Here is a 56,021-nt window from a genome sequence, read left to right as displayed (position 1 = left end):
ACGCGCTGCTCGGCGGCAAGGTGCGGGACGCCGTCCAGTACAGCGGGTATCTCTTCTACCGGTGGGCCGAACACCCCGGCGGCGCGGGGGAGTCCGACGACTGGGGCGCGACGCTCGACCCGGCGGGGGTCGTCGCGCAGGCCCGTCGCCTCGCCCGTGACTACGGCTTCACCTCCTTCAAGCTGAAGGGCGGCGTCTTCGAGCCGGACCGGGAGATCGCGGCGGTCCGCGCACTGGCGGCGGCCTTCCCGGGGCAGCCGCTGCGGCTCGACCCCAACGGCGCCTGGTCGGTCGAGACCTCACTGAGGGTCGCCGAGGAACTGGGCGACGTCCTCGAATACCTGGAGGACCCGGCGAGCACCACGGACCGGATGGCCGCGGTCGCGGCCGGCACCGACGTACCGCTGGCCACCAACATGTGTGTGACGACCTTCGCCGAGATCCCGGAGGCCTTCGCCCGCGGGGCCGTGCAGGTCGTCCTCAGCGACCACCACTACTGGGGCGGGCTGCGCAACACCCGTGAACTGGCCGCGATCTGCCGGACGTTCGGGGTCGGCCTGTCCATGCACTCCAACACCCATCTGGGCATCAGCCTCGCCGCCATGACCCATGTCGCGTCCGTGGTACCCAATCTGGACTACGCCTGCGACAGCCACTACCCGTGGCAGACCGAGGACGTGATCACCGAGCGCCTCGAATTCAAGGACGGTCGCCTGGCCGTGAGCGACCTGCCGGGACTCGGCGTCGAACTCGACCGCAACAAGCTGGCCCGCCTGCACCGGCGCTGGCTCGACGACGACGGCACCCTGCGGGACCGGGACGACGCGGCGGCGATGCGGGTCGCCGAGCCGGGCTGGACGGCGCCGCCCGTACCCCGCTGGTAGCGACCCGCCAGGGACAGCTCCGGTTGCGAGGAGGGGCGAGATGGGGGCTCTGTCAGGCACACTGGCCTGATCTGCACCACGTACCAGGAGCGGCGGGCACGGTGACCACTCGACACGGAGAGCAACGGGACCACACTGCCGCCGGTCTGGACCCCCTTGCCGCTGTGCGCACCCCCGCCGACCCGGCCTGCGACGTCTACCTCACCGGCAACGTCTTCCTCGACATCATCTTCACCGGCCTCGACACCGCCCCCGTCCGCGGCACCGAGTCCTGGGCCCGCGGCATGGGCTCCAGCCCCGGCGGCGTCGCCAATATGGCCACCGCGCTCGCCCGGCTGGGGCTGCGGACCTCGCTCGCCGCCGCGTTCGGGGACGACCACTACGGCGAGTACTGCTGGGACGCCCTGGAACAGGGCGAGGGCATCGACCTCACCCTCTCCCGCACCGTGCCCGGCTGGCACTCGCCCGTCACCGTCTCCATGGCGTACGAGGGCGAGCGCACCATGGTCTCCCACGGCCACGAGGCCCCGCCGCCCGAGCCCGCCCCCGACTGCCCGCCGCCCGCCAGGGCCGCCGTCGCCTCCCTCACCCCCGGCCGCGCCGAGTGGATCGCCCAGGCAGCGCGCAAGGGCACCCGCGTCTTCGCGGACGTCGGCTGGGACGACACCGGCCGCTGGGACCCGGCCGACCTCGCCGATCTGGAGCACTGCGAGGCCTTCCTGCCCAACGCCGAGGAGGCGATGCGCTACACCCGCACGGACTGCCCGCGCGCCGCCGCCCACGCCCTCACCGACCGCGTACCGCTCGTCGTCGTCACCCTCGGTGCGGAGGGCGCGTACGCCGTGGACGGCGCGACCGGCGAGAGTGCACAGGTCCCGGCCATCGAGGTGGAGGCGCTCGACCCGACGGGCGCCGGTGATGTCTTCGTGGCCGGGTTCGTCACCGGCACCCTCGCCCGCTGGCCGCTCGCCGACCGCACCGCCTTCGCCGGGCTGACCGCGGCCCTGTCGGTGCAGGAATTCGGCGGATCGCTCTCCGCCCCCGGCTGGTCCGAGGTCGGGGCCTGGTGGCAGCAGGTCCAGGGCTTCGCCGACCAGGACCCGGCGGCCCTGCGCCGGTACGCCTTCCTCGCGGCCCTGCTGCCCGCGCAGGCCCGGCCCTGGCCCCTGCGCAGAGCCGTCCCGACCATCGGCTTCGGCCGCTCCGCGTAGTTCCGCGGGGGCCCGCCGGAAAAGCCCTCGGCCTTGTCAGTGTCAAGTCGTACGCTGGTGTTCCAGAGGTTGTCGAGCAGCGAGAACCCTGCAACGGGAGGTATGTGCAGGCCACAGAGCCGGCCCATGACTCAGACACCTAACGCCCAGACCCGCCCCCTACGCCCCGGGGGCGTGGGGGGACCCCCAGCGCCCGGGGAGGCGCGAGCCCAGTTCACCGTCCCCGCCAAGCATCCGATGGTGACTGTCCTGGGTTCGGGTGACGCCCTGCTGCGCGTGATCGAAAAGGCCTTCCCGGCGGCCGACATCCATGTCCGGGGCAATCAGGTGAGCGCGGTCGGCGACGCGGCGGAAGTCGCACTGATCCAGCGCCTGTTCGACGAGATGATGCTGGTGCTCCGCACCGGTCAGCCGATGACGGAGGACGCAGTGGAACGCTCGATCGCCATGCTCAAGGCGAGCGAGAACGGCAACGGAGCGGACGAGACCCCGGCCGAGGTGCTCACCCAGAACATCCTCTCCAGCCGCGGCCGCACCATCCGCCCCAAGACCCTCAACCAGAAGCGGTACGTCGACGCGATCGACAAGCACACGGTCGTGTTCGGCATCGGCCCCGCCGGTACCGGCAAGACGTATCTCGCCATGGCCAAGGCGGTCCAGGCCCTGCAGTCCAAGCAGGTCACCCGGATCATCCTGACCAGGCCCGCCGTCGAGGCGGGCGAGCGGCTGGGCTTCCTGCCCGGCACGCTCTACGAGAAGATCGACCCGTATCTGCGGCCGCTCTACGACGCGCTGCACGACATGCTCGACCCCGACTCGATCCCGCGGCTGATGGCGGCGGGCACGATCGAGGTCGCGCCGCTGGCGTACATGCGAGGACGGACGCTGAACGACGCGTTCATCATCCTCGACGAGGCGCAGAACACGAATCCCGAACAGATGAAGATGTTCCTGACGAGGCTCGGCTTCGACTCGAAGATCGTCATCACGGGTGACGTCACCCAGGTCGACCTGCCCAATGGCACCAAGAGCGGTCTGCGCCAGGTCCGGGACATCCTGGACGGCGTGCAGGACGTGCACTTCTCGTTGCTCACCTCGCAGGATGTCGTACGGCACAAGCTCGTCGGCCGTATCGTCGACGCGTACGAGAAGTACGACAGCCAAAACGGGAAGTAGTCACAGCGCACCATGTCGATCGACGTCAACAACGAGTCCGGAACCGAGGTCGACGAGCAGGCGATCCTCGATGTCGCCCGCTACGCGCTCGCGCGGATGCGTATCCACCCGCTCTCCGAGCTCTCGGTGATCGTCGTGGACGCCGAGGCCATGGAGCAGCTGCACATCCAGTGGATGGACCTTTCCGGTCCGACGGATGTCATGTCCTTCCCGATGGACGAGCTGCGCCCGCCGGTCAAGGACGACGAGGAGCCCCCGCAGGGGCTCCTCGGTGACATCGTGCTCTGCCCCGAAGTCGCCAAGAAGCAGGGCGAAGAGGCGCCGACGCAGCACTCCATGGACGAGGAGCTCCAGCTCCTGACGGTCCATGGAGTGCTGCATCTGCTCGGTTACGACCACGAGGAGCCGGACGAGAAGGCCGAGATGTTCGGTCTGCAGGCGGCGATCGTGGACGGCTGGCGGGCGGAGAAGGGCCTGAGCGGTCCGTCCCCGGCGCCGACCGTCTCATGACCGGTCAACTGATCTTCGGCGCGATTCTGCTGGTCGTCGTCGCCTGGCTGGCTGCGTGCGCGGAGGCCGGCCTCGCCCGCGTCTCGAGCTTTCGCGCCGCCGAGGCCGTACGCAACGGGCGGCGCGGCTCCGCGAAGCTGGCGCAGGTCGCCGCCGACCCGACCCGCTATCTCAATGTCGCCCTGCTGGTGCGAGTGTCCTGCGAGATGGCGGCGGGGGTGCTGGTCACCTACGTCTGCCTGGAGGAGTTCACCGAGACCTGGCAGGCGCTGCTCGTCGCGATCGGTGTGATGGTGCTCGTCTCCTATGTCGCGGTCGGCGTCTCACCACGCACGATCGGCCGCCAGCATCCGCTGAACACGGCGACGGCCGCGGCCTACGTCCTGCTGCCGCTCGCCAGGATCATGGGCCCGATTCCGCAGCTGCTGATCCTGCTGGGCAACGCGTTCACCCCCGGAAAGGGCTTCCGCAAGGGCCCGTTCGCGAGCGAGGCCGAGCTGCGGGCGATGGTGGACCTGGCCGAGCAGGAGTCCCTGATCGAGGACGACGAGCGGCGAATGGTGCACTCCGTCTTCGAGCTCGGCGACACACTCGTACGCGAAGTGATGGTGCCGCGGACCGATCTGGTCTGTATCGAGCGCTACAAGACGATCCGGCAGGCGCTGACGCTCGCGCTGCGCTCGGGCTTCTCGCGGATCCCCGTCACCGGGGAGAACGAGGACGACATCGTGGGTGTGGTCTACCTCAAGGACCTGGTGCGCAAGACGCACATCAACCGCGAGTCGGAGTCGGACCTGGTGTCGACGGCGATGCGGCCGGCGGTGTTCGTGCCGGACACCAAGAACGCCGGGGACCTGCTGCGCGAGATGCAGCAGAAGCGCAACCATGTCGCGGTCGTCATCGACGAGTACGGCGGGACGGCGGGCATCGTCACGATCGAGGACATCCTGGAGGAGATCGTCGGCGAGATCACGGACGAGTACGACCGTGAACTGCCGCCGGTCGAGGAACTCGGCAACGGGCGCTTCCGGGTCACCGCCCGGCTCGACATCGGGGACCTCGGCGAGCTCTACGGCCTCGACGAACTGGACGACGAGGACGTGGAGACGGTCGGCGGCCTGCTGGCGAAGGCACTCGGCCGCGTCCCGATCGCGGGCGCGTCCGCGGTGGTGGACCTGCCGGACGGGCGTGCGCTGCGCCTGACCGCCGAGTCCCCGGCCGGCCGCCGGAACAAGATCGTCACGGTGCTGGCGGAGCCGGTGCGGCCGGAAGGGGACGCGGCGGCGTGAAGGCACAGGAACTGAGGGCGTTCTGCCTCGAATTCAACGCGGCGGTGGAGGAGTTTCCGTTCGGGCCGGAGACATCGGTGTTCAAGGTCCACGGCAAGCTTTTTGCGCTCGGCGCGCTGGATGCGGAGCCGCTGAAGGTGAACCTGAAGTGTGAGCCGGAGATTGCGGTGCGGCTGCGGGGGGAGTACGCGGCGATTGTGCCGGGCTGGCACATGAACAAGCGGCACTGGAACACGGTGACGGTGGGGGAGCTGCCGGACCGGATGGTCCGTGAGCTGATCGAGGACTCCTACGACTTGGTGGTGGCGGGCCTCCCGAGGGCGGACCGGCTCCGCCTGGACCGGGGGTAGGGCGGCCGCCTGCGGCGGGGCTTGAATTGTGCGGCTGGGCCGCACAATCAAGCCCGTCCGGCGATTGAGGACACGCGGCCGAAGGTCGCGTTCGGGGGTCTGGGGGCGCAGCCCCCGCAGTCCGGGGTCCGGGGCAGATCCCCGGTTACGGGAAGGGGCGGGGTGGGGAAAAGCCCCGCCGCAGGAGTTACCCCCGCGCCCTCCGCAGGCCCACCCCCACCAGCACCGCCGCCCCCACCACTATCGCCGCGTCGACCCCCAGCACCATCCGCACGCCGTCGAACAGTGACCCCTGCGTCGTCGCCAGCACCCCCAGCAGCGGGATGCCGATCGTGATCCCCACCTGCTGCGTCGTCGTGACCAGACCCGTCGCCAGGCCCTGTTCCTCGTCCGGGACGCCCGACGTCACCGTCAGTCCGTACGAGATGATCGCGCCCAGATGGCACATGCTCGCCAGCGACACCGCGGCCGTCGCGAGCAGCGCGCCCGACTCCGTGCCGAGGCCCAGCAGTGCCGCCACGAACAGGCCCTGGCCGAGCAGGGAGTAGACCAGGGTGCGCCGGGCACCGAGGCGGCCGATGACCTTCGGGGCGTACGTACCGGCGACGGCTGAGAGCACGCCCTGGACGCCGAAGACCAGACCCGTCCGGAACGCCGAGAGCTCCAGGGTCTCCTGGAGATACAGGGTGAGGACGAAGACGACGGTGCTCATCATCGAGAAGGTGACCAGGCCGCCCAGATTGCCCCAGGCCACCGTCCGCCGCCGCAGCATCGGAAGTGAGACCAGCGGCGCGGCCGACCGGGATTCGACCACCCCGAAGGCGATCAGCAGCGCGACGCCCGCGACCAGCGTGACCTGGACGTCCGCGCCGCCGAAGCCATGCTGGGCCGCCGTGGACAGGGCGTAGATCAGCGCGAGCAGACCGCCGGTGACGGTGATCGCGCCGGGCACGTCGAGCCGCGGCCGGTCCGGCGTACGGGACTCGGGCAGCAGCCCCGGCGCCAGCGGCAGGACGATCAGCGTGAACAGGGCCAGCAGACCCATCGTGGAGCGCCAGCCCAGCAGGTCGGTCATCACGCCGCCCAGCACCATGCCGACGGTGAAGCCGAGCGACAGCAGTGTGCCGCTGATGCCCAACGCCCGGTCCCGCTGCGGGCCTTCGGGGAAGGTGGTGGTCAGCAGGGCCATGCCGGTCGGCACGATGACCGCTGCGCCGAGGCCCTGCAACGCCCGCCCGGCCAGGAACGCCGCCGGGTTCCAGGCGAGCGCCGCAAGGACCGACGCGGCGCCGAAGAGGGCGAGCCCGGTCAGGAAGAGCCTGCGCCGCCCGTACAGATCGGCGATCCGGCCGAACAGCAGCAGAAAGCCGCCGGAGGGCAGCGCGAAGGCCGTTACCGCCCACTGCAGGGCGGACTGACTGAGCCCCAGGTCCCTGCCGAGATCGGGCAGCGCCACATTCAGTACGGAGAAGTCGAGGGCGACCATGAACTGCGCGGCGCACAGCACGAAGAGGATCAGCCGCGCGCGGCCTGCGAGCTTCGGCGGAGCCGAGGGAGTGGGGACAGAGGTGTCGATTGCCATGGTCAACACCTTCGGTCTCCAGGAATAGCCGTGGGGAGCGGGAACTTATCCTGTTGGTCGGACCACCAGGCAGACGGACAGGGGGAGTACGTGGCCGCGTCGGCCGAGCACGATGTGATGAAGGCGCACCGCCTCGGTGAGTTGCGCGAGTTCCTGATGAGCAGGCGAGCCAGGATCAGCCCGGCCGAGGCGGGCCTCCCGGACGGCGGGGCCCGCCGTCGTACGCCCGGACTGCGCCGGGAGGAGGTCGCCGTCCTCGCGGGCGTCGGCGTCTCCTGGTACCAGTGGCTCGAGCAGGGGCGGGACATCACCGTCTCGCCGCAGGTCCTCGACTCGGTGGGCCGTGTGCTGCGGCTGAGCAGCACCGAGCGCCGCCATCTCTATGTACTCGCCGGGCTCAACCCGCCCGCGCCCGAGGTCGATCCGGGCGACGCCGACATGTGCGCCGGGCTGCGCAGGCTGATCGACACCTGGATGCCGTACCCCGCGCACATCATGGACCGCTACTGGAACACGATCATGTACAACGACGCGGCCGGGATGATCCTCGGTATGCGTCCCGGCCTCGTCCAGAACTGTTTGATCGCCTTCTTCACCGACCCCATCTACCGTGCACGGGCGACGAGTTGGGAGCAGAACGCGCCGTATGTCGTCGCGCAGTTCCGCGCCGCCTGCTCGGAGTGCCCGGACGACGAGGGCTTCCAGGCGGTGGTCGAGGAGGCGAAGGCGGTCAGCGACGAGTTCACCGGGCTGTGGGAGCGGCGCGACATCGCCCCCGGCGGCCAGGTCCGCAAAGAGATCGAGCACCCGCTGGTCGGCACGCTCTTCGTGGAATCGACCCAGCTGCGGGTCCCGGCCCGCCCCGACCTCGCGATCGTGATGCACACGGCGCTGCCCGAGGCGGACACGGCGCGGAAGCTTCAGTGGCTGGCGAGCCCGGAGGGGCGCCGCGGCTCCATGTATCCCGTGGCGGGCTGACCTGGCCGTATGTGTATTCTCTGCCCGTCACCGGGGAGGGGGGAACCGACGCTCCCCACGCGAATCCACAGATTCAGGGGAGAAAAAACCTTATGCGTACCCGTATGCGCGGCGTGGCCGCCGCCCTCACCGTCTCCGCCCTCTGCCTCACCGCGGTGGCCTGCGAGGGATCCTCCGACGACAAGAAGCCCGCCAAGACGGAAGCGGGCAAGCCGGAAGCTGGCAAGCCGGAGGCGGGCAAGACGGAGCCGACCACGTCGGAGGCGCCGGCCGTCACGCCGCTGACCGCCGCGCAGATGAAGGCCGCGACCCTTGAGGCCAAGGACCTGCCGCCCGGCTGGAAGGCCAGCAAGGCCGAGCCCTCGAAGGACGACCCGAAGGCCGACAAGCCCGAGTGCCAGCCGATCGCCGGGGTCCTGGCGGACAAGATCGCCGGGGCGACGATCGGCGGGGACATGGAGTTCGAGCGCGGCGGGGGCGACAGCTCGCTCGCCCAGCAGGTCTTCACCTTCCCGGGCACCGGCGCCGCCGACTACCTCAAGCCGATCTCCACAGCCCTCGGCGCCTGCACCGGCTTCTCCTTCGAGATGGAGGGCATGAAGGCCGACGTCAAGCTCGCAAAGCTCACGGCGCCGCAGGCCGGCGAGGAGGCTCTTGCCTTCCGGTTCAAGATGGCGTTCCCGGAGATGGCCGGCTTCAAGATCGAGATGAACCTGCTGGTGGCCCGCCAGGGCACCGGTGTGACCCGGCTCGCCCACGTGCCGGCCAATGCCTCGGGCCACAAGGACTTCGACGGACTTGCCAAGCTGGCGGGCGACAAGTTCACCAAGGCGGCGCAGGGCTGACCTCGGCCGTACGGCGAGGGTCTCCGCTCCGGGGCCCTCGCCGTTCCCGTCCGAGCTCTCGATCTATGCTCAAGCCATGACGCAGAGCACCGACCTCGGCCCCGAGGACCGCAAGATCATCACGCTGGCGCGCAGCGCCCGGGCCCGCAACGGTGTGCCCGAGGGTGCCGCCGTACGGGACGAGACCGGACGTACCTACGTCGCCGGGACCGTGGACCTCGACTCGCTCAAGCTCAGCGCCCTGCAGACCGCCGTCGCCATGGCCGTCGCCAGCGGAGCGAAGTCCCTGGAGGCTGCGGCCGTCGTCTCCGAGGCCGAAGCCGCCTCCGACGCGGACCGCGCGGCCGTACGCGACCTGGGCGGGCCCGCGACCCCGGTGCTGCTCGCCGGGCCCGACGGGGAGCTCAAGGCCTCGGTGGCGGCGGGCTGATGCCCCTCGCCTCGACGGGAGCGCGACGCCGGCGGCTGTTCGCCTGGGTCGCGCTGGCGGGCTCCGGCACCGTCGGGGTCGGCAACGTCGTCGAGGGTGTCATCACGGGCGGGGTGGACGCCCTCGATGTCTGGCCCTTCGCCGTGGCCGGCTTCGCCGTCGGCGAGCTGCTGACGGGCCATGGACGCGAGCGCGCGGCGCGGACCGCGCAGGCGGTCGCGAGCGTGCTGCTGGCGGTGGTCGGTCTGTGGACGGGCGGTGCCGCGGTACGGACCCTGGCGCTCGGCCGCGGCGCCGATTGGCTCGATCTTGCGGTCGGTGTGCTCGGCACGCTCTACGTGGCTGTCGCGGCGGCGCTCATCGCGGACCGGTTCCGGGGGCGCCGGACCCCCGCGGGCGTCTGAGGCCACGGCCCGGTCCGCCCACTTGGCGGCCCCTGCGCGGTAGCGCCTCATGACAGCACCGCTGTGACAGGAATCGGCGTCACCAGTCCGGTGGCGCCGATTCCCCTTCCGGCCCCCGGGAACGCGGATCTTGACAGTATCTGATGGGTCATCAGACGGTGCATTTCGATTCCATTGACTTCTTTCGGCCATCACACGTCAATGGCCCCCGGCATTCCTCAGAAGGGGGCAATCATGGCTACAGCCACCCAAAGATCCACACCCCGAAGATCCGCCGGCCGAAGGCGGCGCTGGACCGCCGCGCTGGGGGCGGTCGCTCTTGTCGCCGGCACGGCAGCGCTCGCCGGGCCCGCGCACGCACTCGCCTCGGCGCCGGTGGACTTCGCGACCCACTGCGTACCGCCGCCCATCGCCGGCATCCCGCCCATCGACGGCACCACGACCGCCCAGATCACCGTCGACAACGCCGCCCCCAAGGTCGGCGACACCGTCACGGTCACCTACACCGTCACCAAGCCCGCCGCCAGCAACCCCGTCGACATCGCACTCCCGGCCGACATCATGACGCCCAGCGGCAAGGTCACCCTCGGCGGTGCCCAGCCCGGCAGCGTCACGGTCACCGGACCCAAGAAGAACCCGCCGGTCCCCGGCAAGGGCGCGTTCCCGTCGTTCTCGATGACCGGCACCTTCACGGTCACCGCGCCCGGCTCGATCACGCTCTCGCCCGGCGACTACAACATCCACACCAGCTACATCATGGAGCTGGACACCCCTTGCACAGTGACCAATCCGCCGGCGCCCGTCTCCGAGACGGTCGTCGCGACGGACCAGCCAGGGGCGAATGAGCGCTCCATCCAACTGGCCACGGCCTCCGGCAAGCCCGGCGACCAGGTCACCGTCACCGGCGCCAAGTTCACTCCGCTCGCCGACATCACGGTCGTCGGACGCGCCGGAGCGGCCGAGACCGCCGACAGGACGACCGTCAAGGCCGACGCCGCGGGCGGCTTCACGTCCGGTCTGAAGGTCAACGACAAGGCGACCACCGGCATCGTCGCGTACGAAGGCGCCGCCTGGTCCCCGGACAAGGGCGCGGGTCCGGCGGCGTACACCGTCATCGACGACACCCCGCTGCCCGCGAACAGTCAGAAGCTCAACTCCTCAGTCGCGGCCGGAACGTTGTCCATGTCCCAGGCCGGGGACACCGTCGACCTCTCGGCGGTCGACTTCGGCACGGGCGGGGCATCCACCGGCGATCTGAAGACGGTGACGGTCAAGGACTTCCGCGGCGGCCCCGCGGGCTGGTCCCTGACCGGCAAGGTCACCGACTTCACGGGCCCCGGCGGGAAGATCGACGCCGGCAAGCTCGGCTGGACGCCGGCCTGCACCACCAAGCAGGGCAGCCCGAGCACCTGCGTGGCCGGCTCGGCGGGATCCGTCGGCACAGCCGGTGCGACCCTGGCCTCCACCCCCAACGGGGCGCTCACCGGAGGTGAGTTCACCCTCAACGCGAAGGTCACGCTGAACGTCCCGGCGTACACCGCCCCCGGCGCGTACTCCGGCGTGCTGACCCTCACGCTCACCTGACACACAACACGAACGGCGGGCCGGGCGCGCACCCGGTCGGCCCGCTTCGTCCCTGGGGGTGTGCACCATGCGCAAGCTGTACGTGATCCTGCTGGGTCTCATCGCTGTGTTGTGCGCCGCCCCGGCCGCGCACGCCGCCGACAACGGCAACTGGTCCGTCTACCCCGCCGCTTCCGAGCTGGGCCGGCGGCCGTACTTCTATCTCTCCGCCGATCCCGGCACCACCCTCACCGACCGGGTGACGGTCACCAACAAGACCGCGGCCCCGCTGACCTTCCGGCTGTACGCAGCCGATGCGTACAACACCGCGCGGGACGGCGGCTTCGCCGTTCGCACGCTGAAGGAGAAACAGCGCGGGGTGGGCGCGTGGGCCAAGCCCGACCGCGACCGCGTCACCGTTCCGGCGAACGGCTCGGTCACCGTCCCGTACACCCTCACCGTCCCCGAGGGGGCCGAGCCCGGCGACCACCCCGGCGCCCTGGTCGCCCTCGACGAGCGCATCGGCGCGGCGACCGGCTCGGTCGCCGTCGGCATCCAGCAGGCCGTCGGCGCGCGCGTCTATCTGCGGGTGGGCGGCCCCACCGTGCCCGCGCTCTCCGTCGAGGACGTCGAACTCACCCATGAGCAGCCCCTGGTGCCGGGTCTGGGCGAGAGCAGCGCGCTGATCTCGTACACGCTCTACAACCGCGGCAATGTGACCCTCAACCCCAAGGTCGCTCTCAAGGCCGAGGGCCTGTTCGGACGCGATCTGCTGAGCCGCGAGCTGACGAAGGTCCCCTCCGAGCTGCTGCCGCGCCAGAAGATCCGCCTCACTGAACGCTGGTCGGACGCGCCCCAGCTCGAATGGGGCGAAGTGCAGCTCACCGCCACCGCGCGGGACGTGCACGAGTCGGCGGGAGTCTCTTTCTTCGCGCTGCCGTGGCTGGTCGCGCTGCTGCTGGCGGCGGGCGCGACGGGTGCGGCGGTGTGGGCCCGGGTGCGGCGTGGGCGGGCGCGCGTCAACGAGGGCGTCTGACATCAGGGAGAATGGGCGCCATGAGCGCTCGTACCCAGTCTTCCGAAGCCCCCCACCGGGCCGGCTTCGCCTGCTTCGTCGGCCGCCCCAACGCGGGCAAGTCCACCCTCACGAACGCTCTCGTCGGCCAGAAAGTGGCGATCACCTCCAGCCGGCCGCAGACGACCCGGCACACCGTCCGCGGCATCGTGCACCGCCCGGACGCGCAGCTGATCCTGGTCGACACCCCAGGACTGCACAAGCCGCGCACGCTGCTCGGCGAGCGGCTGAACGATGTCGTACGCACCACCTGGGCCGAGGTCGACGTGATCGGCTTCTGCCTGCCGGCGAACGAGAAGCTCGGCCCCGGTGACCGCTTCATCGCCAAGGAGCTCGCGGGGATCAAGAAGACCCCGAAGGTCGCGATCATCACCAAGACCGACCTGGTCGACTCCAAGACCCTCGCCGAGCAGCTGATCGCGATCGACCGGCTGGGCCAGGAGCTGGGTATGGAGTGGGCGGAGATCGTCCCGGTCTCGGCGGTCGGCAACAAGCAGGTCCAGCTGGTGGCCGACCTGCTGATCCCGCTGCTGCCACAGGGCCCCACGCTCTACCCGGAGGGCGACCTCACGGACGAGCCCGAGCAGGTCATGGTCGCGGAGCTGATCCGCGAGGCCGCGCTGGAAGGCGTACGGGACGAGCTGCCGCACTCGATCGCGGTGGTGGTGGAGGAGATGCTGCCGCGCGAGGACCGCCCGGCGGACAAGCCGCTGCTGGACATCCACGCGAACGTCTACATCGAGCGCCCCAGCCAGAAGGGCATCATCATCGGCCCGAAGGGCAAGCGCCTGAAGGAGGTCGGCGTGAAGTCCCGCAAGCACATCGAGGCGCTGCTGGGTACGCCGGTGTTCCTGGACCTCCATGTGAAGGTCGCGAAGGACTGGCAGCGGGACCCGAAGCAGCTGCGCAAACTGGGCTTCTGAACCCAGGGGCGTCTCTCGGATCATGCCGGGCCCGGCGCATAACGGCGTTACGCTGCTGCTTGTGTCAACCCCGGAACCCGTGCGCCGCCGACTCCTCGGCGAGGCCGCCCGCGTCCTCGCCGACGAAGGCCACGCCGCGCTCAGCGCCCGCCGCCTGGTCAAGGCCGTCGGCGCCTCGACCATGGCGGTCTACACCCACTTCGGCTCCATGCCGGCGCTCGTGCGCGAGGTGATGCGCGAAGGCTTCGAGCGCTTCACGGCGCGCACGGACGACGTACGGCCCACCGGCGACCCCGTCGCCGACCTGTACGCCAGCTGCCGCGTCTACCAGGAGTTCGCCCGTGCCGAGCCGGACGTCTACGCCGTCATGTTCGGCGGATCCCAGCCGGCCGGCTTCGAACTCACCGACGACGACCGGGAGATGGGCACCGGCATGCTCCGTGTCCCTTACGGTGTGATCCGCCGCTGCACTGACGCGGGCCGCTTCCGGGACGGTGACGCGTCACTGCGGGCCTGGCAGCTCTGGTGTCAGATGCACGGTCTCGCCCAGTTGGAGCGGGCGGGCTACTTCACCGGACCGCGCACCCCGGACGAGACCCTGTCGGCACTCGTCCGGGACTTCGCGATCGGCCAGGGAGACAGCGTCGAAGCGGCGACCGCCTCCATTCCCGACTCCCTCAGGAACCCTCCTTGAGGACGAGCGAGATCAGCTGCCGCTGTGCCTCGGACAGCCGGGGATCGGCGCAGTACACCGTCCGCCCGTCGACCCTGATCTGGTAGCTGAACCCGTCCGGAACCCCCACGGGCGGCGTGCCCCGGCCGTCGGCCACCGCCTGCTCGGCCAGGGCGTGCCACTCACCCGCGTCGGTCCTCCCGGTCGTGTCCACCTCGGCGACCCGCTCGATGCCGGCGAATCCTCCTGTGCGCCTTACCTGGATACGCATGGGTTCTGTCTAGTACGAGAACGGCTCAGCTGCTAGGTACCCCGACCTGGGACCACGCCTTCAGCAGAGCCTCCTGCTCCGCGCCCTCGCCGTAGCGCGCACGGGCCGCGGCCACCGTGAGGGCGGCGAAGTCCGAGAACTCTGCGGTCGTCGTCAGCTCGCCGCCCGTCAGTACGTCGTACCAGATCTGGCCGGCCCGCTCCCAGGCATTGCCGCCCAGCGCGGTGGCGACCAGGTAGAAGGCATGGTTCGGAATGCCCGAGTTGATGTGGACGCCGCCGTTGTCGCGACCGGTTTTGACGTAGTCCTCCATCGTCGCGGGCTGCGGGTCCTTGCCGAGTACATCGTCGTCGAACGCTGTGCCCGGCTCCTTCATCGAGCGCAGGGCGACACCTGTGACATTCGGCCCGAGCAGGCCCGCGCCGATCAGCCAGTCCGCCTCGTCGGCGCTCTGGCCGAGCGCGTACTGCTTGATCAGCGAGCCGAAGACGTCCGACATGGACTCGTTCAGCGCGCCGGACTGGCTGAAGTACTCCAGGTTCGCCGTGTACTGCGTGACACCGTGGGTGAGCTCGTGCCCGATCACGTCCACGGGCAGCGTGAAGTCCAGGAACAGGTCGTTGTCCCCGTCGCCGAAGACCATCCGATGCCCGTCCCAGAAGGCGTTGTCGTACTTCTCGCCGTAGTGGACGGTCGCGTTCAGCGGCAGGCCGAGGTCGTCGATCGAGTGGCGTCCGTACACCTTCAGATACAGGTCGAAGGTCGCGCCCAGGCCGGCGTGCGCGCGGTTGACCGTGGCGTCCGTGGCGGGCTGGTCGTTCTCGGAGTGCACCTTCCTGCCCGGTACGGTCTCCCGGTGCTCGGCGTCGTAGATCGTGCGCTTCGGCCGGTCAGAGACGACGGCGCTCACGCTCGGAGCCAGGCCGCGGACCGTGGTGATCCGGCGGCGGGTGCGCTGGAGGGCGTCGTGTTCGAGGGTGCGGGCCGCCGACTCGGCGATCGCTGGGTCCTCGGCGCGGGCCAGTTTGTCGAGGACATGGGGCGGCACGATGGTGCAGAAGACCGGGTTCACCCGGCGGGCGTTGGCGTCCATGCAACGGGACTGTGGCACTGAGTCATGACGCTGTCACTAGTTGCCACCATGATTAGTGAAATGGAGTGATGCACCACTGTTTGGGCGTAACCGGAATGGTGTCCCGCATACTGATACGGGACCGCCGTCCCCGCGCCACTCGGTTACGCTTCTGAGCATCATGCGTTTCGGGCTGCTTCTTCTTAGCTGCCGCGGCGAGGGCCTGTAGTCGTAGGCCGACCCCCTCCCCGCGGGATCTGGTGCTGCTTCGACTCAGTCGGCCGTCCTACTTGATGGACCCCGAGGAGCCCTACGCAATGTCTGACAACTCTGTCGGTCGCCCCACGCCCGTCACCAACGCGACCCACACCCAGAAGCCGTCCGGGATGCCGATCCACAAGTACGGCACGTACGAAGCCGTGGACATCCCCGACCGCACCTGGCCGGACAACCGGATCACCAAGGCGCCGCGCTGGCTGTCGACCGATCTGCGCGACGGCAACCAGGCCCTGATCGACCCGATGTCGCCCGCCCGCAAGCGCGAGATGTTCGACCTGCTGGTGCGCATGGGCTACAAGGAGATCGAGGTCGGCTTCCCCTCCTCCGGCGAGACCGACTTCAACTTCGTGCGCTCCATCATCGAAGAGGGTGCGGTCCCCGAGGACGTGACGATCTCCGTCCTGACCCAGGCGCGCGAGGACCTGATCGAGCGCACCGTCGAGTCCATCGTCGGCGCCCACCGCGCGACCGTGCACCTGTACAACGCCACGGCACCCACCTTCCGCCGGGTCGTCTTCCGCGGCTCGAAGGGCGACATCAAGCAGATCGCCGTGGACGGCACACGGCTGGTGATGGAGTACGCGGAGAAGATCCTGGGCCCCGAGACGACCTTCGGCTACCAGTACAGCCCGGAGATCTTCACCGACACCGAGCTGGACTTCGCGCTGGAGGTCTGCGAGGCCGTCTGTGACGTCTGGCAGCCCGAGGCCGGCCGCGAGATCATCCTCAACCTGCCTGCCACGGTGGAGCGTTCGACGCCGTCGACGCACGCCGACCGTTTCGAGTGGATGTCGCGGAACCTGACGCGCCGCGAGCACGTATGCCTGTCGGTGCACCCGCACAACGACCGCGGCACCGCCGTCGCCGCCGCCGAGCTGGCGATCATGGCCGGCGCGGACCGGATCGAGGGCTGTCTGTTCGGGCAGGGCGAGCGCACCGGCAATGTCGACCTGGTGACGCTGGGCATGAACCTGTTCTCGCAGGGCGTCGACCCGCAGATCGACTTCTCGCAGATCGACGAGATCCGTCGTACGAGCGAGTACTGCAACCAGATGGAGATCCACCCGCGCCACCCGTATGCGGGCGATCTGGTCTACACCGCCTTCTCCGGTTCCCACCAGGACGCCATCAAGAAGGGCTTCGACGCCATGGAGGCCGACGCGGCCGCCCAGGGCAAGACGGTGGACGAGATCGAGTGGGCCGTGCCGTATCTGCCGATCGACCCCAAGGACGTCGGCCGTTCCTACGAGGCGGTCATCCGGGTCAACTCGCAGTCCGGCAAGGGCGGTATCGCCTACGTCCTGAAGAACGACCACAAGCTGGACCTGCCGCGCCGGATGCAGATCGAGTTCTCGAAGATCATCCAGGCGAAGACGGACTCCGAGGGCGGCGAGGTCACGCCAAAGGCGATCTGGTCGGTCTTCCAGGACGAGTACCTGCCCAACCCGGACAATCCGTGGGGCCGTGTCCAGCTGCGTTCCGGCCAGAGCTCCACCGACAAGGACGGCACCGACACGCTGAATGTCGAGGCGGTCGTGGACGGCACCGAGACCGTGCTGACCGGTACCGGTAACGGCCCGATCTCGGCCTTCTTCGACGCGCTGAACGCGGTGGGCGTGGACGCGCGGCTGCTGGACTACCAGGAGCACACGATGAGCGAGGGCGCGTCCGCGCAGGCCGCGTCGTACATCGAGTGCGCGATCGACGGCAAGGTGCTGTGGGGCATCGGCATCGACGCCAACACGACCCGGGCGTCGCTGAACGCGGTTGTCTCCGCGGTGAACAGGGCCGCGCGCTAGGACGGGCGGGGCTCCGCCCCGGATCCTGGTTCTCCGTCGCCGGACGGGCTTGAAAACAAGCCCGTCCGGCGACCCATGTCAGGGCGAGGAATCGGCCATGTCCTGGCGTCCTGCTTCCGGGGTGCTGACGCCACATCGTCGCTGTGGCTAACATCACGTCAACGCGGCAGTGTTGCCGCGGGGGCACCCCCGTGCCCGAAGGGCCCCGGGGGAGTTACGGAGGTGCGACGTGCAGCCAGACCGGGGACCGTTCGTCCGAAAAATGCTGGTCTGCGGCGTTCAGACCTCCTGGAACACGGTCGGCGACGGCGAATTCTTCTGCCCCGGCTGCGGAGGCGACCGCAACTACCGCCGCCGCACCGGCAGACGCCGCTTCACCTTCTTCGGTCTGCCCCTGCTGCCGCGCGGCGCGGCAGGTCCGGTCATCGAATGCGCCGCCTGCCACAGCCACTTCGGCACCGACGCCCTCGACCACCCCACCACAGCCCGCTTCTCCGCGATGCTCCGTGACGCCGTCCACACCGTCGCCCTCGCCGTCCTCGCCTCCGGTGGCACCTCCTCCCGCCCGGTCCGCGACACCGCCGTCGCCACGGTCCGCGCGGCCGGCCTCGACGACTGCACCGAGGACCAGCTCACCGGTCTGATCGAGGCACTCGCCGCGGACACCGGCCGCTTCGTCGCCGACACCGGGCCCTATGGCGCGGCGCTCGCCATCGAACTGCACGAGGCGCTGGAGCCGCTCGCGCCGCATCTGGCTCCCGCGGGCCGCGAATCGATCCTGCTGCAGGGCGCGCGCATCGCCCTTGCGGACGGTCCGTACAGCCCGGCGGAGCGCGATGTGCTGACCACGGTCGGTACGGCGCTGCAGCTGGGCGCGGACGACACGGCGAGGCTGCTCGCCACGGCCCGCACGCCGTTCTAGCAGCTCGCGCGCGACCCGAGACCGCAACTCCCGTACGCGGGCGTACTCCCCGGGGAGTAATGCGCGCCCGGGGCCACCCCACGCAGTAAGCCTCATCTCGCCCGTGCGCGCGAGGTATTGAGCGCACCCCGACGGGAGTCTGGTGATCGACCGACACCGGACACCCGTGTTGAAGGGGAGACACCCATGGGGCCCGTGCCCGCAGACAAACGCCGCCGAGCCGTGCCCTGGGCGGTGCTCGCGCTCTGGATCGCCGTCATCGCCCTGGCCGGCCCCTTCGCGGGCAAGCTCGGCGACGTACAGCGCGACAATGTCGTGGACTACCTCCCGGCAGGCGCGGACTCCACCCAGGTCGCCAGGATCCAGCAGCAGTTGCCCGGCGGCGAGTCCACCGAGCTCGTCCTCGTCTACCACCGCGACGGCGGACTGAGCGCCGCCGACCGCGCGATGGCGGACAAGCAGATCGGGCAGCTCGCGGCCGAGCATCGACCGGCGGGCGGACAGCGGCCCGTGGCCGTGCCCTCCAAGGACGGCACGACCCTGATGGTCCCGGTGTCCACCACCGAGCCGGGCGCCGACGAGGACGCCCGCGCCGCCTTCGTCGAGGACGTACGCAAGACGGTGAGCGGCGGCGACGGGCTCAGCGTCGAGGTGGGCGGGCCGAGCGCGGTCCAGACGGACATGAGCGAGGTCTTCCAGTCCATCGACGGCACCTTGATGATCGCGACCGTGCTCGTGGTGGCGGTGCTGCTGATTCTCACGTACCGCAGCCCGTTCCTGTGGCTGGTGCCGCTGCTCGTTGTGGGCGTCGCCGCGCTCAGCACCAGGGCGGTGATCTACGGCCTCGCCCAGGGCTTCGACGTCACGGTCACCGGTCAGAGCGCGGGCATCATGACCGTCCTGGTCTTCGGCGCGGGCACCGACTACGCGCTGCTGCTCGTCGCCCGCTACCGCGAGGAACTGCGCCGGGTCCCGCAGCCCTACGACGCGATGCGCGCCGCGCTGCGCGGCTGCGGGCCCGCCGTGCTCGCCTCCTCCGGGACCGTCGCAGCCGGACTGATGTGCCTGCTGGCCGCCGACCTCAACAGCGCCCGCGGGCTCGGACCGGTCGGCGCGGTCGGCGTGGTGTGCGCGCTCGCCGCGATGCTCACCCTGCTGCCCGCGGTACTGGTGCTGCTCGGGCGCCGGGTCTTCTGGCCGCTGATCCCGGCGTACGGCAGCGAGCCCAAGCAGCGCCGCTCGCTGTTCGCCGCGATGGGCAGCGCCGCGGGGCGGCGGCCCCTCGCCGTCCTGGCCTCGGGGGCCGTCCTGCTCGGCGCGCTGGCCCTCGGTGCGTTCAACCTGCCCGGCACGCTCACCCAGGAGGACAGCTTCACCGACCGGCCCGAGTCGGTGTCGGCGATGCGGACGCTGGCCGATGCCTTTCCCGAGCGCAGCAGCCAGCCGATCGGTGTCGTCACGCCCACCGGCCGCGCGGACGAGGCACTCGCCAAAGCCCGTACGACCGAAGGCGTCGCAGCAGCGGTGCGCGGTCGCAGCGGGGGCGGCTGGACCGAACTCTCCGTCTTCGCCAAGGACGCGCCGGAGACGGCGGGCGAGACCGCGACGATCAAGGCCCTGCGCGCGGACCTCGACGGCTCGTACGTCGGCGGCCCCAGCGCCCAGCAACTCGATCTGGACGACACCAACGCCCGGGACCGCCTGGTCGTCGTCCCGCTCGTCCTGGCGGCGGTCCTGCTGATCCTGATCGCCCTGCTGCGCAGCCTCGTCGCCCCGCTGATCCTCGTTGTCGCGGTCGTCGGGGTGTGGGGCGCGGCGACGGGCCTGGGCGGCCTGGTCTTCGGGCCGGTCTTCGGCTTCACCGGGGTCGACCCCGGACTGCCGCTGCTCTCCTTCGTCTTCCTGGTCGCGCTCGGCGTGGACTACGGCATCTTCCTGATGCACCGGACGCGCGAGGAGGCGGTGTCGGGGGCGGAACCGGCAGCCGCGGCCCTGACGGCCCTGCGCACGACGGGCGGCGTCATCGCTTCGGCGGGCATCGTCCTCGCGGCGACGTTCGCGGTCCTGATGAACCTGCCGCTGGTGACGATGGTCGAGATGGGCTTCGTGGTGGCGGTGGGCGTCCTGCTCGACACGTTCCTGGTCCGCACGTACTTGGTGACCTCGGCGAGCCTGCTGCTGGGGCGGGGGCTGTGGTGGCCGGGCCCCCTGTCGCGCCGACGGGGCGTCGCGCTTGCGGCGCGCGATGCGTCGAGGCCTCGGGAAGGGGCGGGCCGGGCCTGAAAATCAAGCCCGTCCGGCGATTGAGGACATGCGGCCGAAGGTCGCATACGGCGTCCGGGGCGGAGCCCCGGTTACGGGATGGGGGTACCTCCCACGGCCCCCAGGCCGCAGGGGGAGGGCGGGGTGGGGGCAAAGCCCGCCGCAGGCGACCCCCACCGCCGCGCTCCCTCCCGCCGCAACTACCGGAGGATGGACCCGTGCAGCCACAGACCCCCACCCCGCCACCCCCGGCGAAACCGCAACGCCCCCGGCTCGGCGAGCGCGTCCTCACCGCCGTCAGCCGCGACCCTCTCGCCGCGACGCACCGCTTCCGCAACGACGCCCTCCTCGCCGCGGCCATCGGTGTCCTCTCGGTCGTGCTCGCGCTGACCGTCCAGCAAGGCCGCCGACCCGACGCCCTCGGCTGGGCACTCCTCGGCGGCAGCATCGTGCCCCTCGCCTGGCGACGCAGCCGGCCCATTCCCGTCCTGCTGGCCGTCGTTGTCTGCGTCATTCCGTACCACGCCGCGGACAACAATCACCTCGCGCCCCTGCACGGCTCCCTCCTCGCCCTCTACACCGTCGCCGCCACCGCCCGCCCCCTGCACACCTTCCTCATCGGCACCGCCGTCATCGGCACCACCGTGACCGTGATGTTCCGGGTCGACGCGTACCAGGGTCTGGAGGCGCTGCGCACCTCCGGATGGATCCTCGCCGTCCTCGTCTTCGGCGTCGACGTACGCATCTACCGCCGCTACATCGCCTCCGTCGTCAGCCGCGCCGAGCGCGCCGAACGCACCCGCGAGGAAGAGGCCGCCCGCCGGGTCGCCGAGGAACGCCTGCGTATCGCCCGCGATCTGCACGACCTGCTCGCGCACTCCATCACCCTCATCGGCGTGCAGACCTCCGTCGCCTCCCACGTACTGACCGTCGATCCCGGCCGCCTCGACCGCGCCGCCATCGCCAAGGCGCTCGACGAGATCGCCGACACCTGCCGCACGGCGCGCGGCGAGTTGCGCACCACCCTGGAGGTCCTTCGGGCGGACGGCCCGGACGCCGCCGGACCGCTGCCGGATCTGACCGCGCTGCCGGGGCTCGTACGCGCCGCACAGGCCGATCTCGACGTGCGCACCGAGCAGGCGCACATCCCGCCCGCCGTCGAGGCCGCCGCCTATCGCATCGTGCAGGAGTCGCTGACCAACTCCGTACGCCACGGCGGCCCCGGAGTCCGCATACGCGTCGCGGTCGAGGCGGCGGACGGCCACCTGCGCGTCACCGTCACCGACGACGGCACGGTCCCGGGCGCCACCGAAGGCTCCGGCTACGGCATCGTCGGCATGCGGGAGCGTGCCCGTAGCGTCGGAGGCACACTGGCAGCCGGCCCCCGCGACGGCGGCGGGTTCGAGGTCGCGGCGGCCCTGCCGCTGAAGCAGTCGGAGGTGTCGGCATGAGCGTGATCCGTGTACTGCTCGCCGACGACCAGCGCCTCGTACGCGCCGCGTTCGCGATGCTCGTCGAGTCCGCCCGCGACATGGAGGTCGTCGGCCAGGCGGGCACCGGCGCGGAGGCCGTCGAACTGGCCCGCACCGAACGCGCGGACCTCGTCGTCATGGACATCCGCATGCCGGAGCTCGACGGCATCGAGGCGACCCGCCTCATCGCGGCCGACGACGACCTCGCCGGGGTCAAGGTCCTGGTCCTCACCACGTACGACACCGACGAGCACATCCTCGAGGCGCTGCGCGCGGGCGCGTCCGGCTTCCTGGTGAAGGACACCAGACCGGCCGATCTGCTGGCCGCGATCAGGACGGTGGCGGCGGGTGAATCCCTGCTCTCGCCGGGCCCCACGTCGCGCCTGATCGCCCGCGTCCTGAGCATCCCCGGCGAACCCCCCGCCACCGGCGGCCCGGACGGCCTCTCGGACCGCGAACGCCAGGTCCTCGCGCTGGTGGCCCGGGGCCTGAACAACACGGAGATCGCCGAACGTCTCGGCCTGAGCCCGCTCACGGCGAAGACCCATGTCAGCCGGATCATGGGCAAGTTGGGGGCGCGGGACCGGGCGCAGCTGGTGATCGTGGGGTACGAGTCGGGCTTGGTGGTTCCGGGCGACGCGTAGTCGGTGACCGGGGGGATTTCCCCACCCCGCCCTCCCCCTACGGCCTGGCGGCCGTGGGAGGTACCCCCTTCCCGAAACTGGGGGCAAGCCCCCAGACCCCTCGGGGCTCCTCCCCGAACCCCGTACGCGCTTCGCGCGTGTCCTCAATCGCCGGACGGGCTTGATGTGCCCGGGCAAATCAAGCCTCGTGGGGGTCCCTCCCGGACGAAGTCTGGGGGAGTTTGAGGCGCGGAGGTACGGGGCCGCGCCCCGTGTTACGCCCCGCTCGCCCGCAGCATCTCCTCGCGGGCAACGATCTTCACCCGGTCCCGCCCCTCCGCCTCGCCCCGCGCCCGCTCCGCCGTGTCCAGGCGGTGCCAGCCTTCCCACGTCGTGTAGCGAACGCCCCTGCCCTCAAGGAAGGTGACGACCGCGTCCTCGCCGGGCGCGACCGGCGTGTGCAGCCGACCGTTCCCGTGGTCGTCCAGCAGGTTCGCGACCGTCTCGTTCGCGTCGCCCTTGGTGTGGCCGATGAGCCCCACCGGTCCGCGCTTGATCCAGCCCGTCACATACGTCGACTGGACATGCTCGCCGCCCTCGATCACCCGCCCGCCCTCGTGGGGCACGGTGCCGCTGAGGAAGTCGAAGGGCAGCTTGGGCAGTTCGTCGGAGAGATAGCCGACGGCCCGGTAGACGGACTGCACGTCCCACGTGCGCATCTCGCCCGTACCGGTGACGTTGCCGGTGCCGTCCAGTCGCGTCCGCTCCGTACGCAGCCCCACCACCTTGCCGTCCTCGCCGACGACTTCGGTCGGGGACTCGAAGAAGTGCAGGAACAGCTTGTGCGGGCGGTCGCCGACGTCCCGGATCGCCCAGTTCTCCAGCGTCTTCGCGACCATGTCCGCCTGCTTGTTGCTCCGGCGGGTGGCGATGGAGCCCTCGTCGTAGTCGATGTCCTCGGGGTCCACGATGACCTCGATGTTCGGCGAGTGGTCGAGCTCGCGCAGCTCCATCGGGCTGAACTTGGCCTGCGCGGGGCCGCGCCGCCCGAAGACATGGACCTCAAGGGCCTTGTTGGCGGCAAGACCTTCGTACACATTCGGCGGGATCTCGGTCGGCAGCAGCTCGTCCGCCGTCTTGGCGAGAATGCGGGCCACGTCCAGCGCGACATTGCCGACGCCGAGCACGGCCACCTTCTCCGCATCGAGCGGCCAGCTGCGCGGCACGTCCGGGTGGCCGTCGTACCAGGACACGAAGTCCGCGGCCCCGTACGAGCCGTCGAGATCGACGCCGGGGATGTCGAGCGCCCGGTCCGCGTCCGCGCCCGTGGAGAAGATCACCGCGTCGTAGAACTCACGCAGATCGTCGAGGCCGATGTCGCTCGGGTAGTCGACATTTCCGAAGAGGCGTATCTGCGGCTTGTCGAGCACCTGGTGCAGGGCGGTCACGATGCCCTTGATCCGGGGATGGTCGGGCGCGACGCCGTACCGGATCAGCCCGAACGGCGCGGGCATCCGCTCGAAGAGGTCGATGGAGACACCGGGCTCGACGGCAGCCTCGGACTTCAGCAGTGCGTCGGCGGCGTAGATCCCGGCGGGGCCGGCACCGACGATCGCGATCCGCAGAGGGCGGGGCATGAATGGTTCCCTTCGAACGAGGTCCACGGGGTGTGACCCGGCGAGTGAGACGGCCCGGCGCGTGCGGAGGGAGCCGACTCTCCCACGCCACCCTGGCAACAACGCTTCCGCCGCGGTACCCGCCCTGTACCTATGGACCCATAAGCCTGATCTATGACCCGACGCCCGGGAGGGGCGAGGTAAGGACACCCTAACCTCCCGCTGTCCGGGCGCCCGCAGGGCCCTCACCTCAAGGCCGTCGCCGACAAGGTGGAGCCGCCCCGACCGTGGCCCTCTCGCAGATCGTCGACGCCCCGCGCGACATCTGAGCTCCTGTCGCGTCGCCGGGCGTCACGCGCCAAGCTGGGGACAGGAGGATCTGCCCGGGCGAAGGGGCCCCCGCCATGAACGCTGTCTCCAGCACGGCACCCGGCGGCCGCCTCGACGCCGCGCTCGAAAGCCCGATCGTCGGGATGTCCCCGTGGATCATCTTCTCGGTCCTCGTCGGACCGGGCCGCTTCGAACTGGCCGTAGGTCTCGCCCTCGCGGTGGCGGTCGTGCTCCTCATCGCGACGCGGATGCGGCAGCGCGGCACCTCGCTCAAGATCCTCGAGGTGACGGACGTCGTCTTCTTCGCCGTGCTCGCCGCGGTCGGAGCCGCCGCCTCGCCGGGCACCCACCAGTGGCTGGAGACATACGCGGGCGAGATCTCCAACCTCGCGCTGGCGGTCATCGCCTTCGGCTCCATGGCCGTACGGGTGCCCTTCACGATGCAGTACGGACGGGAACGCGTCGGTCCCGAGTCCTGGAAGTCGCCCGAATTCCTCCGCATCAACTACGTGATCACCGGCGTCTGGGGCGCGGCCTTCCTGGTGGCGGCCATCGCCGGCGGCTTCGGTGATCTCGTCCTGCACAACCCGGACAACCTCTGGACCGCGTGGATCATCCAGATAGCGGCGATCGTCGCGGCGCTGAGCTTCACCGAGTGGTACCCCCAGGTCGTCCGCAGCCGCACCCGCACCGGCGAGCCGCCACCGCCGGTGCGCAATCTGCTGATCCCGCTGGCCGGCTTGATCATCCCGGTGGGCGTGGTCTCCCTGATCTTCGATGCCGCGGCGTCCTGGTTCGGCGTAGGGCTGATCCTCATCGGGGTGATCCTGGCCCGCGCCATCAACAAGGACGCGGGGATGGAGCGACCTAGCCGCGGACACCCTCGACGAAAGCGGTCCAGCTGGCGGCTCCGATGACGAGGACGGGGCCGTGGGGGGTCTTGCTGTCGCGGACGGGGACGACGCCGGGGATGTTGTCCATGACTTCGACGCACTCCTCGCCGCCGTCGCCGCCGCTGTACGTGCTCTTGCGCCAGACGGCGGCGCCGGTGAAGTCGTACGCAACTTCGACGCACTCGCCGCCGTCGCCGTCGCTGTAGCTGCTCTTGCGCCACCGTGCGGTGCTCAGGTCGTACTCGCGCATCGTCTGAAGTCCTCCGCCGCCGACTCGATCAGGGCCAGGGACGCCTCTGGCGACAACGCGGCGGCCCTCAGCAGATCGTAAGTCGCCTGCGCTCGCTTCACCACAGCCGGATCGTCCAGCAGATTCCCCGAATACACGCCTTCTGTATAGGCCGTTGGCGGAGCGTCCTCGAACTCCATGAGTCTCAGCATCTTGCCCATCTGTGGGTAGGCCCCTGCCGCGTACGGCAGCACCTGGACCAGTACCTTCCGCTCGCGGGCCAGCCCCACGATGTGGTCCAGCTGGCGCGCCATCGTGTCGGGCCCACCTGCCGGGATGCGTAGCGCTGCCTCGTGCAGGATCGCCCAATGCAGCGGCCGTGCCGCGTCCTTGAGGATCTGCGCGCGGTCTACGCGCGCCTTCACCGTCTCCTGGACGTATTCCTCGGCAGCGAGCGGATTGCTCGCCAGGACGACCGCGCGTGCGTACTCCGCGGTCTGAAGCAGCCCCGGGGCGACCGTGGGCGCGAAGTCACAGATCTTCGTCGCAAGCGCTTCCAACTCCGCCGCGGCCGCGAAATAGTCCGCGTACCGCGAATTATTGATCAACTTCTTGCACATGCGCTCGAAAATACCGTCGGTTTGCAGGACCTCGTCGATACGCTGCGCAACATCCAGCTGTGGCTTTCTGATGGCCTGTTCGAATTGGCCGATGTATCCGCCGGATACGAAGACCAGGCCCCCAAGCCCTTCCTGTGTGAACCCGCCCGCCTCCCTCCGCCGCTTCAGTTCCGCCCCGAAGAATTCCCACGCCGCCTGTCGCGAACCGTTGGCCATGGATCAAACTCCCTGTGCAGCTGCCAAGTTGTAGTGCGCATACCCCTGGTGAGCCTAGCTCCGCACCGTCACCGTTGTAATGCGAAACGTGAAGTCGGACCGGGAAGGGAAGCGATGGCGAGCAAGGAAAACCCGCGGCACTCGGTGGAATGCATCGAAGAGGCGGAGGAAGCTGTGAATAAATTGCGTACGGCCCTGGAGCGGTCCGGCATTACCCTGCCGTCACTGCGTCTGGAACCCGCTTCGTACGCTCGGGAGACGCCCTGTCCCCTGGTCGAATTGGGGCGCTGCACCATCGACGTCGTCCGCACACTCACGGCGGTACTGCCGAAGCAGGAGGAAGGGGCACGGTGAGGCATCCCATCGGGTCGTACGTCGTCGACATCCGCACCGGCAGGGTGGGCCGGCTCATGGGGGAGGCGGGCCCGCGGCTGATGCTGAGACCGGTCGGCGGGGGTCGGGAGTGGGAGTGCGTGCCGGACGGGGTGCGGCCCGCGACCGCGGTGGAGCGGATCAGTGCGACGACGGCGTACGTGAACGCCCGCAGCCGGGGTGAGATCCCGTGACGGTCATTGGATGTTGAGCCGGAACCGGGTGCGACGTGTCCGAAGGGCACGTGAAGATACGCAGCTCGCCGAAGCGGCCCACGTTGATGGCCGGGCCGTTGTGGCGGACCTCCACCGGATGCGGACCCCGGCACAGCGGCCACGGCTCGTCGGCGGGCCACGGCAACGGACCGCCGACGGAGCTGTCCTTCGCGCCAGGGTCGCCCGCGGCGAGTCTGAGTATCGTCGCCGTACGGGCAAAGCCGGCGAACGCGGGTATGTCCGCAATCAGCGCTTCGGCGCTGGGCGTTGGAGTGTCAGGGGCGACAACGTATCCGTCGTCAGCCCCGAAGGTCGATCATGCGTTCCGGCTGCCCGGTGGCTCGGGCGATCGTGCTGAAGTCGCGGTCGTAGTGCAGGAGCGTCAGGCCCGCTTCCTCCGCGACCGCCGACACAAGGAGATCGACGGGGCCCGCGCTGCGATGCTCGCCCTTCGCGGTGAGCTGCTCCTGGACGACGCGAGCTCGTCGGTAGATGCCGTCCGGGACCGGGCACCAGGCGTAGTGAGTGTCGAGTTCATGCTGCAGCTGCTCGCGATGTGCGGCTGAGCGGGCCGAGTACAGGACTTCGAGCTCCGTGAAATCGCACATCGCGACGAGACCGGCGCCGATATTTTCGTCCCACTCGGCCGTGACCTGCCCGAGCAGGACTCGGGCGAGGGCGGAGGTGTCGATGAGGTAATCAGCGACGCTCACTCATCCGCCCCCGTCTGCCCGGTCGTCGCCTCCCGCCCGCCCCGGTATATGCGCTTGTCGAGGAGGATGTCCATGTCCAAGGCTCCATCGGCGACGAGTCGGCGGGCCTCCTCGAGGGAGCGGAGCCGTCGATAGCGAGCGGTCACTTCGCGCAGTGCCGTGTTGATGGTGTCGCGCTTGGTGGTGGTGCCGAGCTCCTTGGCGGCGGCTTCGAGTGCGTCGTCGTCCAAGTCGATGACAGTGCGGCTCATGAGCAAGGCCTCCCATGTATATACGGCCGAGTATATCAATATACCTGCCCAGTTGTATACGTGGAACTCGCTGCGTCTCCTCGTCGGCCCGATGAGTTCTTCCGGTCCCCGCAGTCCTCCCTGCATGGACAAGAAATTCACCGCAACCCTGCAGAAGAGCCCTGAGAAGGGCGGCTGGACCTACCTGGTGTGGCCCGAGTCCGTCGAGCACTTCGGCACCCGGGGCCTGGTCAAGGTCCGAGGGACGATCGACGGTCATCCGTTCCGTAGCTCGTTCATGGCGCTCGGGGACGGCACGCACAAGCTGCCGGTGAAGGCGGACGTGCGCAAGGCGATCGGCAAGGAGGCCGGAGACTCGGTGACCGTGCGTCTTGAGGAGCGCGTGGAGGATTGACCCATCCGATGGCGGTCGGCCGCCGGCCGTACGGGACAATGGCGCCATGAGCCTGATCCGTGATGACGGCGTCGTGCTGCGCACCCAGAAGCTGGGTGAGGCCGACCGCATCATGCTGTGCTCACCCGGGGGACACCCCCCGGGCCCCCGGCCGGACACCCGTGGGGGCGCGCGATGAGTCTTTTCCGCGACGACGGCGTCGTGCTGCGCACCCAGAAGCTCGGCGAGGCCGACCGCATCATCACCTTGCTCACGCGCGGGCACGGGCGCGTACGGGCCGTCGCCCGGGGCGTGCGGCGGACCAAGTCCAAGTTCGGGGCGCGGCTGGAGCCGTTCTCGCACGTCGACGTGCAGTTCTTCGCCCGCGGCAGTGAACTCGTCGGCCGCGGGCTTCCGCTCTGTACCCAGAGTGAAACCATCGCTCCGTACGGTGGCGGCATCGTCACCGACTACGCCCGCTACACCGCCGGTACCGCCATGCTGGAGACCGCCGAGCGGTTCACCGACCACGAGGGCGAGCCGGCGGTCCAGCAGTACCTCCTCCTCGTCGGCGCCCTGCGCACCCTCGCCCGCGGCGAGCACGCGCCGAACCTCGTCCTCGACGCCTTCCTGCTGCGCTCCCTCGCCGTCAACGGCTACGCGCCCAGCTTCGAGGACTGCGCGAAATGCGGCCTGCACGGGCCGAACCGCTTCTTCTCCGTCGCCGCCGGCGGCGTCATATGCGGCGACTGCCGGGTGCCCGGCAGCGTCGTACCCTCTGCGGAGGCCATCGGTCTGCTCAGCGCACTGCTGACCGGTGACTGGCCCACGGCGGACGCGTGCGAGGCGCGCCACGTCAGGGAGGGCAGCGGGCTGGTGTCCGCCTATCTGCACTGGCACTTGGAGCGCGGCCTGCGCTCGCTGAGATACGTAGAGAAATAGGAGATGTGAGCCGCATGGCACGACGCGGAATCCTGGGTCGGTCCCGCCGCGAGTACAAGGTCCCCGAGCCGCACCCGTCGGGCGCCCGTCCGCCGAAGATCCCCGGCGAGCTGGTGCCGAACCATGTGGCGTGCGTGATGGACGGCAACGGCCGCTGGGCCAAAGAGCGCGGTCTGCCGCGCACCGAGGGGCACAAGGTCGGCGAGGGTGTCGTCCTCGACGTGCTCAAGGGCTGCCTGGAGATGGGCGTCAAGAACCTCTCGCTGTACGCCTTCTCCACCGAGAACTGGAAGCGCTCGCCCGACGAGGTGCGGTTCCTGATGAACTTCAACCGGGACGTGATCCGGCGTCGCCGCGACGAGATGAACGAGCTCGGTATCCGTATCCGCTGGGTGGGGCGGATGCCGAAGATGTGGAAGTCGGTCGTCCAGGAGCTCCAGGTCGCGCAGGAGCAGACGAAGGACAACGACGCGATGACGCTGTACTTCTGCGTCAACTACGGCGGACGGGCGGAGGTCGCGGACGCGGCGCAGGCGATCGCGCGGGACGTGGCGGCGGGGAAGCTCGACCCGTCGAAGGTGAACGAGAAGACCTTCGCGAAGTACCTGTACTACCCGGACATGCCGGACGTGGATCTCTTCCTGCGGCCGAGCGGCGAGCAGCGTACGTCCAACTACCTGATCTGGCAGAGCAGTTACGCGGAGATGGTCTTCCAGGACGTGCTGTGGCCGGACTTCGACCGGCGGGACCTGTGGCGGGCGTGCCTGGAGTACGCGCAGCGGGACCGGCGGTTCGGCGGTGCGATCCCGAACGAGGAGCTGGAGGCGATGCGGGGGCGGCCCGAGGGCACCTCTGCATGAGCGGACGTGGATGTGGCGGCGCCGTGCTCTTCGCGGTCGCGGCGCTGTTCGCCTACGCAAGCATCATGAGCACCATCGAGATGGAGACGTTCCCCGGGCTGCGCGACAACGACGCCGGGCTCGCGCTTTTCTTCGCCGTCCTCGCCGCCGGGGCCGCTGTGGCCGGTCTTTTCTTCGCGGGACGCCGCTCCCGCCCTGCCCTGGTGGCCACCGCATGTGTGGCCGTCGCGCTGACCTGGCGCGTGTACACCGTCGCACCGGCTATGCACTGCTGGGACCACAACAGCGTCGGCCGCAACGACGACGGCTCCTACGACTGCTACGACCGCTAGGAACCGCCGTCGCTGCGCCGGCCGGCACGCCTGGTCCACCGGGCGGACGCGCATCCGATCCTCGTGCCGCGACCACCCGCACCGGTGAGAGCCTGTAGACACCTATGGACACGACTGCCCATGCTTGTCCCATGGGGGGAAAGCGGCTGATCTACGCGGTATCACTGATAGCGGTCATCGCCGCAGCGGTGCTGGCTGCGGTATCAACTGGCCTGCCAATCCACGTTCCTGCCTGGATGACTGTTCTGATCGGCGCGGCGGTTCTGGGTGCAGGACTGGCCAAGGGATTGCTCGAGGCGCTGAGTGTTCGACTGTCACGGCCATTGCAGCAGTCTGGCCTGCGAGATGAGGCATTTGGTGCGGTGGGTGGCCGACACGAGAGGGTCGAGCAGGTGACCGGGCGGCTGGTGTTGAACATTCATGCCGCGATCCCTCTTCCCGAAGAATCCGATCCGGAACTGTCGGAGGAGTATCCGGAGTACGTCCCTCGCGACCTGGACGCGGATCTCCGCGCATGGCTGAGAGGGCACACTGTTGCAGGCGGCTTGGTCGTCCTGGTCGGCGGTTCCGCCGCTGGAAAAACGCGCTGCCTGTACGAGGCGCTTCGTGCCGAGGTTCCCGACTGGTACTTCCTCCGTCCGGACACGGGCCAGAAGATCAATGCACTCGTAGCGGCCGGGGCTGACCTCTCACGGTGCGTGCTGTGGCTGGATGACATCGAGAAGTTCTTTGTGGCAGATGCGATGACCGGTGCCACGGTCAAGCAGATACTGATGGGACGTCACGGAAATGTTCTCCTGGCTGGAACGGTCCGCAGCGAGGAACTTGACCGGCTCGTTGCTGGACCCCTCACCAGGGAGAACCAAAGCATAAATCAGAATGCCCAGGAGGTTCTGGGTCTGCTTGCTCGCTGGTCTGGCCGCCCATCCGGGCCGGAGCGGGCGGTGCGCTTCGACACATCAAGTAGGTTCAGCGACCTGGAACTCGCCCGCGCCGTCACCCTGGCCTCATTGGATCCGCGGTTGAATGCTGCCGTTCGGCTTGCGGATCACGGAAACGTGACGGCGGTCCTCGCGGGCACGGACGATCTGATCAATCACTGGAAGAAGCCCAGCGGACATCGTGGCGGTCAAGCAGTAATCACCGCAGCAGTCCTGGCTCGGAGCTGCGGCTACTCCGGCCCCATTCCGGTTGAGCTTCTGGAAATACTCGCGATGAGAATCCTGGCTGCCGAGGGCAATGCGCCCGCTGACACGGATTGGCTCGATGGCTCCCTACGATGGGCGAAGACACCGGTAGGAGGCGAGATCTCGGCGATCCTTGCAGTCCGCACTTCGATCGGCCAAGCGGCCGGATACAGGGTGTCGGACATATTGGTCGAGTTCGCCCAGGACCAAGGCGATCCGTCGCTGCAGCGCGCCCGAGCGGATGAAGCCACCTGGCGCCTGTTGCTCGCTCGAAGCGCCGGACCCGTTGGAGTCGAGATCGGTGTGCACGCGTACTACTACGGTATGCGCGTCATCGCCGAGGAGGCCTGGCAGGCAGCAGCTGATCAAGGCGATACAAGGGCGATGCGCAACCTCGGATGGCTGTGGGAGGAGCGGGACGATCAAGACGCGGCAGAACGTTGGTACACCCAGGCGGCCGACGGTGGTGACACCGATGCCATGACGATCCTTGGGCACCGGTTCTTTGAGGCTGCGGTGCCAGAGCTCGCCGAGCGCTGGTTTCGGCAAGCGGCCAGCCTCGGAAGTATCTGGGGAATGAGCACACTTGGCTTCTATCTGTCGGGGCGCGGCGCGCCCGAGGAAGCCGAAATTTGGTATCTCAGGGCAGCCGAGTTGGGCGATTCCAATGCAATGTGCAACCTGGGGTACTTGCTTCAGCGGCAAGGCGATGTTGCGACCGCCGAACATTGGTACCGAGCCTCGGCAGAGCTACACCACTCTGGAGCAATGGGGAATCTTGCCAGGCTCCTGCGCGATCAAGGTGACATAGAGGGGGCGCTCATTTGGTACAGAGACGGAGCTGAGCAGGCATACGCCGACGTCATCGCGGCCGAGCCCGGTCAGCTTTGGCCTGGCGAAGGTGGCGACTTAGGTCAATCCAACGCAATGCTGGAATTTGGCGAACTCCTGGCCGAGCAAGGCCAAAAGGATGATGCTGAACAGTGGTTCAAGCGAGGCGCCGCGCTCGGAGACCCGCGGGCTGCGGATAAGCTGGCGACCTCGCACGCTGAGCGCGGCGACACCGCGACCTCGAACGAATGGCGCCGCACTGCGGCAGATCTCGCCCATGGCAATCTGTCACGCAATGCGTTCTCACTGGTCGCTGCATATGGAAAATCAGCTGTTCTACGGCACTCTGGGATTATGCTCAGACTCGCGGAGCACTTGGCGCAAGCCGGCGAGCTCACCGAAGCCGAGACCTGGGCTGAACGGGCAGCGATTCAAGGTAATCCCCATGCTATGCGCACTCTTGTCACCCTCATGTCCCGATTGGATCGGCTGGACGAAGCCGAACGCTGGAGCCAGTTGGCGGAAGCGACAGAGGGGGGCGAACTGGGTGGCGTCACCGGGCAAGCGTAGGGAGCTCGTGGTTCACGCGGCAGTGTGCGCCATGGCGTTCAGCGGGGAGGGGGACGCGTAGGGGTCGTGTTCTGGACGTAAAAGGGCGCAGCTCGCGCGAAGCGCGGTGAGGAAAGCAGTCCAGAATTCGAGCCCCGAAGCGGCCCCAGACGGTGCGCTCCCGGCACGGGGCAAGCCCGCACCCCGCACTCAGCTCCCGGCCGCCCCCGTGGTCCGGGGCAAGCCCGAAGCCCGCACCCGGCACGGGGCAAGCCCGGTCCCGTCAGCCCTACGCCGAGGAGCCCGCGCACTCCGCGCACGTGCCGAAGATCTCCACCGTGTGCGCCACGTTCACATACCCGTGCTGCGCCGCGATCGTCTCCGCCCACTGCTCCACCGCCGGGCCCTCCACCTCCACCGCCTTGCCGCACACGCGGCACACCAGGTGGTGGTGATGGTCGTCGGTCGAGCAGCGCCGGTAGACCGACTCGCCCTCGGAAGTACGCAGCACATCCACCTCGCCCGCGTCGGCGAGGGACTGCAGCGTGCGATAGACCGTGGTCAGGCCCACCGAGTCGCCGCGGTGCTTGAGCATGTCGTGCAGCTCCTGGGCACTGCGGAACTCATCCACCTCGTCGAGCGCCGCCGCCACCGCGGCACGCTGCCGGGTCGACCGGCCTCGCACAGGGGCGGTGTTCCCGCCCGTTGGCGCCGTCGCCACAGGTGCCTCCTCGCTTCGCCCGCCATACCTACGTACGTCGGGTCATTGTGCCAGGCCCGGACTCAGACCTTGACGTCGTCGCTCGGCCGCCGGGTGCCGGGCAGGTCCGCGGTGCACTCCGCCGTAGTCGCCTCCACGGCGCGTGCACGTCGCCTCGCCAGGGGTACAGCCAGTGCGGTCAGCGTCACGAAGACCGCGATGGCCAGCAATACGATCGTCGCTCCCGGCGGCACATCCTGGTAGTAGGAGGTGACGGTTCCGGCCAGCGAGACGGCGATACCGATCGCCACGGCCAGGGCGAAGGTGGCCTTGAACGACCGTGAGATCTGCTGTGCCGCGGCCACCGGCACCACCATCAGGGCGCTGACCAGCAGCAGGCCGACCACCCGCATTGCCACGCTCACCGTGACCGCCGCGGTGACGGCGATCAGCAGATTGAGCGCCCGCACCGGCAGCCCGGTCACCCGCGCGAACTCCTCGTCCTGGCTGATGGCGAACAGCTGCCGCCGCAGCCCCAGCGAGACGAGTACCACGAACGCGGCGAGCAGCGCGATCGCCGTCAGGTCCTCTTCGGAGACCGTGGAGAGCGATCCGAACAGGTACGAGCTCAGATTCGCCGTCGACCCGGTGTCCGAGATGTTGATCAGCAGGACGCCGCCCGCCATACCGCCGTAGAAGAGCATCGCGAGGGCGATGTCGCCGCGGGTGCGTCCGTACGCCCGGATCAGCTCCATCGCGACCGCGCCCACGACGGAGACAAGCGTCGCCATCCACACGGGGTTGGTCGACAGGAGAAAGCCGAGGCCGACACCGGTCATCGCGACATGTCCGATTCCGTCGCCCATCAGCGCCTGCCGGCGCTGCACAAGATAGATGCCGACGGCGGGCGCGGTGATGCCGACGAGCACGGCCGCGATGAGCGCCCGCTGCATAAAGGCGGTCTCGAGGATTTCCATGATCAGGTCAGCAGTCCCGTGCGGAGCGGCTCGTCGGCCGCGTGCGGATGTACGTGGTCGTGGCCGGGCAGGGCGTGCTGCCCCACGGCCTTCGGCGGGGGCCCGTCATGGACGACGCAGCCGTCGCGCAGCACCACCGCGCGGTCGATGAGCGGCTCCAGCGCACCCAGCTCGTGCAGCACCAGCAGCACCGTCGTCCCGGCGGCGACCTGCTCGCGCAGTGTCCCGGCGAGGATCTCCTGGCTGACGAGGTCCACGCCCGCCATCGGCTCGTCCATGATCAGCAGTTCGGGGTCGGAGGCGAGCGCACGGGCGATCAGCACCCGCTGGTGCTGGCCGCCGGACAGGGCGCTCACCGAGTCCTTGGCGCGGTCGGCGAGCCCGACGAGCTCGATGGCGCGCTGCACGGCCGCCCGGTCCGCCTTGGAGTGCCGGCCCAGCCTCGTACGCGAGAGACGACCGGAGGAGACGACCTCCCGCACGGTCGCGGGCACACCGCTCGCGGCGGTGGTGCGCTGCGGTACGTAACCGATGCGCGACCACTCCCGGAAACGGCGCAGCTCGGTGCCGAACAGGGCGATCTCGCCGCCGGTGAGCGGCACTTGGCCGATCACCGAGCGCACGGCGGTCGACTTGCCCGAACCGTTGGCGCCGAGCAGCGCGACGACCTCACCGCGCTGCACGGTGAGGTCGATGCCGCGCAGCACGGGCCGCGAGCCGAGCGTGGCCTGTGCCCCGCTGACGGATATGACGGGCTCCATCGCTCGTGCCTCCGATACGTCGTCCACGTCGTACGTCACTTCGCGCCGAGAGCCTTCTGCAGCGCGGCGAGGTTGGATTCCATGACCTCGATGTAGTCGCGGCCCTTGGACTTGTCCGTGATCCCCTCGAGCGGATCGAGGACGTCCGTCTTCAGGCCGGCGTCCTCGGCGAGGGTCTTGGCGGTCTTGTCGCTGGCCAGGGTCTCGAAGAAGACCGTGCTGACCTTGTCCTTCACCGCGACGGCCTGCAGCTCCTTGATACGGGCCGGGCTGGGCTCGGACTCGGGGTCGAGGCCCGCGATGCCCTCCTGGTCCAGGCCGTACCGCTCGGCGAGGTAGCCGAAGGCGGAGTGGGTGGTGATGAAGGTCTTGGTCGCGGTGTTCTTGAGGCCCGACCGGTATTCGGTGTGCAGCCCGTTCAGCTTGGTGACAAGCGCGTCGGTGTTCTTCTTGTAGTCCGTCGCGTGGTCCGGGTCGGCCTTCTCCAGCGACGTGCCGACACCCTTGGCGACCTCGGCGTACTTCACGGGGTCGAGCCAGATGTGCGGGTCGGCGCCGGCCTCGCCCTCGTGACCGTGCTCGTCGTGCCCGGCCTCCTCGCCCTCGTGGCTGTGGCCGCCCTCCGTGCCGTGGTGCTCCAGCTTGGTCAGGGTGGCGGCGTCGAGCTTGTTCTTCGCCTCGGACTGGGCGATGGCCTTGTCGACGGCGGGCTGGATGCCCTTGAGGTAGAGGATGTAGCCCGCTTCGTTCAGCTCGGCGGTCTGGCGGGGCTTGAGCTCGAGGTCGTGCGGCTCGATGCCGGGCGGGGTGAGGGCGGAGACCGAGACATGCTCGCCGCCGATCTGCTCGGCGAGATACTGCATGGGGTAGAACGACGCCACCACCTTCAGCTTGCCGTCGCTGCTCCGGCCGTCGGCGGCGGAGCCGGAGCAGGCGGAGACGGCCATGAGGCCGAGGGCGACGGCTCCGGCGGCGGCGGTGGCGGGTATGGGGCGGCGTACGTTCATGACAGTCATTTTCAACAAAACTGGAAACGATTGTCAACAAAGCAGCCGAGCCGCCCCTGGCCCTTACCGATTTGATCCGGGGGGTGCGGCCGCCGGTAACCTGAAGCATTCGCCCGCCCGTCTCCCGACCACCACCCCTCACCGAGGCGCTTCGCGCCGCACCTGTTAATTCCCGTCGTCGTCGTAATGAAGAGAGCACCGTGGCCGCCGACAAGATCGACACCATCGTCAGCCTGAGCAAGCGCCGTGGCTTCGTCTATCCCTGTAGTGAGATCTACGGTGGTCAGAAGGCCGCCTGGGACTACGGCCCGCTCGGCGTCGAGCTCAAGGAGAACATCAAGCGCCAGTGGTGGCGCTACATGGTCACCTCCCGTGAGGACGTCGTCGGTATCGACTCGTCGGTGATCCTGGCCACCGAGGTCTGGGAGGCCTCCGGCCACGTCGCCACCTTCACCGACCCGCTCACCGAGTGCACCTCCTGCCACAAGCGGTTCCGTGCCGACCACCTGGAGGAGGCGTTCGAGGCGAAGCACGGCCGTCTGCCCGAGAGCCTTGCCGAGGTCAACTGCCCCAACTGCGGCAACAAGGGCCAGTTCACCGAGCCCAAGCAGTTCTCCGGCCTGCTCGCCACGCACCTCGGCCCCACCCAGGACTCCGGCTCCATCGCCTATCTGCGCCCCGAGACCGCCCAGGGTATTTTCACCAACTTCGCCCAGGTGCAGCAGACTTCGCGCAAGAAGCCGCCGTTCGGCATTGCCCAGATGGGCAAGTCCTTCCGCAACGAGATCACGCCCGGCAACTTCATCTTCCGCACCCGCGAGTTCGAGCAGATGGAGATGGAGTTCTTCGTCAAGCCGGGCGAGGACGAGAAGTGGCAGGAATACTGGATGGAGCAGCGCTGGAACTGGTACCGCGACCTGGGTCTCCGTGAGGAGAACATGCGCTGGTACGAGCACCCGGCCGAGAAGCTCTCCCACTACTCCAAGCGCACCGCCGACATCGAGTACCGCTTCCAGTTCGGCGGCAACGAGTGGGGCGAGCTCGAGGGCGTCGCCAACCGCACCGACTTCGACCTCTCGGCGCACTCCAAGGCCTCCGGCAACGACCTGTCGTACTTCGACCAGGAAGCCGGCGAGCGCTGGACCCCGTACGTCATCGAGCCCGCCGCCGGTGTCGGCCGCGCCATGCTCGCCTTCCTCCTCGACGCCTACAACGAGGACGAGGCCCCCAACGCCAAGGGCGTCATGGAGAAGCGCACCGTGATGCGCCTCGACCCGCGCCTCGCGCCCGTCAAGGTGGCCGTGCTGCCGCTGTCCCGCAACCCGCAGCTCTCCCCGAAGGCCAAGGGTCTCGCCACGGACCTGCGCAAGAACTGGAACATCGAGTTCGACGACGCGGGCGCCATCGGCCGCCGCTACCGCCGTCAGGACGAGATCGGCACCCCGTTCTGCGTCACCGTCGACTTCGACACCCTCGATGACAACGCCGTCACCGTGCGCGAGCGCGACACGATGACGCAGGAGCGTGTCTCGCTGGACCAGATCCAGCAGTACCTGGGCAGCCGTCTGCTCGGCTGCTGACCACTCGCTTCACCGGCCGGCCGGGCCCACGGCCCGGCCGGCCTTTGCGTGCCCCCGTGCCGTAAGCGCCAACGGGTCGCGGACGTCGAGGAGTTCATCGACACGCTGCCCGGATGCTGCGCTTCCTGGAAGGTGGCGCCCGAGCGCCCGCCGGGCGCATGCGGGGCGACGGGTGGGGCAATAGCGCGACAAGGTAGTGCTGTTGATGTTGAACCTGCTGCACACTGGGCGCACCCATCACCTGGAGGAACGATGCCGTCCATGACCACGAGCAAGGTCAGCAGATGGGATCAGCACGGCCGCGAACACGTCGTGCATGTACGGAAATCGGGCATGCAGCGCATGCTGACCTGCGACACCTGCGGCTGGCGCAAAGGGGCGCAGTTCCTGCCCTGGCTGAAGGCGGAGGAACACCTGGCGGATGCCCACCAGGCGACGGTCGACCCCAGCGCGTGACGGTTCCCCGCAGCTGCTGACCCGGCTGAACCGGCCACCCGCTCGAAACCGATGTGCTCAGACTGCCCCCGGCGCGGTAGCGTCACGTGCATGTCTTCGTTCTTCCAGATCTACGAGTGAGAGGGCGGCGGTCGATTACCGCCCCCGTCTGACGAGTCCCGAGTCACTTCTCATGGGAGAACCCCGTGGCCAAGAGCCGTAACAACCTCCTCGGCGTGGGCGGACAGCGCAAGAAGCTGTCGCGCGCCGACCAGCAGGGCAACGGTCCGGCGCGCAACGCCGACCGCAAGGCAGCCGCCGACCACAAGCAGGAGCTGGTGCGCAAGATGCGCGAGCGCGCCCAGGGCGAGACGGACGACCAGTCGCCCGACCAGTCGCCGCAGGGCGAGGCCTGATCAACACCGTGGGCCCGGATCGCAGTGTGCGATCCGGGCCCACGGTCATGTCCGGTCACGGTCATGTCCGGGCGCCCGGTCATGACAGTCCGCGCGCCATCAGTTGACCGTGCGCGGCAGGCGCAGGCTGAGCAGACCCACCAGTACCACCATCCCCAACTGCACCAGCAGTGTGACCGTCAGCGCCTCACGCATCCCCGCCGAAGTGACCAGCGACAGGAACAGCGAGCCGAGCGTGGCCACGCCCAGCGCCAGCGCGGACTGCTGGGTCGTCACCATCACCCCGCTGCCCACCCCGGCCCGCTCCATCGGTACGTCGGAGAGCACGATGCGGAAGATCACCGGCAGTTGCAGGCCCTGGCCGAAGCCGGCGAGCGCGACGCCCGGCAGCAGTTCCACGAACCCCACGTGCGGCCAGGTGTCCCACACGGTCAGCGCCAGTACCGAGATGCCCACGGCCTGCAGAACCGAGCCCGCCGTCACGATCCGGCTCCCGTACCGCACGACCAGCCGCGGCCCCGCCAGCGACGCCACGAAGAAGGCCAGCGCCATCGGCGCCAGTGCCAGACCGGAGGCGACGGCCCCCATCCCGGCCCCCTGCTGCATCGCCACCGCGATCACGAACATGAAGCCGCCGAAGCCGATCGAGAACGGCAGCACCAGCGCGAGCCCACGCCGCAGCGAGACCTGCGCGAACAGGCTCGGCGGCACCAGCGGCGTACGCCCCTGCCGGTCCGCGCGCCGCTCCACCCGGTAGAAGGCGACGGCCGCGAGCGGGAACACCGCCAGCGCGATCCAGGTCCACAGCGGCCAGCCGGCGGCCCGCCCCTCCGTCAGCGGCGCCAGCAGCGTCACCAGGGCCACGGTCAGCAGCAGCGTCCCGGGCACATCGACCGGCGCGGGGCGCTCGGCGCGCGTCCTCGGCACCGAGCGGACCGCCAGCACCAGGCCGATCAGCGCCACCGGCACGTTCACCAGGAAGACCGCGCGCCAGCCGCTGCCCGCTATGTCGGCGGCGACGAGCACGCCGCCCAGGATCTGCCCGGCGACCATCGAAAGACCGGCGGTCGCTCCGTAAAGGCTCATCGCCCGGGCCCGGCGCGGTCCGGCCGTCGCCGCCTGGATGGTGGCGAGCACCTGAGGCATCATCAGCGCGGCCGCGGCGCCCTGGGCCACCCGCGCTCCGACCAGCGTCCAGGCGTCCGGCGCGAGGCCGCACGCCAGGGAGGTCAGTCCGAAGGCGGCCATGCCGACCAGAAAGAGCCGCTGGCGGCCGAACATGTCGCCGAGCCGTCCGCCGAGGACGAGGAGCACGGCGTACGAAAGTCCGTATCCGGCGATCACCAGTTCAAGGAGTGCCGGGCCCGCGGCCAGGTCGTGGTCGATGGTCGGCAGGGCGACATTGACGATAAAGAAGTCGATCAGCGGAAGTGCCGCACCGAGCAGCAGGGTGAACAGCCCGAGCGGGCCGAGGACAGGCCCGCTCCGGCCGTTACCGGCGCGGACGGGCTCTTGGGAAAGGACACTGGTCTCACTCACGTCCTCGACAATGCGCCCCCGCTCAGCCTGGTACCAGAGTGTCTTTATCCTGGTACAAGCACTACCTGGCAATGGTCCGGGCCGTTCGGCACCCTGGGAGTATGACGACGATGGTGCAGGAGTCCGACGTACGAAGGCATGAGCTCGCGGGCTTTCTGCGCAGCCGTCGCGAGCGGATCACGCCCGAGCAGGTCGGCCTGCCGCGCGGCCGCCGCCGGCGCACCCCCGGGCTGCGCCGGGAAGAGGTGGCCCAGCTCTCCGCCGTCGGCGTCACCTGGTACACCTGGCTGGAGCAGGCCAGGGACATCCAGGTCTCCCCGCAGGTCCTCGACGCGCTCGCCCGCGCGCTGCTCCTCGACCAGAGCGAGCGCGCCCATCTCTTCGCGCTGGCCGCGGCCGCCGACCCGGCGCCGGGCGGGTCCTGCCCGACCGTCACGCCGGCGCTGCGGCAGCTGCTGGAGCAGCTGGAACCGATCCCGGCCTGCATCCAGAACAGCCGGTACGACATCCTCGCCTACAACCGGACGTACGGACGGCTGCTCTGCGACCTCGACGCAGTGCCGCCCGAGGACCGCAACTGCATGATCCTCGCCTTCACCAACGACGACTGGCGGGCGGCGGTCGCCGATGTGGGGGACGTGAACCGGACGATGGCGGCCAAGTTCCGTGCGTCAATGGCCGAGCATCTCGCCGAGCCCGCCTGGACGGCACTGCTGGGGCGTCTTGAGACGGTCTCGGAGGAGTTCCGCGAGGTGTGGGCGCGCCATGAGGTCGTCAGCCAGGGCGGCAGGACCAAGCTGATCCGCAACGCCCATGTCGGCCTGCTGCACCTGGAGCACAACAACCTCTGGCTGGGGCCCACCACGGGCGCGCGCCTGATCAGTTACGTACCCCTCGACGAGCAGAGCCGCGAACGGCTCGAGAAACTCCAGGCGTTGGCGCTCGCCGAGGTCTGAGCGCGCAAGAACTTCCGCACGGGTCCGGGCCCGGACCGTGGCGTGCGGTCCGGGCCCGGGTTCGGTGTGCCGGTCAGCCCGTGAAGCGGGTCACTGCCGGGACCAGGTCGCCCTGCTTGGCGATGCCCACGGTCCACAGGCCTGCGGTGTTCGGCACAGTGGTGAACGCTCGCACCACCACACCGGGGTCGGCTGCCTTCTCCCAGCGGCGCTGCTGCGTGTCGAAGCGCAGGGCGAGTGAGACGGCGCCCTTGCCGCCGACCGCCCACAGCTTGCCGTCCCCGGCCCTACCGACGGCTCGAAGCCGGCCGTCGGCGATCTCGGGTGTTTTGACGTCGGTCCACTTCTTGCCGTCCCAGTGGACCGCGTAGGGGCGATCGCCTCCCTTGGACGTCGAACCGCCCACCGCCCATATGTCGTCGGCACCCAGTGCGGTGATGCCGCTGAGCCAGCGGTGCTCGTCCTTGGCGGCGGTGGGCGCGGCGACCCGCGTCCAGGAGGTGCCGTCCCAGTGCAGCAGCAGGGCCGTCTCCGTGGCGTCGTCGGTGGCGAAGGACGTGCCCGCCGCCCAGATGTCGTCCGGTGCGACGGCGGTGAGGCTGGTGAGTTCGCCCTTGCCGACGTCGGGCAGGGTCTGCCTGCGCCAGGCCGTGCCGTCCCACGCCTGGATGGCGGGGACGCCGTTCTTGATGCCCTGCGGCACCGCGCGGCCGGCCGTCCAGGCCTTCCCGTCGGACGTCGTCACCACTGCGTCGGGTGTCAGTCGGCCCGCGGGGTCACGGTCGAGATTGCGCGTGGTCCAGGAGGTGCCGTCCCAGTGGACCGCCGTCGCACCGACCGCCCAGATGTCACTGGCCGACCGTACGGCGAGCGCCTGCGGGAAGCTGCCGTCCGGCAGTGTCGACTGCTGAGTCCAGGACGTGCCGTCCCAGTGCAGGGCCAGGGTTTCCAACTCGGTGTCGCTCTTCAGCCGGTAGCCGACGGACCAGGCCTGCTTGTCGCTGAGCGCGGCCACGGCGGTGATGTCGCCCTTGGCCACCGGGACCGTGGTCGACTGCCACTGTCCGGCGACGCGCGCCGGTGCGGCCGCCGCGTCCCTGGCGGCGGGCGCGGGTCCGGCCCAGCCCGTGCCGGCGGCGATCAGGCCCCCGGCCGCGATGGCGCCCGCGGCCAGCGCCGCCACCAGCGGCCGCCGTCCGAGATGCAGGCGCCGGGATGACTTGCTCGTATTCATCACGGAAATCCTTGAGTGATCGGCGGTCGGCTACTTGGCCGTGGTCTGGATGACGAAGTCGAAGGCGCCGGTGTAACCGCCGTCCTTCGGGCCTGCCAGCGCGATCGTGCAGGCCCGGTTGAGGAGTCGGTCCGCGGCGTTGAGCGTGGCGAAGTCCCTTCCGTACGCCTGGGTGTTGTCGGGGAAGTACAGCTGGGTGACGAGCACCGGTCCGCCGGGGGCCTGGACCTGGGTGTGGATGTGGGGAGCCCGCTGGCCCCAACGGCCCCAGTAGTCCCGGGGGATGATCGTGCTCAGCCGGAACGCGCCCCTGCTGTTGGTGTACTGGTGTCCCCGCAGCGAGAAGCCAGCGGTGTCGTAGTCGCCGTTCTGGTCGCACTGCCAGAACTCGATGAGCGACCCGGGCAGGGGCTTGCAGGCGGTGTCGTAGACGATGCCGCTCAGTTCGAGCCGCACTCCGCGGATCGCGGGGGTGATGAAGTCCGTCCGCTCGGGGGACTGCGGTTTGAAGAGCGGGCCCTCGGTCGCCGCAGGGGTCTCGTGACCGTCGCAGGCGGGCGTGACGGCGAGCGGGCGTCCCACCGCGCGTGCCTCCTGCACCGGGCTCACCGGTGCCGCCAGGGCGGCACCGGCCGCGCTCGTCGCCACAAGGGCGGCGGTCATTCCCACCGAACTCGTTCTGATGAACGCCCGCCTCGAGCTCGTGTGTTCGCCGTCCGCATCGTGGTCGTGCCGCATCGCGTCTCCTTGCCGGATTACTGTCCAGGCAGGGCATTCCGTGGGGGGAGGAACCGGATCCACGCCGTCGGGTCCTTGGAATGCCCTGTTCCGCTCAGACTGGTCGCTGCGGCGGGCGCGCGGATCGTTCGGATGACCGGCGACTTGGCGGCGTTACGAAACCTCGCCGCGGCGCGGATCGTGCACGGGGGCGGCCCGGCGCTGCTCCCGACCGGCCACCCACAGCGCGATCTGCGTGCGCGAGCGCATGCCCAGCTTGTCCCGCACGTTGTCGAGGTGGGTCGAGACGGTGCTCGCCGACAGATCCAGACGGGCCGCGATCTCGCGATTGGTCAGTCCCTCGGCGACCAGCGCCGCCACTGTCATCTCCCGCCCGGTGAGCGGGGACTGCCCGTTGTCCGTACGGACGGCCGGTATCAGTCCTTCGCCGGTCCCGCGCAGGGCGTAGGCGATCAGCCGCTGCCAGCCCATCCCGCGTCCCTGGGCCACCGCGGTGTCCCGCCCCGCCGGGGTCAGCGCCGCCGCCGCGCGGTCCGTCGCCGACTCGACCTGCCGTTGCCACTCGGCCTCCGGCTCGGTGTCCAGCCGTCTGCGCGCCTGCGCAGCGGCCGCGAACAGCCGCAGCGACCGCTTCATCTGGCCCCGCTCGGCCGCCACGACGGCAAGCCCCTCCAGCGGATACAGCGCGTGGAAGCTCTCGCCGGGCACCGTGCGCAGGCCCTCGGCGAACAGGCTCTGGGCCGCGTCGGCATCGCCCAGGGAGAGCCGGATCGCACCGGCGGTGTGCAGCGCGGCCGCCGACTGCGCCCAGGGGGACTGTCCGCGCAGCAGCGGCAGGCAGGACGACATCAGCTCGTCGCCCTCGGCCGCCTTGCCGATGTGCAGCAGAGCCCAGGCCAGATGGTGGCGGCACCACGCCGTCTCGCGAGGTCGGCCGAGTGCGGCGACGATGTCCAGGCACTCCGCGAAGTCGGCGACGGCCCGGGCGAACTCGCCGCCGCACACCAGGGCGGCGGCCCGGGCGTCCAGGGCGTTGGCGAGTGCGGTGGGGTTGTCGCGCCGCCGCTCGATCGCCACCGCCTGCTCCGCGAAGTGCAGCGCGGCTGCCGGGTCCTGCTGCTGGCAGGCGGCGCGTGCGGCGAGCGCCAGTGCCGCACCGCTGTGGGCGGAGCCGTCGTCCTGCGCGAGTACCTGGGTCAGCAGGGCGCGGGCGGCCGTCAGCTGCTCCTGCTGGAAGCGCACCCGAGCGAGCGCGAGGGCCAGCCCGAGGGGCGGCCTGCCGTCGCGACCGGTGGCGTAGGCGACTGCCGCCGCAAGGTTCTCCCGTTCCCTCGCCGGTGCTCCGCCGATCTGGTCGGCGAAGATCTGTCCGGCGGTGGGCTCCAGCAGACCGGTCAGCCAGTCCAGCGCCCGCTGCCAGGTCCTGTGCAGTTCGCCGGAGTCGGCGAGCCGGTCCAGCGCGTAGGCGCGGATGGCGCTCAACTGCCTGAATCTCGCGGTGTCTTCGGTTCCCGGCAGCCGTACGATCAAGGACTTGGCCTCCAGGGCGCACAGCACGCGCAGCACATCACGCGGCGGCACCCCGCCGTCGGCGCAGACCGCGGCCGCGCCCACGGCGTCGAATCCGCCGACGAGGACGGCGAGACGGCGGAAGAGGGTCTGCTCCTCCGGGTCCAGTAATCGATGGCTCCAGTCGATCGCCGCGGCCAGTTCGCGATGCCGGCCGGGCCCGGTCCTGCTGCCGTCCGTCAGAAGCGCGAGCTGGTCGTCCAGGCCGGCCAGGATGTCGCTCAGCGGAAGCGCTCCGGTGCGGCGGGCCGCCAGCTCGATGGCCAGCGGCATCCCGTCAAGACGCCGGCAGATCTCCGCCACGGTCCGGGCGTTGGCGGCGTCCAGCGCGAATCCGGGTACGCGGCCGGCGGCGCGCTCCACGAAGAGCCGTACGGCATCGGCCTGCAGCACCGCTGCCGGGTCGCCCTCGGCGGCGAGCGGTGACAGGGACAGTTCGCCGACCCGGAACACCACTTCGCCCGGAACCCGCAGCACCTCGCGGCTGGTGGCGAGGATCCGTAGCCGGGGGCACCGGCTCAGCAGTGCAGCGGCCAGCTGTGCGCACGGCTCGGCCAGGTGCTCGCAGTTGTCCAGGATCAGCAGCATCGAACGGTCGCCCAGTGTGTGGGCGAGCATCTCGACGCCGCTGCGGCCGCCGCGCTCGCCCAGGCCCAGTGCGGTGGCCACGACCTGGGGCAGCTGATTGCCGTCGTGCAGCGAGTCCAGCTCGACGAACTGGGCTGCCCGGCCGTCGGCGCCGCCGCGCAGGCTCCCGGCGAATTCCAGCGCGAGTCGGGTCTTGCCGACCCCGCCGGGGCCGGTGAGGGTCAGCAGCCGCGCCGACTTCATCAGGGTGCGCAGCCGGGACAGTTCGCGACCGCGGCCGACGAAGGAGTCGAGTGCACGCGGCAGTTCCCGGCCCCGCACGGGCGTGGTCGATGCCGGGGCCCGGGGCGGTTGCGTACGGTCCCCGGGCGCGGCGGGCGGCTGCGTACGGCCCGTGCCGTCCTGTGCCGAGCGGCGGCGGAAGGCTCGCTGCCGGCAGGCGGCACAGCAGTAGCGGGCGGGCCGGCCGCCCTGCGCCGGCTCACTTCCCGTACGCCTGCCCTTGCCGGGCAGCTCTCTCCCGCACTCCTCGCACGTTCGACTCGGGCTCATCCGTCGAATCCTCGCCGACCGGCCGCACCCGGCACCACCGTCTCCGCAGAAGGTGAGCCACGCCCCACGGCGGCTGAGCACGGGCTGAGTGCCCGCTATGCGCTCGCTGTGGACGGCGCCTGGTCCCGCTCCGGCGGCTGAAGCCGCTCCGCCGTGCGCCGCGCCGTCTGCTGTGCCCATGCCCCGCTGGTCAGGGCTCCGACGACGAGTACGCACAGTCCGCATCCGGTGATGACCCACCAGGCGGGCCTGCTCGCGGCGACGAAGCCTGCTGTGTACGAGGTGGCGGAGACACCGGCCGCAAGGACGGCCCCGATGACGGCGACACCGAGGGTCTGCCCGATCTGGCGGCTGGTGGAGGCGACGGCGGCGGCGACCCCGGCCTGCGCACGCGGCATTCCGGAGACGGCGGTGTTGGTGATCGGCGCGTTCACCATGCCGAAGCCGAGGCCGAACAGGACATAGCCGGCGAACATGAGGGGCGTCGACGTCTCGGCCCGGAAGGCGGCGAAGAACACACCGCTCGCGGCCATCGCCGTGCCCGCGATCAGCAGTGACAGCCGCGGTCCGCGGCTGGCGACCAGCCGTCCCGACAGCGGCGCGCAGACAAAGCAGAGGGCGGCCATCGGCAGCATGTACAGACCGGCGTGCAGGGCGGACAGGCCGCGGATGTCCTGCAGATAGAGGGTGTTGATGAAGAGGAACCCGCCGAGTGAGGCGAAGGCGCACACCGCGATGACAGTGGCCCCGCTGAACGGCGCGGAGCGGAAGAAGCGCAGATCGATCAGGGGCTCGCGGCGCCTCGGCTCGTACAGCAGCAGTCCGACGAGCGCGACGGCGGCGATCACGGCGAAGAGGGGAGCGGGGGCCTCGATGATCGCGTACGTGAGCGATCCGAGCAGGGCGATGACCAGGAGCTGGCCGACCGGGTCGGGGCCGCGTGGCTTCGGGGCGCGGGAGTCCGGTAGGTAACGCCAGGTCAGCAGAAGGGCAAGGATCCCGACGGGCAGATTGACCCAGAAGATCGAGCGCCAGCCGACGCCGTCCACGAGCACTCCGCCGACCAGCGGCCCCGCGGCCATGGAGATGCCGACGACACCGCCCCAGACGCCGATCGCGCGGGCGCGTTCACGCGGGTCGGTGAAGGTGTTGGTGATGATCGACATGGCGACCGGGTTGAGCATGGAGCCGCCGACTGCCTGGACCATGCGGAAGGCGACGAGCGCTTCGAGGCTGGGGGCGAGGGAGCAGAGCACCGAGCCGAGGGTGAACAGCACGAGCCCGATCCGGAAGATGCGGCGGCGGCCGATCCGGTCGGCGGTGGAGCCCATGAGCATCAGCAGCGAGGCGAGGACCAGGGTGTATGCGTCGATGGTCCACTGCATCCCGGCGACGGAGGCGCCCAGCTCCTTGCGCATGGCGGGCAGCGCGACATTGAGAATGGTGTTGTCCACGCTGACGATCAGCAGGCTCATACAGCAGATCGCCAGGACCAGCAGGCGCCGTCGGTGTGTGAGCTCGGGCATACGCGGATAGTACGGCTGAGTGATGACCGGCGTCGTACGCGACAATGGACGGATGACCACGCTCGCCCCGCCCCTGTCGACGTCCTCTCCGGCGCTGAGGATCGGCCCGCACGCCGTGCAGCCGCCGGTGGTGCTCGCGCCGATGGCCGGCATCACGAACGCCCCCTTCCGAACCCTCTGCCGTGAGTTCTCCGGCGGTAAGGGGCTGTTCGTCAGCGAGATGATCACGACGCGGGCGCTGGTCGAGCGCAATGAGAAGACGATGCAGCTCATCCACTTCGACGAGAGTGAGACCCCGCGGTCCATTCAGCTGTACGGAGTGGACCCGGTCACCGTCGGCAAGGCCGTTCGGATGATCGTGGACGAAGATCTGGCCGACCACATCGACCTGAACTTCGGCTGCCCGGTGCCGAAGGTGACCCGCAAGGGCGGCGGCTCGGCGCTCCCGTACAAGCGGCCGCTGCTGCGGGCGATCCTGAACGAGGCCGTCTCGAACGCCGGCGCGCTGCCGGTGACCATGAAGATGCGCAAGGGCATCGACGACGACCACATCACGTATCTCGACGCGGGCCGGATCGCGGTCGACGAGGGCGTGACGGCGATCGCGCTGCACGGGCGTACGGCGGCGCAGCATTACGGCGGCACGGCGGACTGGGACGCGATCGCCCGGCTGAAGGAGCACGTACCGGAGGTCCCGGTGCTCGGCAACGGCGACATCTGGTCGGCGGACGACGCGCTGCGGATGGTGCGCGAGACGGGCTGCGACGGGGTGGTCGTGGGGCGGGGGTGCCTGGGGCGGCCGTGGCTCTTCGGGGACCTGGTGGCGGCGTTCGAGGGCACGGGCACGTATGCGACGCCGACGCTGAAGGAGGTCACGGTGGTGATGCGCCGGCATGCGGAGCTGCTGGGGGAGTGGATCGGCGACGAGACGCGCGGCGTGATCGACTTCCGTAAGCATGTGGCCTGGTATCTGAAGGGCTTCTCGGTGGGCTCCGAGATGCGCAAGAAGCTGGCGATCACGTCGTCGCTGGCGGAGCTGGACGCGCTGCTGGCGGAGCTGGACCTGGACCAGGCGTGGCCGGTGGGGGCGGATGGGCCTCGCGGGCGTACGTCGGGGAACAACCGGGTGGTGCTGCCGGAGGGCTGGCTGAGGGACCCGTACGACTGCGCTGGGGTCAGCGCGGATGCGGAACTGGACACGTCGGGCGGCTGACGCGGCGCCGGGGCTGGCTGCGCCGCGCCCGCGGTAGTGCTGGATCGCCGTCCCCGGACCCCCTGTCCTCAATCTCCCCCAACACTTCGTCCGGGGGGACCACCACGGGGCTTGATTTGTGCGGCGGGCCGGATTGCTCGGCCGGGCTTGCGCGCCGCCCTGGGGCTCCGCCCCGGACCCCGGCGCCGTGTCCGTGGGCCGGGCCGTGGAGGACACTGCCGCTCATCTGATACGCGTCTCGGGCGCCGTGGGAACGGCCACCGTCGGGACAAAGAGTGCAAAAGAGTCCAATGGGGTGGCCCTGAGTGCCACCTCGCTGGCGGCGGCGCTGACGGAGTCCTTTCATGCACGGGTCGAGGCCGGGGCCCCGCTGCGCCCCGGCGTGGCGCGGCTGCTGGCCGAACTCGAGCGGATGCAGGTGCCGTTTGCCCTGGTCAGCGCCTCGCCCCGGATTGTCGTCGACACGGTGGTCGCGGGTGCGCTGGCCGATGTGCCGTTCTCCTTCACGCTCTCGGCCGACGACACCGTACGGACCAAGCCGCATCCCGATCCCTACCAGGCGGCCGCCGCCCGGTTCGGCGCGCTGACCAGGTCCTGTGTGGCGGTCGAGGACTCGCCGGACGGCAGCGCGTCGGCGCAGGCCGCGGGGTGCCCGGTGCTGGTGGTGCCCTCGCTGCTGCCGGTGCCCGCATCGCCCGGCCGGGTCTTCGCGGATAGCCTGGAGGACGTGGATCTCGACGTGCTCAGGCGGTGTGTTTCGGCCCGGGAAACGGGGTCCGGATGATGGGACGGAAAGCCTCGCGGCCGCGTGATTCTCGCCACCCTTGATAGGGGTGGCGCTCAGATGAGCGAAATGGCGTCGACTGCACCTCTCGGAGGTGTGGCACCCAGTGCCACCCCTCTTGGGTTCAGTCGGCATAGCGACTTGTCGCTGTGTGTAGCAGTGATCGCGAAGGTCATTGCCCTGCGTATTCATGACTTCAGGACTTGAAAACACGCGATAGATCCACTTCGCCGCTGGATACTTTCGATCTGGTGGCGGACGAGTGGTTACAGCCGTATGACGAGCAAGTGGACGTACCCAGACGCCTTTGATCTGGGTATGTTCCTCGCCGTCAGGGCAGCCACCGAGTCCTCGAGGAGTCGAGACCCGTGTCGGAAAACAAAGATCAGAAGTTCGTCTACGACTTCACCGAGGGCAACAGGGACCTCAAGGACCTGCTCGGCGGCAAGGGCGCGAACCTCGCTGAGATGACCAACCTCGGCCTCCCCGTCCCTCCGGGCTTCACGATCACCACCGAGGCGTGCAAGGTCTACCTCGAGAGCGGCCAGGAGCCCGCCGCGCTGCGCGACGAGGTGAGTGCGCACCTCGACGCCCTCGAGCAGTCGATGGGCAAGAAGCTCGGCCAGGCCGACAACCCCCTTCTCGTATCCGTACGGTCGGGCGCGAAGTTCTCCATGCCCGGCATGATGGACACCGTCCTCAACATCGGCCTCTCCGACGACTCGGTGGCCGGGCTGGTCCAGCAGGCGGGTGACGAGCGCTTCGCGTGGGACTCGTACCGCCGGCTCATCCAGATGTTCGGCAAGACGGTCCTCGGCGTCGACGGCGAGCTCTTCGAGGACGCCCTCGACGAGGCCAAGGCCGCCAAGAAGGTCACCGTCGACACCGACCTCGACGCCGCCGACCTCAAGAAGCTGGTCAAGCACTTCAAGAAGATCGTCTCCCGCGAGGCCGGCCGCGACTTCCCGCAGGACCCGCGCGAGCAGATGGACCTCGCGATCCGCTCGGTCTTCGAGTCGTGGAACACCGACCGCGCCAAGCTCTACCGCCGCCAGGAGCGCATCCCCGGCGACCTCGGCACGGCCGTCAACATCTGCTCCATGGTCTTCGGCAACCTCGGCCCCGACTCCGGCACCGGCGTCGCCTTCACCCGTGACCCCGCCAGCGGCCACCAGGGCGTCTACGGCGACTACTTGCAGAACGCGCAGGGCGAGGACGTCGTCGCGGGCATCCGCAACACCGTGCCGCTCGCCGAGCTGGAGACGATCGACAAGAAGTCGTACGACCAGCTGATGCAGATCATGGAGACCCTCGAAACGCACTACAAGGACCTGTGCGACATCGAGTTCACCATCGAGCGCGGCCAGCTGTGGATGCTGCAGACGCGGGTCGGCAAGCGGACCGCGGGCGCGGCCTTCCGTATCGCCACCCAGCTCGTGGACCAGGGCCTGATCGACGAGGCCGAGGCGCTGCAGCGGGTCAACGGCGCGCAGCTCGCCCAGCTGATGTTCCCCCGCTTCGACGAGAACGCGAAGGCCGACCTGCTCGGCCGCGGTATCGCGGCGTCCCCGGGTGCGGCCGTCGGCAAGGCCGTCTTCGACTCGTACACCGCGGTCAAGTGGTCGCGCTCCGGCGAGAAGGTCATCCTCATCCGCCGTGAGACCAACCCCGACGACCTCGACGGCATGATCGCCGCCGAGGGCATTCTGACCAGCCGCGGCGGCAAGACCTCGCACGCCGCCGTCGTCGCCCGCGGCATGGGCAAGACCTGTGTCTGCGGCGCCGAGGACCTCGAGGTCGACACCAAGCGGCGTCGGCTGACCGTCAACGGGACCGTCATCGAAGAGGGCGACGTCGTCTCCATCGACGGCTCCACCGGCAAGGTCTACCTCGGCGAGGTGCCGGTCGTGCCGTCCCCGGTCGTCGAGTACTTCGAGGGCCGGATGCACGCGGGCGCCGACGACGCCGACGAGCTGGTCGGCGCCGTGCACCGGATCATGGCCTACGCGGACCGAGTACGCCGCCTGCGAGTACGGGCCAACGCCGACAACGCCGAGGACGCGCTGCGCGCACGGCGCTTCGGCGCGCAGGGCATCGGCCTGTGCCGCACCGAGCACATGTTCCTCGGTGAGCGCCGCGAGATGGTCGAGCGGCTCATCCTCGCCGACACGGACGAGGAGCGCGAGCAGGCGCTGGGCGCCCTCCTGCCGCTCCAGAAGAAGGACTTCGTCGAGCTCTTCGAGGCGATGGACGGACTGCCCGTCACGGTCCGGCTGCTCGACCCGCCGCTGCACGAGTTCCTGCCGGACATCACCGAGCTGTCGGTGCGCGTCGCCCTCGCCGAGTCCCGCAAGGACGCCAACGAGAACGACCTGCGCCTCCTTCAGGCCGTGCACAAGCTCCACGAGCAGAACCCGATGCTGGGTCTGCGCGGGGTACGCCTCGGTCTGGTCATCCCCGGTCTGTTCGCGATGCAGGTACGGGCGATCGCCGAGGCCGCGGCCGAGCGCAAGAACGCCAAGGGCGACCCGCGCGCGGAGATCATGATCCCGCTGGTGGGCACCGTCCAGGAGCTGGAGATCGTCCGCGAGGAGGCCGACCAGGTCATCGCCGAGGTGCAGGCCGCCACCGGCACCGACCTGAGGCTCACCATCGGCACGATGATCGAGCTGCCGCGCGCCGCGCTGACCGCCGGTCAGATCGCCGAGGCGGCGCAGTTCTTCTCCTTCGGTACGAACGACCTCACCCAGACCGTGTGGGGCTTCTCCCGCGACGACGTCGAGGCGAGCTTCTTCACCGCATACCTGGAGAAGGGCATCTTCGGGGTCTCCCCGTTCGAGACGATCGACAAGGACGGCGTCGGCTCGCTCGTACGCAGCGCGGTGGAGGCGGGCCGGGCCACCCGGCCCGATCTGAAGCTCGGCGTGTGCGGTGAGCACGGCGGCGACCCGGAGTCGGTGCACTTCTTCCACGAGGTGGGTCTGGACTACGTGTCCTGCTCGCCGTTCCGCATCCCGGTGGCGCGTCTGGAGGCCGGCCGGGCAGCGGCCGAGTCGAAGGGCAGCGACTCCCGATAAGCCGCCGGAGCCGTCGCCGGTCTCCCGAGGGTTCGCCCCTGGGGGATCGGTACCTCGAACCCTCACCGACCCGGTGGCGGCTCCGGAGCACCAGAGGAAGGGGCGGGCGCCTGTGCGGGGCGCCCGCCCCTTCCGCCTTTTTCAGGGGTTTGAAAAAGTCCCTGTTGAATTCCGGACCGCTACCGGCACCAGGGCGTTACCGGCAATCGAATTCCTGCCATCTTCCTGCCATTCACTGAGCAAACAAGGGGCGGGGCGCGGCCTGCGGATCCCCATCCGCAGGCCGCGCCCCATTACCCGTGCCGGACAGGGAGCCGCAACCTTCTGTCGCCCGCCGCCGGACGCGCAAAGCCCCCCACGGTCTTCGCAGCGCCCATCGGTGACAGAAGGTTTCCTGCCCGACGCCGTACAGCCTTTCGGTTGGCACCCGACCCTCGCGAGGCGTTTCAACTGTGGCTGAAACACCGTGGTAACGTCCTGTGATTGAGTGCATACTCAGTGCCGGGGGCGATTGCGGATGCAACAGGTGGGGGTTCAGTGCTTCGTATCCATTTCACTGGGGACGACCTAGCCGGGGTACGGATGGCGGCCCGACCGGATGTGTTGTGGGAAACCATTCTCAGTTTTCACCGATTGCGGGAGCGGCGGCGTGCCCTGGCGTTCGGGGAATGGCGCTCGGAAACCCGGGCCCGGTTGAATGGTGAAACACGGCTGCTCGCCGCGCTGGTGCCGCCGCGGGGTTATTTCCCGGACTTTCTGACACCTCCCGAAGGGGGGTACGGCCTGGAGGCGGGACTGGAGGCGCTGCGGGCCACGTCGCCCGGACGCCTGCACTCCGAACTGGCCCTGGCGGCCACCGGACGCACCGCTGTTTCGGTGCTGCCGGGCCGACCCACCTCGCCGGTGCTGCCGGGCCGGCTCGCGGATCTCGCCGAGGGCAGGCCCGAGGCGGTGGCCCGTCTCGCCGGGGCGCTGCGCAGCTACCACCGCGCCGCCATCGAGCCGTACTGGCCGCACATCCAGGCCAGAGTCGAGGCGGACCGTGCGGTGCGCGGCCGCGCGCTCCTTGACGGCGGTGCGGGCGAACTGCTCGCCTCGCTGCCACCGGTGCTGCGCTGGCGGCCGCCGGTCCTGGAGGCGGACTATCCCGTCGACCGTGAACTGCACCTGAACGGGCGGGGGTTGCTGCTTCAGCCGTCGTTCTTCTGTCGGGGCACACCAGTGGTCTACCGAGACACCACGCTGCCGCCGGTGCTCGTCTATCCCGCCGCCCACAGCAACGCACCGGCCTTCTGTGAGAGCGGCGGTCCCTCGCTCGGCAAGCTGGTCGGCCACACCCGCTCGGCCGTTCTGCAGGCCATCCGCTACGGCTGTACGACCAGTGAACTCGCCCGCAGGGCAGGGGTGTCACTGGCCTCCGCCAGCCAGCACGCGGCGGTGCTGCGGGAGGCGGGCCTGATAGTGACGCTGCGCCATGGCAACGCCGTACTGCACACCCTCACTCCGCTGGGCGCCGCACTGCTGAGAGGCGGCGCCACTGCGGAGGCCGCAGGCTAGGTCCTGGGTCCTGTCCGGTCGGTCAAGCCGGACAGGCTCAGGCGCGGATCGGTCAGGCCGGACAGTTGCTAGGAGCGGAAGGGGCCCGTCACCTCGTAGGTGATGCCGCCGGAGGAGGAACCGCTCGTGCCGCGCTGGCTGGAGAAGTACAGCCGCGTGCCGTCGGGGGAGAAGGCCGGTCCGGTGATCTCGGACGAGGACTGGCCGGTGATCCGCAGGAACACCGCGACGATGTCGTCCGGCGTGATGATGCAGATCTCCATGTTGCCGCCGTCCTCTGCGACGAAGAGATCGCCGGAGGAGGAGCCGGTGATGTTGTCGACGCCGGTCAGCGGGGCGGGACCGGGGTTGACCAGGTTGTCGTCGTAGGCCAGCTCGTAGGTACTGTTCAGCAGGTTGACCTGCCAGACACGGTTGTCGCCCTTGGTGGTGAACCAGACGGTGTCACCGGCGTAGTGGCAGCCCTCGCCGCCGTTGAAGTGCTTGGCGCCGGAGACCTGGGTGCGGGTCGTGGTCGGCGAGCCGTCCGGGTCGGGCACGTTCTGCCAGGTGAAGGAGCCGGAGGTGCCGGAGCCGGCGACGAGCACCTGGAGGGTGCCGGAGGAGAGATTGCCCCAGGTGGTCGGGATGAACCGGTAGAAGCAGCCGTTGGTCTCGTCCTCGGTCAGGTAGATCACCTGGCGCACCGGGTCGGCGGCGGCGGCCTCGTGCTTGAACCTGCCCATGGCGTCTCTGCGCGTGCTGGTGCCACCCCACGGGTTGGTCTCGTAGACGTAGCCGAGGGAGACCTCCTCGCAGGACAGCCAGGTGTTCCACGGGGTGGCGCCGCCGGCACAGTTCTGCCGGGTGTTGGAGAGGATCCGGTAGGCACTGGTGACGGTGCCGGAGGAGTTGAACTTCACGGCGCTGGCGCCGCCGCCGGGGTTGATCTCCGAGTTGGAGACATAGATCCAGCCGCTGCCGTCGGCGAAGCAGGCGCCGCCGTCAGGGGCGTTGTGCCAGGTGTAGGAAGTGCCGGAGACGGTCTGCCCGGAGCGGGCGATCACCCGGCTGGTGAACCCGCTCGGCAGCTGGATGCCGTTGGCGTCGGCGGCGCCCAGCGACCCGTACGGGCTGGGGCCGTTCTGGGCGGGGGCCGCATATGCGGCACCGCGCATCAAGGTGCCGCCGAAGGCGGCGACAGAAGTGCCGATGACCGCTCCGCGCAGGAAGCTGCGACGTTCCACTGTCACTCCAGGTGAGGTGGTGACCGCCCCGGGCGCCAAGTCGGCGCCCGAGGTCGCGCGTACCGGAACCTAGGAGTCCTGAATTGACAGCACGTCAACGAGTGGTGACGTACAGCGGTCGACCAACGCGCCGACTCGGGGGTAGGGAAGGTTGCGCCCGGGCGTGCGCCGGGCGCGCGGCCGTTCACTACCTGGGCGTCGTGTCGCGACGCTGTTCCTCGACCGCCTGACGGGCGGACCCGGCCACCCTCGCGCCCGCCCCATGCGCGCGTCTCAGCGGTGCGGGACGCTGATGGCTCCCACCGGGCAGGCCCGGGCCGCCTCCTGTACGAGCGGGCTGCCCGCGCCGTCCTCGCGGCCCGGCAGCAGCTCGCTGAATCCGTCGTCGTCCTGGGTGAACACCTCCGGCGCGGTCAGCGCGCACTGACCCGCCCCGATGCACCTGTCCTTGTCGATCGCGATGC

General features: G+C 69.7%; 55 protein-coding genes (2 of these 55 running past the window's edge). 36 read left to right on the top strand and 19 right to left on the bottom strand.

All coding sequences use genetic code 11. The features are described from left to right. The 6 genes from ACI2LP_RS06075 to ACI2LP_RS06050 form a co-directional block, all read left to right on the top strand. On the top strand, positions 1-884 hold the 3' portion of the coding sequence (locus tag ACI2LP_RS06075; protein ID WP_404723352.1) for a glucarate dehydratase family protein. The gene continues 421 nt to the left of window position 1, outside the view; only the last 884 of its 1,305 coding nucleotides appear in the window; its start codon lies beyond the left edge, outside the window; its stop codon occupies positions 882-884. A 101-nt stretch (positions 885-985) separates the two neighbouring features. Beyond that, entirely contained in the window at positions 986-2,095 is a 1,110-nt protein-coding gene (locus tag ACI2LP_RS06070) for a carbohydrate kinase family protein (protein WP_404723351.1), read from the top strand. Positions 2,096-2,221: 126 nt separating this feature from the next. Beyond that, positions 2,222-3,271 carry a PhoH family protein gene (locus ACI2LP_RS06065; protein ID WP_404723350.1) on the top strand — a complete coding sequence of 350 codons (1,050 nt, stop codon included), beginning with the start codon at positions 2,222-2,224 and terminating at the stop codon, positions 3,269-3,271. A gap of 12 nt (positions 3,272-3,283) precedes the next feature. Continuing rightward, positions 3,284-3,781, top strand: a complete 498-nt coding sequence (gene ybeY / locus ACI2LP_RS06060) for an rRNA maturation RNase YbeY (protein WP_404723349.1) — start codon at positions 3,284-3,286, stop codon at positions 3,779-3,781. Then, on the top strand, positions 3,778-5,070 hold the full coding sequence (locus ACI2LP_RS06055; RefSeq protein WP_404723348.1) for a hemolysin family protein: 1,293 nt from the start codon (positions 3,778-3,780) through the stop codon (positions 5,068-5,070). The genes ybeY and ACI2LP_RS06055 overlap by 4 nt, the downstream gene beginning before the upstream one ends. After that, positions 5,067-5,420 carry an MmcQ/YjbR family DNA-binding protein gene (locus ACI2LP_RS06050; RefSeq protein ID WP_404723347.1) on the top strand — a complete coding sequence of 118 codons (354 nt, stop codon included), beginning with the start codon at positions 5,067-5,069 and terminating at the stop codon, positions 5,418-5,420. Before ACI2LP_RS06055 ends, ACI2LP_RS06050 begins: the two co-directional genes overlap by 4 nt. A gap of 187 nt (positions 5,421-5,607) precedes the next feature. Here ACI2LP_RS06050 and ACI2LP_RS06045 read toward each other — a convergent pair whose 3' ends face one another. Beyond that, complete coding sequence (locus tag ACI2LP_RS06045) at positions 5,608-7,002, bottom strand: MFS transporter (RefSeq protein ID WP_404723346.1); 1,395 nt, start codon at positions 7,000-7,002, stop codon at positions 5,608-5,610. A 117-nt stretch (positions 7,003-7,119) separates the two neighbouring features. Between ACI2LP_RS06045 and ACI2LP_RS06040 the strand changes: the two genes are divergently transcribed. The 8 genes from ACI2LP_RS06040 (at position 7,120) to ACI2LP_RS06005 (ending at position 13,914) form a co-directional block, all read left to right on the top strand. Next, on the top strand, positions 7,120-7,980 hold the full coding sequence (locus ACI2LP_RS06040) for a helix-turn-helix transcriptional regulator (protein ID WP_404723743.1): 861 nt from the start codon (positions 7,120-7,122) through the stop codon (positions 7,978-7,980). A 92-nt stretch (positions 7,981-8,072) separates the two neighbouring features. Beyond that, positions 8,073-8,825, top strand: coding sequence for a hypothetical protein (locus tag ACI2LP_RS06035; protein WP_404723345.1), 753 nt, complete (start codon positions 8,073-8,075; stop codon positions 8,823-8,825). Positions 8,826-8,901: 76 nt separating this feature from the next. Continuing rightward, positions 8,902-9,255, top strand: a complete 354-nt coding sequence (locus tag ACI2LP_RS06030) for a cytidine deaminase (protein WP_404723344.1) — start codon at positions 8,902-8,904, stop codon at positions 9,253-9,255. After that, positions 9,255-9,659, top strand: a complete 405-nt coding sequence (locus ACI2LP_RS06025) for a hypothetical protein (RefSeq protein WP_404723343.1) — start codon at positions 9,255-9,257, stop codon at positions 9,657-9,659. Before ACI2LP_RS06030 ends, ACI2LP_RS06025 begins: the two co-directional genes overlap by 1 nt. A gap of 234 nt (positions 9,660-9,893) precedes the next feature. Then, a complete protein-coding gene (locus ACI2LP_RS06020) occupies positions 9,894-11,243 on the top strand; it encodes a beta-xylosidase (RefSeq protein ID WP_404723342.1) in 1,350 nt (449 codons plus the stop codon). A 67-nt stretch (positions 11,244-11,310) separates the two neighbouring features. After that, on the top strand, positions 11,311-12,258 hold the full coding sequence (locus ACI2LP_RS06015; RefSeq protein WP_404723341.1) for a WxL protein peptidoglycan domain-containing protein: 948 nt from the start codon (positions 11,311-11,313) through the stop codon (positions 12,256-12,258). Between the two features lie 20 nt (positions 12,259-12,278). Next, entirely contained in the window at positions 12,279-13,220 is a 942-nt protein-coding gene (gene era / locus ACI2LP_RS06010) for a GTPase Era (protein WP_404723340.1), read from the top strand. A gap of 61 nt (positions 13,221-13,281) precedes the next feature. Continuing rightward, entirely contained in the window at positions 13,282-13,914 is a 633-nt protein-coding gene (locus ACI2LP_RS06005) for a TetR/AcrR family transcriptional regulator (RefSeq protein ID WP_404723339.1), read from the top strand. On the opposite strand, the gene ACI2LP_RS06000 is transcribed toward ACI2LP_RS06005, so the two are convergent. Both ACI2LP_RS06000 and ACI2LP_RS05995 read right to left on the bottom strand, forming a co-directional pair. After that, complete coding sequence (locus ACI2LP_RS06000) at positions 13,898-14,164, bottom strand: protealysin inhibitor emfourin (protein ID WP_404723338.1); 267 nt, start codon at positions 14,162-14,164, stop codon at positions 13,898-13,900. The two genes, ACI2LP_RS06005 and ACI2LP_RS06000, sit on opposite strands and share 17 nt — an antisense overlap. A gap of 25 nt (positions 14,165-14,189) precedes the next feature. Beyond that, complete coding sequence (locus ACI2LP_RS05995; RefSeq protein WP_404723337.1) at positions 14,190-15,257, bottom strand: M4 family metallopeptidase; 1,068 nt, start codon at positions 15,255-15,257, stop codon at positions 14,190-14,192. A 296-nt stretch (positions 15,258-15,553) separates the two neighbouring features. On the opposite strand from ACI2LP_RS05995, the gene leuA reads away from it, so the two are divergent. The 5 genes from leuA (at position 15,554) to ACI2LP_RS05970 (ending at position 22,614) form a co-directional block, all read left to right on the top strand. Further along, complete coding sequence (leuA, locus tag ACI2LP_RS05990) at positions 15,554-17,314, top strand: 2-isopropylmalate synthase (RefSeq protein WP_404723336.1); 1,761 nt, start codon at positions 15,554-15,556, stop codon at positions 17,312-17,314. A gap of 262 nt (positions 17,315-17,576) precedes the next feature. Then, the gene (locus ACI2LP_RS05985) at positions 17,577-18,236 is read left to right on the top strand and encodes a TerB family tellurite resistance protein (RefSeq protein WP_404723742.1); all 660 of its coding nucleotides are present in this window, start codon (positions 17,577-17,579) and stop codon (positions 18,234-18,236) included. Positions 18,237-18,422: 186 nt separating this feature from the next. Next, positions 18,423-20,519 carry an MMPL family transporter gene (locus tag ACI2LP_RS05980; RefSeq protein WP_404723335.1) on the top strand — a complete coding sequence of 699 codons (2,097 nt, stop codon included), beginning with the start codon at positions 18,423-18,425 and terminating at the stop codon, positions 20,517-20,519. Between the two features lie 197 nt (positions 20,520-20,716). Next, complete coding sequence (locus ACI2LP_RS05975; RefSeq protein WP_404723334.1) at positions 20,717-21,949, top strand: sensor histidine kinase; 1,233 nt, start codon at positions 20,717-20,719, stop codon at positions 21,947-21,949. Next, positions 21,946-22,614 (top strand): response regulator, encoded by a 669-nt coding sequence (locus tag ACI2LP_RS05970; protein ID WP_404723333.1) that lies wholly within the window; start codon positions 21,946-21,948, stop codon positions 22,612-22,614. The genes ACI2LP_RS05975 and ACI2LP_RS05970 overlap by 4 nt, the downstream gene beginning before the upstream one ends. Positions 22,615-22,868: 254 nt before the next feature. Here ACI2LP_RS05970 and ACI2LP_RS05965 read toward each other — a convergent pair whose 3' ends face one another. Next, positions 22,869-24,230, bottom strand: a complete 1,362-nt coding sequence (locus tag ACI2LP_RS05965; protein WP_404723332.1) for an FAD-dependent oxidoreductase — start codon at positions 24,228-24,230, stop codon at positions 22,869-22,871. 383 nt (positions 24,231-24,613) lie between these two features. On the opposite strand from ACI2LP_RS05965, the gene ACI2LP_RS05960 reads away from it, so the two are divergent. Beyond that, the gene (locus tag ACI2LP_RS05960) at positions 24,614-25,456 is read left to right on the top strand and encodes a hypothetical protein (protein WP_404723331.1); all 843 of its coding nucleotides are present in this window, start codon (positions 24,614-24,616) and stop codon (positions 25,454-25,456) included. Here ACI2LP_RS05960 and ACI2LP_RS05955 read toward each other — a convergent pair. Together ACI2LP_RS05955 and ACI2LP_RS05950 are read right to left on the bottom strand one after the other, a co-directional pair. After that, positions 25,407-25,682: a DUF397 domain-containing protein gene (locus ACI2LP_RS05955; RefSeq protein ID WP_404723330.1), complete on the bottom strand. Its 276-nt coding sequence runs from the start codon at positions 25,680-25,682 to the stop codon at positions 25,407-25,409. The two genes, ACI2LP_RS05960 and ACI2LP_RS05955, sit on opposite strands and share 50 nt — an antisense overlap. After that, positions 25,664-26,497 carry a helix-turn-helix domain-containing protein gene (locus ACI2LP_RS05950; protein WP_404723329.1) on the bottom strand — a complete coding sequence of 278 codons (834 nt, stop codon included), beginning with the start codon at positions 26,495-26,497 and terminating at the stop codon, positions 25,664-25,666. Before ACI2LP_RS05950 ends, ACI2LP_RS05955 begins: the two co-directional genes overlap by 19 nt. Before the next feature lie 114 nt (positions 26,498-26,611). On the opposite strand from ACI2LP_RS05950, the gene ACI2LP_RS05945 reads away from it, so the two are divergent. After that, positions 26,612-26,851, top strand: a complete 240-nt coding sequence (locus tag ACI2LP_RS05945; RefSeq protein ID WP_404723328.1) for a hypothetical protein — start codon at positions 26,612-26,614, stop codon at positions 26,849-26,851. After that, positions 26,848-27,063: a hypothetical protein gene (locus ACI2LP_RS05940; protein ID WP_404723327.1), complete on the top strand. Its 216-nt coding sequence runs from the start codon at positions 26,848-26,850 to the stop codon at positions 27,061-27,063. The genes ACI2LP_RS05945 and ACI2LP_RS05940 overlap by 4 nt, the downstream gene beginning before the upstream one ends. Positions 27,064-27,383: 320 nt before the next feature. Here ACI2LP_RS05940 and ACI2LP_RS05935 read toward each other — a convergent pair whose 3' ends face one another. Both ACI2LP_RS05935 and ACI2LP_RS05930 read right to left on the bottom strand, forming a co-directional pair. Continuing rightward, complete coding sequence (locus ACI2LP_RS05935; protein ID WP_404723326.1) at positions 27,384-27,797, bottom strand: PIN domain nuclease; 414 nt, start codon at positions 27,795-27,797, stop codon at positions 27,384-27,386. Next, the gene (locus tag ACI2LP_RS05930; protein ID WP_404723325.1) at positions 27,794-28,048 is read right to left on the bottom strand and encodes a type II toxin-antitoxin system VapB family antitoxin; all 255 of its coding nucleotides are present in this window, start codon (positions 28,046-28,048) and stop codon (positions 27,794-27,796) included. Before ACI2LP_RS05930 ends, ACI2LP_RS05935 begins: the two co-directional genes overlap by 4 nt. Positions 28,049-28,172: 124 nt before the next feature. Between ACI2LP_RS05930 and ACI2LP_RS05925 the strand changes: the two genes are divergently transcribed. From ACI2LP_RS05925 to ACI2LP_RS05900, 6 genes are all read left to right on the top strand, one after another. Continuing rightward, positions 28,173-28,442, top strand: coding sequence for a DUF1905 domain-containing protein (locus ACI2LP_RS05925; RefSeq protein ID WP_404723324.1), 270 nt, complete (start codon positions 28,173-28,175; stop codon positions 28,440-28,442). Between the two features lie 46 nt (positions 28,443-28,488). Further along, entirely contained in the window at positions 28,489-28,620 is a 132-nt protein-coding gene (locus ACI2LP_RS05920) for a hypothetical protein (RefSeq protein ID WP_404723323.1), read from the top strand. Further along, positions 28,617-29,363 carry a DNA repair protein RecO gene (gene recO / locus ACI2LP_RS05915; protein ID WP_360879981.1) on the top strand — a complete coding sequence of 249 codons (747 nt, stop codon included), beginning with the start codon at positions 28,617-28,619 and terminating at the stop codon, positions 29,361-29,363. Before ACI2LP_RS05920 ends, recO begins: the two co-directional genes overlap by 4 nt. A gap of 14 nt (positions 29,364-29,377) precedes the next feature. Beyond that, positions 29,378-30,223 carry an isoprenyl transferase gene (locus ACI2LP_RS05910; protein WP_404723322.1) on the top strand — a complete coding sequence of 282 codons (846 nt, stop codon included), beginning with the start codon at positions 29,378-29,380 and terminating at the stop codon, positions 30,221-30,223. Beyond that, entirely contained in the window at positions 30,220-30,555 is a 336-nt protein-coding gene (locus ACI2LP_RS05905) for a hypothetical protein (RefSeq protein ID WP_404723321.1), read from the top strand. The genes ACI2LP_RS05910 and ACI2LP_RS05905 overlap by 4 nt, the downstream gene beginning before the upstream one ends. A 131-nt stretch (positions 30,556-30,686) precedes the next feature. Next, entirely contained in the window at positions 30,687-33,143 is a 2,457-nt protein-coding gene (locus ACI2LP_RS05900) for a tetratricopeptide repeat protein (protein ID WP_404723320.1), read from the top strand. A 268-nt stretch (positions 33,144-33,411) separates the two neighbouring features. Here ACI2LP_RS05900 and ACI2LP_RS05895 read toward each other — a convergent pair whose 3' ends face one another. The 4 genes from ACI2LP_RS05895 to ACI2LP_RS05880 all read right to left on the bottom strand — a co-directional run bounded on the left by ACI2LP_RS05895 (position 33,412) and on the right by ACI2LP_RS05880 (position 36,567). Next, positions 33,412-33,843, bottom strand: coding sequence for a Fur family transcriptional regulator (locus tag ACI2LP_RS05895; protein WP_404723319.1), 432 nt, complete (start codon positions 33,841-33,843; stop codon positions 33,412-33,414). A gap of 62 nt (positions 33,844-33,905) precedes the next feature. Further along, complete coding sequence (locus ACI2LP_RS05890) at positions 33,906-34,799, bottom strand: metal ABC transporter permease (protein WP_404723318.1); 894 nt, start codon at positions 34,797-34,799, stop codon at positions 33,906-33,908. A gap of 2 nt (positions 34,800-34,801) precedes the next feature. Beyond that, positions 34,802-35,560 carry a metal ABC transporter ATP-binding protein gene (locus tag ACI2LP_RS05885; protein WP_404723741.1) on the bottom strand — a complete coding sequence of 253 codons (759 nt, stop codon included), beginning with the start codon at positions 35,558-35,560 and terminating at the stop codon, positions 34,802-34,804. Between the two features lie 35 nt (positions 35,561-35,595). Next, positions 35,596-36,567 carry a metal ABC transporter substrate-binding protein gene (locus ACI2LP_RS05880; RefSeq protein ID WP_404723317.1) on the bottom strand — a complete coding sequence of 324 codons (972 nt, stop codon included), beginning with the start codon at positions 36,565-36,567 and terminating at the stop codon, positions 35,596-35,598. A 200-nt stretch (positions 36,568-36,767) separates the two neighbouring features. On the opposite strand from ACI2LP_RS05880, the gene ACI2LP_RS05875 reads away from it, so the two are divergent. From ACI2LP_RS05875 to ACI2LP_RS05865, 3 genes are all read left to right on the top strand, one after another. Next, a complete protein-coding gene (locus ACI2LP_RS05875) occupies positions 36,768-38,147 on the top strand; it encodes a glycine--tRNA ligase (RefSeq protein ID WP_404723316.1) in 1,380 nt (459 codons plus the stop codon). A 252-nt stretch (positions 38,148-38,399) separates the two neighbouring features. Beyond that, positions 38,400-38,603: a hypothetical protein gene (locus ACI2LP_RS05870; protein WP_404723315.1), complete on the top strand. Its 204-nt coding sequence runs from the start codon at positions 38,400-38,402 to the stop codon at positions 38,601-38,603. Between the two features lie 185 nt (positions 38,604-38,788). Next, entirely contained in the window at positions 38,789-38,998 is a 210-nt protein-coding gene (locus tag ACI2LP_RS05865) for a DUF6243 family protein (protein WP_404723314.1), read from the top strand. Between the two features lie 99 nt (positions 38,999-39,097). On the opposite strand, the gene ACI2LP_RS05860 is transcribed toward ACI2LP_RS05865, so the two are convergent. Continuing rightward, positions 39,098-40,537, bottom strand: a complete 1,440-nt coding sequence (locus ACI2LP_RS05860; protein WP_404723313.1) for an MFS transporter — start codon at positions 40,535-40,537, stop codon at positions 39,098-39,100. 101 nt (positions 40,538-40,638) lie between these two features. Here ACI2LP_RS05860 and ACI2LP_RS05855 point away from each other — a divergent pair, with 101 nt between their 5' ends. Then, the gene (locus tag ACI2LP_RS05855; protein WP_404723312.1) at positions 40,639-41,493 is read left to right on the top strand and encodes a helix-turn-helix domain-containing protein; all 855 of its coding nucleotides are present in this window, start codon (positions 40,639-40,641) and stop codon (positions 41,491-41,493) included. 73 nt (positions 41,494-41,566) lie between these two features. On the opposite strand, the gene ACI2LP_RS05850 is transcribed toward ACI2LP_RS05855, so the two are convergent. From ACI2LP_RS05850 to ACI2LP_RS05835, 4 genes are all read right to left on the bottom strand, one after another. Continuing rightward, the gene (locus ACI2LP_RS05850; RefSeq protein WP_404723311.1) at positions 41,567-42,727 is read right to left on the bottom strand and encodes a hypothetical protein; all 1,161 of its coding nucleotides are present in this window, start codon (positions 42,725-42,727) and stop codon (positions 41,567-41,569) included. 30 nt (positions 42,728-42,757) lie between these two features. After that, positions 42,758-43,390, bottom strand: a complete 633-nt coding sequence (locus ACI2LP_RS05845) for a dioxygenase (RefSeq protein WP_404723310.1) — start codon at positions 43,388-43,390, stop codon at positions 42,758-42,760. 228 nt (positions 43,391-43,618) lie between these two features. After that, complete coding sequence (locus ACI2LP_RS05840; protein WP_404723309.1) at positions 43,619-46,174, bottom strand: ATP-binding protein; 2,556 nt, start codon at positions 46,172-46,174, stop codon at positions 43,619-43,621. Between the two features lie 95 nt (positions 46,175-46,269). Further along, positions 46,270-47,700 (bottom strand): MFS transporter, encoded by a 1,431-nt coding sequence (locus tag ACI2LP_RS05835; protein ID WP_404723308.1) that lies wholly within the window; start codon positions 47,698-47,700, stop codon positions 46,270-46,272. A 52-nt stretch (positions 47,701-47,752) separates the two neighbouring features. On the opposite strand from ACI2LP_RS05835, the gene dusB reads away from it, so the two are divergent. The 4 genes from dusB (at position 47,753) to ACI2LP_RS05815 (ending at position 54,331) form a co-directional block, all read left to right on the top strand. Beyond that, positions 47,753-48,913 (top strand): tRNA dihydrouridine synthase DusB, encoded by a 1,161-nt coding sequence (dusB, locus tag ACI2LP_RS05830; RefSeq protein ID WP_404723307.1) that lies wholly within the window; start codon positions 47,753-47,755, stop codon positions 48,911-48,913. A 295-nt stretch (positions 48,914-49,208) separates the two neighbouring features. Continuing rightward, positions 49,209-49,697, top strand: a complete 489-nt coding sequence (locus ACI2LP_RS05825) for an HAD family hydrolase (RefSeq protein ID WP_404723306.1) — start codon at positions 49,209-49,211, stop codon at positions 49,695-49,697. A 368-nt stretch (positions 49,698-50,065) separates the two neighbouring features. Beyond that, complete coding sequence (ppdK, locus tag ACI2LP_RS05820; RefSeq protein ID WP_404723305.1) at positions 50,066-52,774, top strand: pyruvate, phosphate dikinase; 2,709 nt, start codon at positions 50,066-50,068, stop codon at positions 52,772-52,774. 537 nt (positions 52,775-53,311) lie between these two features. Continuing rightward, positions 53,312-54,331 carry an ArsR/SmtB family transcription factor gene (locus tag ACI2LP_RS05815; RefSeq protein ID WP_404723304.1) on the top strand — a complete coding sequence of 340 codons (1,020 nt, stop codon included), beginning with the start codon at positions 53,312-53,314 and terminating at the stop codon, positions 54,329-54,331. Positions 54,332-54,399: 68 nt separating this feature from the next. Here the strand turns inward: ACI2LP_RS05815 and ACI2LP_RS05810 are convergent, their stop codons facing one another. Next, positions 54,400-55,557, bottom strand: coding sequence for an alkaline phosphatase PhoX (locus ACI2LP_RS05810; RefSeq protein ID WP_404723303.1), 1,158 nt, complete (start codon positions 55,555-55,557; stop codon positions 54,400-54,402). Between the two features lie 273 nt (positions 55,558-55,830). Further along, positions 55,831-56,021: the 3' portion of a ferredoxin gene (locus ACI2LP_RS05805; RefSeq protein WP_404723740.1), read on the bottom strand. The gene runs 4 nt beyond the window's last position; 191 of the gene's 195 nt are visible here — the last part of the coding sequence; the start codon falls outside the window, past its right edge; the stop codon is at positions 55,831-55,833.

The organism is Streptomyces sp. NPDC019890 (genome assembly GCF_044903445.1).
GTDB lineage: Bacteria > Actinomycetota > Actinomycetes > Streptomycetales > Streptomycetaceae > Streptomyces.
The sequence above is the reverse complement of the archived record's forward strand: the minus strand, read 5'-3'. Positions and strand labels throughout refer to the sequence as shown.

Excerpts from the sequence above, each read along its gene's own strand:
- ACI2LP_RS06065 (WP_404723350.1), top strand. The coding sequence starts at position 2,222 with ATGACTCAGACACCTAACGCCCAGACCCGCCCCCTACGCCCCGGGGGC.
- ybeY (WP_404723349.1), top strand. The coding sequence starts at position 3,284 with ATGTCGATCGACGTCAACAACGAGTCCGGAACCGAGGTCGACGAGCAG.
- ACI2LP_RS06055 (WP_404723348.1), top strand. The coding sequence starts at position 3,778 with ATGACCGGTCAACTGATCTTCGGCGCGATTCTGCTGGTCGTCGTCGCC.
- ACI2LP_RS06045 (WP_404723346.1), bottom strand. The coding sequence starts at position 7,002 with ATGGCAATCGACACCTCTGTCCCCACTCCCTCGGCTCCGCCGAAGCTC.
- ACI2LP_RS06040 (WP_404723743.1), top strand. The coding sequence starts at position 7,120 with ATGAAGGCGCACCGCCTCGGTGAGTTGCGCGAGTTCCTGATGAGCAGG.
- ACI2LP_RS06035 (WP_404723345.1), top strand. The coding sequence starts at position 8,073 with ATGCGTACCCGTATGCGCGGCGTGGCCGCCGCCCTCACCGTCTCCGCC.
- ACI2LP_RS06030 (WP_404723344.1), top strand. The coding sequence starts at position 8,902 with ATGACGCAGAGCACCGACCTCGGCCCCGAGGACCGCAAGATCATCACG.
- ACI2LP_RS06025 (WP_404723343.1), top strand. The coding sequence starts at position 9,255 with ATGCCCCTCGCCTCGACGGGAGCGCGACGCCGGCGGCTGTTCGCCTGG.
- ACI2LP_RS06020 (WP_404723342.1), top strand. The coding sequence starts at position 9,894 with ATGGCTACAGCCACCCAAAGATCCACACCCCGAAGATCCGCCGGCCGA.
- ACI2LP_RS06015 (WP_404723341.1), top strand. The coding sequence starts at position 11,311 with ATGCGCAAGCTGTACGTGATCCTGCTGGGTCTCATCGCTGTGTTGTGC.
- era (WP_404723340.1), top strand. The coding sequence starts at position 12,279 with ATGAGCGCTCGTACCCAGTCTTCCGAAGCCCCCCACCGGGCCGGCTTC.
- ACI2LP_RS06000 (WP_404723338.1), bottom strand. The coding sequence starts at position 14,164 with ATGCGTATCCAGGTAAGGCGCACAGGAGGATTCGCCGGCATCGAGCGG.
- ACI2LP_RS05995 (WP_404723337.1), bottom strand. The coding sequence starts at position 15,257 with ATGGACGCCAACGCCCGCCGGGTGAACCCGGTCTTCTGCACCATCGTG.
- leuA (WP_404723336.1), top strand. The coding sequence starts at position 15,554 with ATGTCTGACAACTCTGTCGGTCGCCCCACGCCCGTCACCAACGCGACC.
- ACI2LP_RS05985 (WP_404723742.1), top strand. The coding sequence starts at position 17,577 with ATGCTGGTCTGCGGCGTTCAGACCTCCTGGAACACGGTCGGCGACGGC.
- ACI2LP_RS05980 (WP_404723335.1), top strand. The coding sequence starts at position 18,423 with ATGGGGCCCGTGCCCGCAGACAAACGCCGCCGAGCCGTGCCCTGGGCG.
- ACI2LP_RS05970 (WP_404723333.1), top strand. The coding sequence starts at position 21,946 with ATGAGCGTGATCCGTGTACTGCTCGCCGACGACCAGCGCCTCGTACGC.
- ACI2LP_RS05965 (WP_404723332.1), bottom strand. The coding sequence starts at position 24,230 with ATGCCCCGCCCTCTGCGGATCGCGATCGTCGGTGCCGGCCCCGCCGGG.
- ACI2LP_RS05960 (WP_404723331.1), top strand. The coding sequence starts at position 24,614 with ATGAACGCTGTCTCCAGCACGGCACCCGGCGGCCGCCTCGACGCCGCG.
- ACI2LP_RS05955 (WP_404723330.1), bottom strand. The coding sequence starts at position 25,682 with ATGCGCGAGTACGACCTGAGCACCGCACGGTGGCGCAAGAGCAGCTAC.
- ACI2LP_RS05950 (WP_404723329.1), bottom strand. The coding sequence starts at position 26,497 with ATGGCCAACGGTTCGCGACAGGCGGCGTGGGAATTCTTCGGGGCGGAA.
- ACI2LP_RS05945 (WP_404723328.1), top strand. The coding sequence starts at position 26,612 with ATGGCGAGCAAGGAAAACCCGCGGCACTCGGTGGAATGCATCGAAGAG.
- ACI2LP_RS05930 (WP_404723325.1), bottom strand. The coding sequence starts at position 28,048 with ATGAGCCGCACTGTCATCGACTTGGACGACGACGCACTCGAAGCCGCC.
- ACI2LP_RS05925 (WP_404723324.1), top strand. The coding sequence starts at position 28,173 with ATGGACAAGAAATTCACCGCAACCCTGCAGAAGAGCCCTGAGAAGGGC.
- ACI2LP_RS05920 (WP_404723323.1), top strand. The coding sequence starts at position 28,489 with ATGAGCCTGATCCGTGATGACGGCGTCGTGCTGCGCACCCAGAAGCTG.
- recO (WP_360879981.1), top strand. The coding sequence starts at position 28,617 with ATGAGTCTTTTCCGCGACGACGGCGTCGTGCTGCGCACCCAGAAGCTC.
- ACI2LP_RS05910 (WP_404723322.1), top strand. The coding sequence starts at position 29,378 with ATGGCACGACGCGGAATCCTGGGTCGGTCCCGCCGCGAGTACAAGGTC.
- ACI2LP_RS05905 (WP_404723321.1), top strand. The coding sequence starts at position 30,220 with ATGAGCGGACGTGGATGTGGCGGCGCCGTGCTCTTCGCGGTCGCGGCG.
- ACI2LP_RS05900 (WP_404723320.1), top strand. The coding sequence starts at position 30,687 with ATGGGGGGAAAGCGGCTGATCTACGCGGTATCACTGATAGCGGTCATC.
- ACI2LP_RS05890 (WP_404723318.1), bottom strand. The coding sequence starts at position 34,799 with ATGGAAATCCTCGAGACCGCCTTTATGCAGCGGGCGCTCATCGCGGCC.
- ACI2LP_RS05885 (WP_404723741.1), bottom strand. The coding sequence starts at position 35,560 with ATGGAGCCCGTCATATCCGTCAGCGGGGCACAGGCCACGCTCGGCTCG.
- ACI2LP_RS05880 (WP_404723317.1), bottom strand. The coding sequence starts at position 36,567 with ATGAACGTACGCCGCCCCATACCCGCCACCGCCGCCGCCGGAGCCGTC.
- ACI2LP_RS05870 (WP_404723315.1), top strand. The coding sequence starts at position 38,400 with ATGCCGTCCATGACCACGAGCAAGGTCAGCAGATGGGATCAGCACGGC.
- ACI2LP_RS05855 (WP_404723312.1), top strand. The coding sequence starts at position 40,639 with ATGACGACGATGGTGCAGGAGTCCGACGTACGAAGGCATGAGCTCGCG.
- ACI2LP_RS05850 (WP_404723311.1), bottom strand. The coding sequence starts at position 42,727 with ATGAATACGAGCAAGTCATCCCGGCGCCTGCATCTCGGACGGCGGCCG.
- ACI2LP_RS05845 (WP_404723310.1), bottom strand. The coding sequence starts at position 43,390 with ATGACCGCCGCCCTTGTGGCGACGAGCGCGGCCGGTGCCGCCCTGGCG.
- ACI2LP_RS05840 (WP_404723309.1), bottom strand. The coding sequence starts at position 46,174 with ATGAGCCCGAGTCGAACGTGCGAGGAGTGCGGGAGAGAGCTGCCCGGC.
- ACI2LP_RS05835 (WP_404723308.1), bottom strand. The coding sequence starts at position 47,700 with ATGCCCGAGCTCACACACCGACGGCGCCTGCTGGTCCTGGCGATCTGC.
- dusB (WP_404723307.1), top strand. The coding sequence starts at position 47,753 with ATGACCACGCTCGCCCCGCCCCTGTCGACGTCCTCTCCGGCGCTGAGG.